The sequence below is a fragment of the Chthonomonas sp. genome (assembly GCA_016788115.1).
Lineage (GTDB): Bacteria > Armatimonadota > Fimbriimonadia > Fimbriimonadales > Fimbriimonadaceae > UBA2391.
Genome location: JAEURR010000009.1, coordinates 1 through 56,853, shown reverse-complemented (window position 1 = coordinate 56,853; position 56,853 = coordinate 1). Strand labels below are relative to the sequence as shown.

Genomic DNA, 56,853 nt, shown 5'->3' with positions numbered 1-56,853 from the left:
TCGACTGGGTCGATGTCGAGGCTGGCCTCAAGTGTGTCGAAGCTGGCAAGCCGATCGTCCCCGACGAGACGATCGCCAAGATCAAGGAGCTCGGCGTGGGTCTCAAGGGCCCGATGACGACTCCGATCGGCAAAGGCTCCGTCTCGCCGAACGTCACCTTGCGTAAGAAGCTTGACTTGTACGCGTGTGTGCGACCGGTACGGTCGCTTCCCGGTGTCCCTACGCCCTTCGACAATCTCGATATCGTCATCTTCCGCGAGAACACCGAGGATCTCTACGCGCAGATCGAGTACATGGCGACCGATCAGGTGGCGCACACCGTCAAGCTGATCTCCAAGTTCAGCTCGGAGCGGATCTCGCGCGCAGCATTTGAGTACGCCCGCAAGAATGGTCGTAAGAAGGTCGTTGGTGTGCACAAGGCCAACATCATGAAGATCGGCGACGGTCTCTTCCTTCGCACCTTCCAGGAGGTCGCCAAGGACTATCCCGAGATTGAGAGCTGGGACAACATTGTCGACAACCAGTGCATGCAGTTGGTCACCCGCTGGAAGCTGTACGACGTCCTCGTCCTGCCGAACCTATACGGCGACATCGTCAGCGACCTCGCGGCGGGCATGATGGGCGGCCTCGGAGTGGCTCCGGGGGCGAACTATGGAAATGGTTGTGCCGTGTTCGAAGCTGTGCATGGCTCTGCACCGAAGTACGCGGGCCTGGACAAGGTGAACCCGACCGCGCTCCTCTTGTCGGCGACGCTTATGCTGGAGCACCTCGGCGAGGATGCCGCGCGCAAGAACATCGAAGGCGCGCTTGAGGCGACGTTGTCCAAGGGGATCAAGACCTACGACATCGGTGGCTCGGCAAAGCTGAGCGAATTCACCGACGCCATCTGCAGCGAACTCCGCGGCTGACACGGGACGAATAAAGAGATCGGGCCACCTTCCAATTGGAGGGTGGCCCGAATCTTTGATAAGGAGGGTGAGTTGCTTACTCGCAGTCGCCCTTGGTCGGGTTCCAGTAGCTGTCCTTACCCTTGTTGCGGAAGTTGTAGACCGCATCTCGAGCCGGAACGGACTTGGCACTGGAGTCTGCACGGATGATGTTCAACGAGCCGCTGTAGCGAGCTTCAATGTTCTTCATGACTGTACCGTTCGAAGCGTCATCCGGGTTGTTGTTGCCCGGAGTGTTGAAGTTCAGCGATCCGTTGCCGAGGTTCTTCCAGTACTGCGTGTAAGTGGAGCTAAGCGTCACTCCGTTGAGCTTGCAGTACGTTCCGCCGGGCATCGCTGGCAGGATGTTGTAGTACGTTGCGTCGGCGAGGACGAGCGTGTTCGAAACTTCGGCAATGCTGCTAAGGATTGTCGGAGACGCCGGCGAGGCTTCCGAACTCGGCTTCAGCACCCAGTTGTTTGCGCCATAGCTATTCTGTCCGCCGTAGCTGTGGAAACCAGGGTCCCACGTGCCCTTATCCTGGAAGTTGACCCAAGCGTTCGGGTTGCCCGGTGCGCGCCAAATTCCCTCGTTCTTGATGTAGACATCAAGCATCTGGTTGAAGAAGATGCCTCGGACGGCGCTGAGGCCCTGCGCCAACATGGTTGCAGCGCGCGGGTCACCAGCTGCCTGAAGCTTCAGGTACGTGGGGTTGATCGGTGTGGCGGTGCTCGTGTAGCGGTACGGAGGAAGGGCGTCATCCGTATCGTTGGCGTACATTTGCAGTGCCAGGCCGACCTGCTTTGACTGAGAAAGACCCGCCGTCTTCTTGGCGGCAGTCTTAGCCTGAGCAAACACGGGGAACAGAATTGCAGCGAGGATCGCGATAATCGCGATAACCACGAGCAACTCAATGAGGGTAAAAGCGTTGTTCTTGCGGTTCATGATATTAATACAGCTCTCTGACCTGAGTCGGTCTCGGTGAAAAGTAACTTCTATTAAACCTTGCTTGAGCAAGATTCGCAAGGAAAAGTTATCCCATCCCGAGGAAACCCGTATGATTCCTATTGGAGGACGAGTCAGTGAGCGAGAAAGTTCCCCCATCGCATGGGCTCGCTGCACCCCCTACCCCCTGCGCTAGAATGGCCCAAAGTCGGTTAAAGTAGGGTTAATTCGGACTAAAACCGAACAAGGAGATTCTCAGTGAAGAGATATGCAGCGGATCATATTCGTAACGTTGCCATTGTAGGCCACGGCGGCTCGGGCAAAACCATGCTGGTGGAGCACCTTCTCTACACAGCAGGGGCGACTGATCGACTGGGTACCGTCGATGGCGGCAATACCCAGAGTGACTTCGACCCGCTCGAGATTCGCCGCAAGATCAGCGTAAGCGCGACGATGCTACCCATCGAGTGGCACGATCATAAGATCAACCTTATCGACGTCCCGGGCTACCCCGACTTCATTGCCGACCTTCACGGCGTCGCCAAGATCGTCGAGTCGATGATCTTCGTATGCGAAGCGAAGCGAGACCTGGACGTCGGATTCGACCTCGCGTGGGAGATCGCCGAAAAATACGGCCTCGCGAAGTGCATTTTCATCAACAAACTCGAGCGCGACAACGCCGACTACGAAGGGCTGATCGAGACCCTGCACGCCCGCTATGGTCGCCGCATCGTCAACGTCCAGATCCCCATCGGACACCAAGCCGCGTTCGCTGGCGTGTTGGATCTCCTGGCGATGAAGGTCTACAAGGGCCACGACCGAGGTGTCGAGATCGAGGACATTCCGGCTGGTTACACCGAACAAGCCAGCGAGCGGCGCGAAAAGATGATGGACGCCGCCGCGGAGGGCGACGACGAACTGGCTCTGAAGTACCTGGAGGGTGAAGAACTCACCGAAGCGGAAATCGAGCACGGTTTGCTCGTGGGTACGGAATCCGGCCGCGTGGTCCCGGTGCTCCTGGGCTCGGCTGCGACCGGCATTGGCGTTGCCACGCTGCTCGACCGGATCATTGGCGAACTGCCGTCTCCCGTCGATATGCCGCGCCCGTGTGGCGATTCGATGCTGCCCTGCGACCCAAGCGGTCCGCTGGCCGCCTTCTGTTTCAAATCCACCGCCGACCCCTACGTGGGCAAGATCAACTACTTGCGTGTCTTCTCCGGCACGCTCAAGGTGGATATGAACGCATTGAACACCACCAGCGAGAAAGAAGAGCGACTGCATAACCTTTTCTATCCGCATGGTAAGGCGCAGGAAAATGCGACGGAGGTCGCCGCGGGCGACATTTGCGCCGTCGCCAAGCTCCAAGCGACGGGCACGAACGACACTCTTTCGACCGCCAAGGACAAGATCAAGCTGCCAGGCATTGAGTTTCCCGAGCCGATCTACCGCACGGCGATCCGCCCGGTCAGTAAGACCGACGAAGACAAGCTCGGTCCAGCTCTCACAAGGTTGCTGGAGGAAGATCCGACACTGCGCTACGACCGCGATGCGTCGCTCCACCAAGAGATTCTTCAAGGCATGGGTGACATCCACCTCGAGAGTGCCATCGAAAAGCTGAAGACTCGGTTTGGCGTCGCTGTCGCGACAGAGGAAGCCAAGGTTCCCTACCGCGAGACCATTCGCAAACCGGCCAAGGCCCAGGGTCGCCACAAGCGCCAAACGGGCGGCAAGGGTCAGTTCGGCGATTGCTGGATCACGGTCGAACCCTTGGAGCGTGGAACCGGCTTCGCATTCGAGTCGAAGGTCGTTGGGGGTGCCATCCCCAAGAACTTCATTCCAGCCATCGAGAAGGGAATTCGCGAGACCATGGATCGAGGGTTGGTTGCTGGCTATCCGGTGATCGACCTCAAGGCGACGGTCACCGACGGCAGCTATCACGACGTGGACTCGAACGAAATGGCGTTCAAAGTCGCGGGCTCACTGGCACTACGCAACGCCGCTGCGGACGCCTCACCGGTGATTCTTGAGCCAGTGCTCGAAGTGCACGTGGACGTCCCGGATACGACCGTCGGCGATGTCGTCGGAGACCTGAACACGCGCCGAGGACGCATGCACGGCATGGAGCCGAGCTCGCCAGGGCGCACAGAAGTGCATGCCCACGTCCCGATGGCCACGATGATGCGGTATGCGCTTGATCTTCGGTCCATCACCAAGGGGCGCGGACGCTTCAAGCAGGTGTTTTCGCACTACGATCCGCTGCCGGAGCAAGAGTCTCAGGCACTCATCGCCCAGTTCGAGAAGACTCGCAAGGATCACGAGGAGGACTGACCTCCTCAGGTCCACAAAACAAGCGGGGTGAGTTCCACTCGGAACTCACCCCGCTCTCTATTGGGGTTTGTGGCTTTACGCCTTGGCCGGCACGACTTGCGACACCAGTGCACGGAACGCGTCCATGTCGCTGATGGCAAGTTCGCTCAGCATCTTGCGGTTGACTTCGATTCCTTGCTTGGTGAGACCGGAGATCAGGTGGTTGTACTTCACGCCGCACATCTCGCAGGCGGCGGTAATGCGGACAATCCACTGTCGGCGAAAATCTCGCTTCTTAGCGCGGCGGTCGCGGAAGGCGTACTGGCCGCTCTTCATCACCTGCTCATTGGCACGGCGGAAAAGACTCTTCTTACGGCCCCAATATCCTTCGGCGGCCTTGATGATCTTCTTATGGCGCTTGTGGCGCATGATTCCACGTTTTACGCGGGCCATTTTTCTGTTACCTCTCTTGTGTGTATGGTTGTTGGCTGGACCGGGTCCCAGCCCTTTCGGGCGGTAGCGGTGGAGATCCAGCAGCTAGTTGCGAGTCGCGGTCCTAGATGACGAGCATGCGTCGGACGCGCTTGCGCTCTCCCTTGAAGAGCACCGGCTCGCCTTCAAGACGTCGGCGTCGGGAGTGACTCTTATTGAAGAACATGTGGCTATTCCCGCTCTTCCGTCGAGTTATCTTCCCCGAGCCCGTGATCTTGAACCTCTTCGCGGCCGTCTTGTTTGTTCTGATCTTTGGCATTTGATTTTCCTGGTACGTTCGGTTTGGGGTTCAAGATCATGATCATCTGGCGACCTTCTAGCAAAGGTGGCCGTTCGATCACCGAGAGTTCAGACAACGCTTCGGCAAAGCGGATCATCTTCTGATGACCAATCTCAGGGTGCGTGATTTCTCGCGCCTTGAACTGGCAGACTACTCGGATCTTGTGCCCCTCCTCGAGAAACTTCCGTGTCTTACTCAAAAGAGTCTGCACGTCGTTCTCCGCGATTCGCGGACTCATCTTTATACCCTTTAATTCTTGCTTTTGCTTCTTGTTCTCCTTCTCCCGCTTTTCGGTCATGTATTTATACTTGCCGTAGTCGGTGATGCGGGCGACGGGAGGCTGGGCGGTGGCTGTCACCAGCACGAGATCAAGGCCGGCTTCCTTGGCGAGATTCAGCGCCTGGCGGCTCTGCATAATGCCTGCCTGACTCCCATCGGCGGAGATCACTCGCAGGTCGCGGAAACGAAGGACGCGCTCGTTGATGTCTGGGCCCGGGTCACGTTGCGGGCGCGATCGAAACCTTCTTATTGTCTTACACCTCGAATGAGATTTCTATTCATCACGGCTATTATATCGGCAAACGTACCGGGGAGTTCTAGATCGTGCCTCGCGGGGTCAGGATCTGGAGAAGGCCGCGGCACGCTGGCTCCAGCATCGCGGCCATTTCGCTGAACCCTTCCGGGCCCCCGTAATAGGGGTCCGGGACCTCCTCTCGAGTCGATTTCGGGTCCCAACTTAGCATCAAACTGAACTCGGCGGTACCCGTCCCAAGGCGCTTAAGGTCGCGAATGTTCTGATGGTCCATGAGCACCATGTGATCGAACTCCTCGAAATCTGTGGGCCGGACCTGCCGCGCTCGGTGTGAAGTCGGACAGCCAAGCGCGCGCGCGACGGCCAGCGTCCGTGGGTCCGCTAACTCCCCGGCATGCCAACCGCCGGTGCCCGCCGAATCGATTTCAAAGAGGTCGCTGGCCCCCGCCTCTTCGGCGTACTTGCGAAACATCGCTTCGGCCAGCGGGCTGCGGCAGATGTTTCCGGTGCAGACAAACAAGACTCGGATTGGCATTGCCCTCAGTTTGGACCATGCGAGGACTAGGACCTATGACACGACCTTCCCGACAGACCGTTCATGCTTACATAGGAGACCCAGATGACTATCCATCGTTCACTCTCACTCATTGCGGCAATCGCCCTCTTCGCCACTGCCATCGCCGATGACGGACTGCTCGGCAAGCCACGCGGCGGTAAAGGAGGCGGTAATAGCGGTGGCCAGAGTTCAGGTGGCGGCGGCAATTCAGATAGCAAATCTGGCGAGCGTAACCCTCCCCCGCGTACCCGGGATTCGGACAATCGTGACAACGGTAGCCGCCGGACCGGCAACTCAGGGGGCGACGATAGTCTGATCGGGCGGCGGTCAGGACGCTCCGGGGTCATCCAGTACGGCACGAATAGCAACTCGGCCGCCCGAGGAAGAAACAACGACCGGGATGGGGATTCGCGGCAGCCCAGTACCTACCGCTTCCCTACGGACGACGAAATCGCTCAGCGCGCGAACCGCGAAGCCCGGACTCGTCCCAACACGCGCCGAGGCTACTACCACTACGACTCTAACTGGCGCGATGACAACTTCTCGTACCCCTACTATCGATTCGACTACGACGATCGGTGCGTCTTCTCGCCATGGTACGCGTACCCGCATTTGCCAGGCTACGTCAGCGGAATCCGGATCAGCATCAACCTGCCGCACTGGTCGTTCACCTACGACGATCGCGAGTGCGACTGGCGGTACCAGGATCGATACGACCGGTATGACAGCAACTACGAGCTTGACGTCGCAGTCCGGGATTTGGTCCGAACGTTTGAGCGGCGCGATATGCGTGCTTTGGACTCGATGCTGCCGCGTCGGTCGCGCATCGCAATCCGGAATGAGAACGGGCGGGCTTACAGCATTAACTCTGACGACTTCTATGACCTGATGAACGACGCGGTGAACGGAACTCGGACTCGCCGATACGCGATCGAGTCAGTCCGCGAAGGCCGCGGCGGAGCCCAGATCGTCGCTCGCCACGAGTTCGACGACCCATGGGGTCGCCGCGACGCCGTCTACCACCAGTACATCTTAGAAGAGGACTACCGTGGCGGTTACTCCATCGTTGAGTTCGGTACCTACCGAACCAATCCGTGCCGCTAGTTCAAGACCACCATCAAATGCTCGCCCTGCCCATCTGCGGCAGGGCTTTTTTGCGTCTCACCCAATTGGGCCTCAAGTTTTTCCACAGTCACTCCTAGAATTCACATGTCGCTGAAGGAATTTTCGAATTTTCCTTGGGCGCTGCATCGAAGGAGTCAACCTTGAGCCTGCGGATCAATACAAACATTCAAGCCATGGGCGCGCTGCGCAACCTCACCCAGACAGTTGATATGCTGGGCGGAAGCATCACGCGCTTGAGCACCGGTCTTCGCATCAACAGCGCGGGAGACGACCCAGCGGGTCTGATCATCAGCGAAGGGATGCGGTCCCAGCTCAAGGGTCTGGATCAAGCGATCCGTAACTCGCAAGACGCCGTCAACATGGCGAAGACGGCTGAGGGTGCCCTCGACGAAGTACAGCGCCTGCTGCGTGATATGCGCGGCATCTCGGTCCACTCCGCCAACACGGCAGTCGTCGATTCGGCCCAGCTACAGGCCAACCAACAGCAGATCCGCTCGTTGGTGGACTCCATCGACCGCATTGCCCGCACGACTCAGTGGGGCAATAAAAAGCTGCTTGATGGCACTGCGGGTGTTTCGGCGGCCATCACGAATTCCACCATCGCCCAGAGCCTGTACGTCGGAAGCTCTTTCGGCGGCTACACCGTTCAGAACGGCAACGTCACGCTGGCCCAAACCACCCCAGCCTCCGCAGCCGCGCTGACCGGCGGTGCTACGTATGCCACCGTCAACACCACGATCGCAACCCCAGGCACGTTCGTCCTGAACGGCTACAGCTTCACCAGTAACGGAACGGACACCGTCCAGTCGATGATCAACAAGATCAACGATCTGTCCGGTCAGACCGGTGTTGTCGCGAGTGCAGTGGCGGCAGGTCCAAACGTGTCGATTCGGCTCACGAACACCACTCCCGGTTCCCAGTTTCCGATCAACCTGAGCGACCCGAGCGGCATCATCCACACGACCGCAACGACTGCGCTCACTGGGGTGAACGGCGTATACAACGTGACTGCGACCACGACCAATGGTGCAACCACCGTCGCATTCCAGGGTGGACGCGGCCCCGGCGACTCCGGTTTGAAACTCACGGACACGTACGGCAACGTTCTCACTCTGACCGCAGGAGGTAACCAGAACTGGCCAGGCGGTACCGTCAGCATCGGCACCATCTCGAGCGGCGCTGTTCAGTTCCAGATCGGCGCAAATTCGAACCAGAGTGTCCAGTACGCCATGCCAACGGCCTTCGCAGCCAACCTCGGGACCGCTGCGATTGCGGGACAGAGCATCGGTTCGCTCGACGTTACGAATCAAGCAGGTGCCAACCAGGCCATGCAGATCATTGACGCGGCGATCAGCCAACTTGCCACGATGCGCGGTGACCTCGGCTCGTTCCAATCAAACTTCTTGGAGAGCACCGTTCGATCCCTTGGCGTCGCCAAAGAGAACCTCACCGCGGCGGAAAGCCAGATTCGCGATGCCGACATGGCATCGGAAATGACACGGTACACGCAGTTGCAGATCCTGCAGCAAAGCGGTATGTCGATGCTCGCCCAGGCGAATCAGCAGCCCCAGTCGATCCTCAGCTTGCTGCGAAACGGCGGATAATTTCCCCGCATTCAAAGCGAACGGCGCATCCTTGGAGTCATACTCTGAGGATGCGTTTTCTTCGTTTGGCAAACGAACCTTCTTCTCAAGGACTTGTTCGATGAGAAGGGGTCTCGGCAAGGGTCTCAGCCACCTGATGACGGACCGCGCGGCGGTCTCCGCGCCCAAGGAGAAGCCCAAGGCACCCGTCGCCAAGGCACCTAAGACTCCGGTGGCGGGCGCTAAGGAAACAACCGTCTTGCCCACTTCGCTGATCGTAGCGAACCAGCGCCAGCCGCGCACCCAGTTTGAAGAAGACAGCCTCAAGGAACTTGCGGACTCCATCCGCGCCGTCGGTGTGATCCAGCCGCTCGTCGTGCGCCCCGTTGGCACCGATAAGTACGAGCTCATCGCTGGTGAGCGCCGTCTCCGCGCCTCAAAGTTGGTGGGGCTGAAGGAGGTGCCTGTTCACATCCGAGCGGCGAGCGCACAAGCCTCGCTCGAGATGGCGCTCATCGAGAACATCCAGCGTGAGGACATCTCGGCCATTGAGTGCGCACGCGCCTACGAGCAACTCCAACGCGAGTTCGATCTCACCCACGAAATGATCGCCAAACGGGTCGGAAAGAGCAGGCCCGCCGTCGCGAACACTATGCGTTTGCTTCGGCTTCCGAATGATATTCAAGATGCGCTGCTGGACGGTAGTGTGAGCGAGGGCGTCGTGCGCCCCCTCTTGGCACTGCCCACGGCTGAAGAGCAACTTGACGCATACGAGCGGATTATCCGATTCTCTCTCAACGCACGACAGGTCGAGGCTCTCGTCAAGGGAATGATGACGGCCAAGCAGGACAAGGTTAAGGAAAAGCGAAAGCTGGATCCAAATCTGCGAGCCCTAGAGTCGAGCCTTAGCCAGTACTTTGGTTCGAAGACTTCCCTGCAGACTTCGAAGAAGGGCGGAAAGATCGTCGTGGCATATGCTTCGGATGACGAACTACAGCGGATTCTTGATACGATGGGCGTGCGCCTGTAAGGCCCTGCTTGCAGTTACAGCCCCCGCCCGGCCATAATAGGTTTCTGCTTGGCGGCGTAGCTCAGTTGGTTAGAGCAAACGGTTCATACCCGTTAGGTCGGCGGTTCGAGTCCGCCCGCCGCTACCATCTCACTCATTGACTTGCACTGCCTGTCGTTTGCATGATCATCGTGATGATTTGCGGTCCTCTATGCAGTAGTCACTTTGAGTTCAGTTTGAACTGAGCTTTTCCGCCGAATGCGCGCCATGCGCATTATTCGCGCATAAACTCCGAAACGGCGAAGGTAACATTCGCGCCCTCACCAGAAAAAGGTGTCGTACACTCTTAAGGTTGGGTTAGTCCACCGTCCTCCGGAATACAAGAAGCTATGAAGAAACTTGTCTATGTCGCCGTCGCTTGCAGCGTCGCAAGCATCAACTTGGCCTTCACTTTCACCATTGGCGCCAGTGGGGCAAATCCGTTCCAGTTCCAGTGGTTTGAGCCCGGCCTCTCCATGTGGATGCAGGGAGGCTTTGGCAACTCCACTTTCAGCCCCGGCAAGCTGGATTTCGGCGGCAAGGACTATGCCTACCAGATTTCGGCTTGGTACCGAGCAAAGCGCACGTCCGATTCGGGCCAGCCGCGTGAGTACCAGGTGTGCCACTTCGATGTCTCCACCCAGGCTTCGCCCAGCACAGGCATTGCCCATGCGTTTGAAGAAGTCAACGGAGTCGGCAACGTGCTGGACTTCGACTACGTCTTCACACTCCGCTCGATGGGTCCCAAGCAGGCCGTTCTGCACATCGACTGGAAGGTAACCAACAAGAAGACCGGTGCCGCGGACATCTACGATGTCAACTACTTCCCTTATCTGGACATGCAATGCCACTCGGCTGAGAACTTCAACGATACGTTGGTTTACAACACGGGTCAGCAGATGTTCACCTACACCAACACGAATAATGCAAATCCGCAACTCTTCGTGCGGGCCATGTCGCCCGCGGTTTCCGCCTATCAGGCGGGCTTCTACCAGAACGTGCGCACGGTCCTGTCAAACATGGTCAAGGATTCGATCCTGAACAATCAGGTACCGCCGAGCTTCTATGCGGACGACCAGGCAACCGACTTCCAGCACATCTTCCGACTGCAGCCCGGCGCATCCCAATCGGGCGTATCGGCAGTTGGGGTCGGAATTGTGCCGACCGAGCTCGCCCCTGCAAGCGGAAACGCCATGCTCGGCGGCTTCCTGGGAGATCCAAGCAAGCAGACGATGCGGGTTCAGCTGTACCAGCCGGGCACAAGCACGCTCGTCGAAACGATCGACGTAGCAGGTAGCGCCAGCGGGAATTTCAACACAACGCTCATGAGCCGCGGGAGCTACGATATCACGGTCAAGGGCACCCACTGGCTCAGCCGCAAGATCTCGAACGTCAACGTGACGAATGCCGGGCTGAGCGGATTGAACTTCGGAACCCTCATCAATGGCGACATCAACGACGATAACACCGTCGATCAGTTCGACTATTTGCGACTGAGCGCCGCGTTCGATACGGTCAAGCTTGACCTAGCCTACGATGCGATGGCGGATCTGAACGGTGACGACACGGTCGATCAGTTCGATTACTTGATCATGTCGGAGTCGTGGGAGATGGTCGGCGAGTAAAGCTCGCACAAACCAAGGCGGGTGCGCTTCCCATTTTGGGGATTGCACCCGCATTTTTTTGTTTACTTCTTGTCTTCACGGGATTCGCGCAGGGCGCGGAGGAGTTCACCTTGGCTAAGCGTCATCGTGAGGTCGCTGCGGGTCCGCTCGATGACCGCACGCAGCGCGTCGCACGTGCGCCGCAAACCACCCGTTAGCCCGTCCGGATAGTCAAATGTAATGAGGTCGTCGTAGATCGACTCCATGACCTGAAGAATCCGTTCTGCGCTGTCGTAGCGCCCGCCGCGGAGTTCGTCCAGCAGGTAGCGCCGGACTTCACTCGCCGCCTCGCCCATCCCATTCAGGTAGCTCGTGACCTGCACGCCCAACTCCTGGGGAGACGGAATGGGCTTCCCAAGGGTGATCGCCAGCACGGCCGCCGCTTCGACCATCTCTTTCTCGGCGTCCTGCAGGTAGCCAGCGTAAAGAATCTCAGGGGTTGCGGCCACCGCTTGCCGCGCTTTGCGGCTCATGCTTCGCGCCTCGGCCACCAGGGTCTCCGCCGCATCGAATTGCTTACGATGGACGTGCCGGATCGCCTTGCTCGAAATCTGGATGAGCGCCCGCGACTCTTTCAGTGCGGCCTCGCGTGCTTGATGCATCCGATCAAGCGTGGGTCTTAGGTCTTCAATAATCTCTTCCCAATTCATAGGACACCGCGCGCCGCCAGACTCACCCAGTCGGCGTGCCCAATTATGACGTGGTCGAGCAACTTTACATCCAGCGCCTTGCCAAGCTCGCTGAGCCTGAGCGTGATGTGCAGGTCTTCCGGGCTCGGTTCCGGATTGCCGCTGGGATGGTTATGTACCGCGATGATACTGACCGCCCCTTCGCGGATCGCCTCGCGAAAGACCTCGCGTGGGCCCACCACCGACATGTTTACCGTTCCAATGTGAATCGTTCGTATTCCGATGACGCCGTTCTTGGAGTTCAGTAGAGCGATACAGAAGTGCTCCTTCCGTTCATCTCTGAGGTGGGCGAACAGTTGGACAATGTCCTCGGCGTTGGAGATCGTTCGTACTTCCCCTTTGGCGGAGACACCAGCGCGCCTGCCGATTTCGATGGCCGCTAGCAAACGGCAGGCCTCGTAGCTGGAAACTCCAACTTGATCCACCAGGTCGCCCGCTCCCAGGTCGCCGAGGAGGTTAATCCCGTACCGACGGACCAGGGCACGCGCACTATCCTCGCTCTTGATGGCTCCCGCCTCGTCTGCGCTCATCGCGACGGCAACTAGGTCTACCGGCGATGCGCTGCGAATCCCCAAGTGGCGCATTCGCTGCAGAGGCCCGTCCTGAGCGTCGTCCTTAGGGGCTTTTGTCATCTTCGCTCTTGCTCATCGCCACGAGCTTGATGAGCTTATCCAGCCGCGGCGGGTGGACCGGGATCTTCTTCGCCTCTGCCACGAGCTCGTTCACGCGCTCCGGCTCACGGGTCTCCAGCCGCACCATCAATTCACTGGTCAGATAGTCCACGTTCTGCGGCTCAAGCGTTCGCGCCTCCTCGATGAACTCAAGCGCTTTGCCGTAGTTGCCCTGCCCGTAGTGAGCAAGCCCCATGTCGCCATAGAGCTCTGCCAGCGACACCCGATCGTTGGCCCCCTCGCACACTTTGCGTGCAGCCTCGAAATACTTGATGGCTCCTGCATCATCCTCGACCGCCAAATTCGCCTTGATCGCTCCCAGGTAGTGTCCCGGCTGCTTGGGATCGTAGGCGATCATGCGGTCGAAGAGCTGCCCCGCTCGGATGAGCCCGTTCTTTTGGACCTCGTCAAGCATGACCCCGTCTCGGAACTGCTTCAATGCATCCAAGCTAAGAGTCTTCGCCTCCTGCTGAGCGGCACGGTACTCGGACTCACTGGCGATTGCTGGCGGCCCCTCGGGAGCTGCTGGGGCACACGCGCCAAGCACCAGCAGACCAAAGAATAAAGCGTACGGATTTGATCGCATCAACCCACCACGATATTCACGAGCTTACCGGGGACGACGATGACTTTTCGCACCGTCTTGCCGTCCGTGTGGGCGCGCACCCGCTCGCGAATGAGCGCCGCTGCCTCGATCTCGGCAGGGGTCGCTGACGCAGGGACATCAAAGCTGTCTCGGAGCTTGCCGTTGACCTGAACCGCGACTGTGATCGAGTCCGCTGCTGCAAGCTCGGGGCGAGCCACCGGCCAGTCAGCGCAGTACGTGAAGCCCGACTTGCCCATGGCCGTGGACCAGATCTCATCGGCAGTGTGGGGCGAGCACGGGCTGAGCACCAGAATGAGCGACTCCATCGCCTCGCTTAGGGCAAGACGGACGCCTTCGTTGGGCTCGGGAGCGGACTTGCGCAGATCGTTGTAAGCGTTCATAGCGCTCATCATCGACGAGACGTACGTGTTGAACGCGAACCGGTCAATGTCGCGCGTCGCCTTGTCGATAAGCTGGTGCGTCTCGCGGCGAAAAGCTCTCGCGGTGTCGTCCAGCTCTATGGTGTCGATCCGGTCCTTCCAAGTCGGATCGTAGAGCGCGGCATCTTCTGATGTCCACTTGAAGACTCGCGAGAGGAACCGGACCGCCCCTTGCATCGCTTCGTTCGACCACTGCACGTCAGCGTCGAACGGTGCGACGAAGAGCTCGTACATGCGCAGAGCGTCTGCACCGAACTGCTCGACTGCCTCATCGGGTGTGACGACGTTCCCCTTGCTCTTGCTCATGCGCGCCCAGCGCCACATCAGCTCGTCCTCGGGCATGGCCTTTGCTTCTTCGAAGCTCACGAGCACACCATCTTCGCCGATCTGCAGGGTTTCTCCCGGCCGCGGCTTGCGGTAGGGCGTCATCGCCAGCACCTGCCCCTGGTTCTGCAGCCGCCGGAACGGCTCCTTCACCTGGACGAGGCCCAGGTCGTAAAGCACCTTCGTCCAAAACCGGGCGTATAGAAGGTGCATAACCGCATGCTCGGCCCCGCCGACGTAGGCGTCCACCGGCATCCAATACGCGGCCTTGGCGGGATCCCAAGCCTCCTCATCGTTATGCGGATCGATGAATCGCAGGAAGTACCAGCTGCTGCAGGCAAAGCCGCCCATGGTGTCGGTTTCACGCCGTCCCAGCGTGCCATCGGCGGTGGTGACGTTGACAAACTCGTCGATGCGCGACAATGGGCTACTTCCGTCATCACTGGGCTCGTAATTGGCGACTTCGGGCAGCGTGACCGGAAGCGAGTCGTCCGAGACGATCTCCATCGTGCCGTCGCCGTCATAGACAACCGGGATCGGGCAACCCCAGTAGCGCTGCCGGCTGATCAACCAATCGCGCAGTCGGTACTGGATCTTCCGCTGTCCGAGTTCACTGGCCTCGATCCACTCGCCCAGTTTTGTGGCGGCTTCGGCGGACGGCATGCCCGAGTACTCGCCAGCGTTGATGAGGGGCGCGTCCTTGGAAATGAACGCGTTTCGGGCGCACTTCGGGTCGGCGTGATAAGCCTCGCGTGTAATCCCTTGCTCGGCAAGCCACTCGTCGCTCGGATCCTGGATCGCGACCACAGGGATGCCGAATTGCTTGGCAAACTCAAAGTCGCGCTGATCGCCCGCAGGCACGGCCATGATCGCCCCGGTCCCGTAACCCATCAGGACGTAATCGGCGATGTAAACCGGCACCTTCTGGCCGGTAGCCGGGTTGGTTGCGTAGTAGCCGGTGAAGACGCCGGTCTTCTCACGACCCTCTGCCTGTCGGCTCGTCTCCGACATCGCCACCGCTTCGCGCTGGTACGTGCGCATCGCCGTCGCGTGTTCTGCACCGGCCATCTCGATGAGTCGATCCACAAGGGGGAGTTCCGGTGCTAAGACGCAGAACGACATGCCGAAAATGGTGTCGATGCGCGTGGTGAAAACGCGGAAGCTCAGCGGCTTGCTCGCCGGTCGGTCTGAATCGAGATCGACGGCACGGTCGTTACCGATCCCTGGTCCCGACAGCTTCATCTCGAACTCGACGCCTTCGCTTCGACCGATCCAGTTCCGCTGCTGATTCTTGATGCCATCGGGCCAATCCAGCTCGTCCAGGTCGTCGATCAGTCGCTGGGCGTACTCCGTGATCTTGAAGAACCACTGCGGGATGGCGCGCTTCTCGACTGGCGTTCCGCACCGCTCGCACAGCCCGCCAACAACCTCCTCATTCGCGAGCGCGGTGAGATCCTTGGGGCACCAGTTGACAGCGGCGAGAGACCGAAAGGCAAGCCCCTTCTCGTACAGCTTTATGAAAATCCATTGTGTCCAGCGGTAGTAGCGAGGATCGGAACTGTAGAAGCTGCGCGACCAGTCGTAGCTGTTTCCGATGAGCTCCATCTGGCGGCGGTAGGTTGCTCCGTACTCTTCCACCATCGCGCCGGGGTGCCGTTGCCGCTTAATCGCCTCGTTCTCAGCGGGCAGGCCGAACGCGTCGAATCCCATGGGGTGCAAGACGTTATAGCCCTGCATGTACTTCATTCGGCACAAAACATCGGTCGGGATGTAATTGCGGCAATGCCCGACGCTCAGGCCCGCGCCACTGGGATACGGAAAGAAATCGAGCCCGTAGAACTTTGGCCGCCCCTCTTCTTCACGGGTTCGAAAGAGATCGGCCTCCTTCCATCGCGCCCGCCATGCGGCCTCAAATTGGGAGGGTTCGTACCGGTCTGCCATGCTGACAAAGGTTGTACCCAAGTTCAAGGTGACCTCGCGGATGGACTCCCGTGTAACATACGGGGGTGATCACGCGGGCGATATGGAAGGAGTGAGAGAATGGTGAGAGTTGCATCGGTACAGAGCAGCGTGGTCTTTGGGAACCCAAAGGCGAACACTGACTTTGCCATCGAGCACCTCCGGTCGCTCGCTGCCGAGAAGGTGCAACTTGCCGTTTTTCCCGAGTGCTACCTGACCGGCTACTGCGCAAACTCCGAGGACGAAGCGCGCGGCATCGCGATTGAGTGCAGTCCTGATTCTTCCTACTTTGCCCGCTTGCAAGCGGCGGTCGACGAGCTTGAGATCATGGCCGTCATTGGCTTCGCAGAGGAATCGGAGGGCAGGCTCTACAACTCAGCAGCACTGCTCCAACCCGGCCTCCCGCTGCAGGTCTATCGCAAGCTACATCTTCCCTTCATTGGATTCGACCGGTTTGCGACTCCCGGCGACGAGCTACCACTCTACAATACGGCCGTGGGCCGTATCGCGATCCTGATCTGCTATGATCAGCGCCCTCCCGAAGCGGCGCGTGCACTCGCGCTGGAAGGGGCCGACATTCTCTGTCTTCCAACAAACTGGCCGATTGGTGCGGAAGTCTCCGCCGACCACGTTTGTATCGCCCGTGCTGCGGAGAATCGAATGCACGTGATCACGGCCAATCGCATCGGGTCGGAGCGCGGAACTGACTTCATCGGCCGGAGCAAGATTATTGATGCCAGTGGTGCAGTGCTTGCCTCGGCGAGCGACGGCTCGATCACATTGATCGCCGACCTCGACCTGGAGCGAGCGCGCGACAAGCATGTGGTGATCAAGCCCGGCGAGTATGAGTACGACGTGCTGGGTACGCGTCGACCGGACCTGTACACGAAGGTGCAGGTGAGCGGGCATAATGACCGCACCGCATGCGCTACGACGAAACCCATCTAACTCCCCTGCTCACCGAAGACCAGATCGTCGCCCGGATTGCCGAGCTGGTTGCGCAGATCGAGGCCGATTACGGCGACGAACCGATCATGCTTGTCGGAGTTCTCAAAGGCTCGCTGTACTTCCTCGCCGACCTCTCACGCCGCCTGGGCGACCGAATCACGGTGGACTTCGTCCAAGTCAGCAGCTACGGTAACGCCAAGAGCAGTAGCGGCGTCGTACAGATACGCAAGGACTTGGACAAGTCGATCGAAGGCGAGCACGTGCTCATCGTCGAGGACATTGTCGATACCGGCCTCACGCTGAAGCACCTCAAGGAGTTGCTTGGCACCCGACGTCCGAGGTCCCTCCGCGTTGTCACGCTGCTCTCCAAACCCGAAGCCCGTGAGCACGATGCGCTCATTGATTACGTTGGTTTCGAAATTCCGAACGCCTTTGTGGTAGGATACGGATTAGATTACGCAGAGCGGTATCGAAATCTTCCTTACATCGCGATACTGAACGAATCTGCCTAGTCCCTTCCCTTGCTTTCTCCGCTGGTCGGCGTAGTCCGTCTCGTCGGAATCCTGGGAGGATCACCTGCCCCCACTTTCTCACACACCGAGTCTCCTATGACAAAATCTGGCACACCAATGACCCACACTTTTCGACCCCGCGGAGGCGGTGGAGGCGGCGGCTCGCAGGGCAACCGCAAGCGAGGCGGAGGCGGAGGCGGCAAAGGACGCCAGGGCCTTCCAAACATGGACCAGGCCGGCGACCTGGAGCAGATGCCTGAAATCGATTTCAACCACTTCGACCGGATGACCGCGACGGACCTGGCCAAGGAATGCAAGAAGGCAAAGATTGATCTGAGTTCAGACCGCAGCGCCGTGATCGAGATGCTGCTGGAAAAGACCAACGCCGAGCAAGAAGCAATCTACGGCAAAGGGATCCTTGAGATCCTGCACGATGGCTGGGGTTTCCTCCGCCGTGACAACTACGCCCCTGGTAACGCCGACATCTACGTTTCGCAGAGCCAAATCAAACGCTTTGCTTTGCGCCAAGGTGACATCGTCTTCGGCCTGATCCGAACTCCCAAAGAGGGCGAGAAGTACCGCGGGATGCTGCGCGTCGAGAGCGTGAACGGCCTCGGCACCCAATCGCCTGAGATGGCAGTGCGACGCGATTTCGAGAACCTGACACCGTTGTTCCCCGATGAGCGCATCCGAATGGAGATCGGTCCGGAGAGCATCGTCGCTCGCATTATCGACTTGATCGCGCCAATCGGAAAGGGATCGCGAGGACTGATCGTCGCGCCACCCAAGGCTGGTAAGACGACGATCATCAAGACGATCGCCAACTCGGTCGCCATCAACCACCCCGAGGTCTACCTCATGGTGCTGTTGGTGGACGAGCGACCGGAAGAAGTCACCGACATGAAGCGATTCGTCAAGGGGCAGGTCATCAGCTCGACATTCGACGAACCGGCCGAGAACCACATGCGGGTTACCGAGCTCTGCCTCGACCAAGCCAAGCGGCTCGTCGAATCGGGCCGCGATGTCGTCGTGCTGCTCGATTCCATCACCCGTCTTTCGCGCGCTTCGAACTTGACCATCAACCCAAGCGGTCGCACCCTCTCGGGAGGTTTGGATCCTGCTGCTCTTTACCGCCCACGCCGATTCTTCGGTGCGGCGCGAAACATCGAAGAAGGCGGCTCGCTTACGATCATTGCCACCGCCCTCGTCGAGACCGGCTCGAAGATGGACGAGGCGATCTTCGAAGAGTTTAAGGGCACAGGCAACATGGAAATCGTTTTGGATCGCGAACTCGCCGAGCGCCGTATTTGGCCAGCCATCGACGTCAAGCGATCAAGCACTCGCCACGAAGAAGCACTGTTCGACAAGAACCAGTTCGACGGCGTGGTGCAGCTGCACCGATTGCTCGCGAACCAGGACAAGAGCTACGAGGCAACCGACTCGCTCATCAAGCTCCTGAAGAAAACGCCCACGAACGCGGTCTTCCTGGAGAGCGTCCTGCAAAAGGTCCGCGCGACCGTCTAACCACTCGACATCATGAGCGGTACCGGCCCGATGGACCCAGTCCATCGGGCCGTTTGCTTGGCCATGGGTAGCATGGGCAAACACCATGGGACCGAAGAACATTATCTGCCTGTGGTTCGAAGCGGACGCCGAAGCAGCGGCCGAATTCTACGCTGCGACGTTCCCTGACAGCCGAGTCACCGGGGTGAATCGCGCGCCAGCCGACTTTCCGAATGGCAAGAAGGGAGATGTCCTGACCGTGGATTTCACCGTCATGGGGATCCCGTGCATGGGCCTCAACGGGGGTCCTTTCTTCAGCCAGTCGGAGGCGTTCTCGTTCCAAGTCATGACCGAGGACCAAGAAGAGACTGACCGCTACTGGAACGCGATTGTCGATAATGGCGGCCAGGAGAGCGCGTGTGGCTGGTGCAAGGACCGCTGGGGAGTCTCGTGGCAGATCGAGCCGCGAACGCTCATTGAGGGTCTGGCAGCGGGCGGCGAACAGGCCGAACGAGCCTTCAACGCGATGATGACGATGGGCAAAATTGACGTCGCCGCGATTGATGCGGCACGAAGAGGTTAAAGGCTGTGCCGGCCTTCCTGGGCTCCTGAGCTAAGAGATCGTCCGCAGCGCATTCTGACCCATCTGCCGGGGGAGACCCAGCCTGATCGCGCCACTCAGCCTCGTCGAGGTCGGTACCGGTCTGTGCTACGGCAAAGCGGTCGTGGATGCCCAGGGCTCGGAAGTCACCGTCTCTTCTGGACGGAGCCTGCACACTTAAACGAGCGCAGACTTCTTTTTCCAGGTCGTCCCTTCCGGGGTATCCCGAAGCTCAATGCCCATCGAGTCCAACTCCTGCCGAAGCCGATCCGCCTCAGCGAAGTTTTTGGCCGCTTTAGCCGCAGTCCGTGCTGCCACGAGCGCGCCGATCTTGGCCTCATCCACTGCGCCAGCGCTCGATTCCGCAACGGCCTCGTCATGCTCGACGATCCCCAGCAACGCGTTGATTTGTCCAAGAAATCGCACGGCAGCGCGACCGGACGCAGCCGACAAGCCGTCGCCCTCACGCAAGATGACTTTGGTACCTTCAAGCGCCTTGGCGAGCGCAACTGACGTGTTCAAGTTGTCGCACATGGCGTCGAGCGTCTCTTCATAGAGCTCCGAAAGAGTCTCGCCAATCGTGTCTTCACCGGTCCGATCTGCAGCGATTGCGGCATCCGCCGCTATCCGGCAGAGCCGGTACCGCTCAACTTTTGAACTCGCATCGCGAAGCAAGTCCAGCGTGAAGTTGTGAGGCGTGCCGTAGTTCTGGCTGATGAGAGCGTATCGTAATCCGAGTGGATCCGCGCCCTTGCCTTCCACTAGGTCCCGAACCGTGTAGAAGTTGCCCAGACTCTTCGACATCTTCTCGCCGTCAACCTGGAGGAAGCGCGTATGCATCCAATGCCGTGCAAACGGCTTGCCGGTGAGCGCCTCGGACTGTGCGATTTCGCACTCGTGGTGCGGGAAGATCAGGTCTTCGCCACCCGCATGCAGGTCGATCGTCTCGCCCAGATAGGCCATCGCCATGACGCTACACTCCAAGTGCCACCCGGGGAATCCCCAGCCCCACGGGGAATACCACTGCATCAAGTGCTTATCGTCCTTTTTCCACAAGGCAAAGTCGGCGGGGTGTCGCTTGTTCGTATCCTGCACCACATCGCGCACGCCGGTCATCAGGTCGTCGCGATTGACGTTCCCACTCAGCTTGCCGTAGTCGGCGAAGCTCTCCACTGCGTAGTACACGCCGGTCGGAGTTTCGTAGGCGTTGCCGGTTGCGATGAGCTGCTCCACTGCAGCGATCTGCTCGCGCATGTGCTGCGTGGCCTTGGGCCACACCATCGGCCGGGAGAGGTTCAGCTTCAACCAGTCGGACTTGAAGCAGTCGGCGTAGTAGTCGGCGAGGTCCCAGACATTGGCAAACGCCTGCCCTTCTTTCGACTTGAGACCCTTTTCCATCCGGTCTTCGCCGCCATCTTGATCCTCGCTCGTCAGATGTCCAACGTCGGTGATGTTGCTCACGTAGCTGACGGTCCAGCCCAGTGCACGCGCGGTGCGGCAAACCAAGTCGCCGGTCAAGAAGGTTCGAAAGTTTCCGATGTGCGCGAAGCTATACACCGTCGGGCCGCAGGAGTAGAACTTCAGGTGGCCCGGTTCGGACAGCTGCACCTCCTCAAGATTGCGCGTAAGGGTGTTATAGAGTTGGAGAGTGCGGCTTGCCATGCAGTGTGAAAATTTACCTGTTTGGTGAGCTCGGCAACCGGGACTGTCGGTCGTCTTCGCCCAGCTACGGTACTGTAAACGTATGAGCCTCCGAGCGCGAACCTTTGGATGGACGATCACGGCGATCGTGGTGACGCTGGTCGTCGGAAGGATAGCTGTCGATCCTGCGAGCGGAAACAAACTTCCGTGGGCGCTGAGCTATGAAGACGCCCTCAGGCGGAGCGCTCAGTCCGGGAAGCCAGCGATGGTTGTGTTCAGTTCTCGCGGCTGCACCTGGTGCCGCAAGCTCCAAACCGAGACCTTTGCGGATGCACGCGTCGAGACCGCGGCGAAGCAAGTCATTCCGGTGCTCGTATCAACCGACGAACGTCCTGACTTGGCCGCAGAGTACAACGTCACCACCGTTCCCCTGACCGTCTTTGTGGACGGCAAAGCCAATCGGCTGGACAGTGTAGGCGGCTACGTCGATGCGGACATCTTCGCAAAGATCCTTGTCGAGGTCTCAGCAGCAGCAAAACGGGGCGAGCCCGTTCCAGGCTCACCCCGTCGATCGATTTGGTAACGCTAGGCGTCAGCTCTTCGGCTTGACGAGCTCCATAAGCGTCGTGTAGGTGCCCTTCATCGGAATCGTCATCCCGCCCATGTCAGTCAGGATGTTCATCGGGACCGACTTGGCTTCGGTCTTGACGATCTGACCGGTCGCCTTGTTGAGGTACGTGATCGAGTCCACGGTCACTTCGGTCGTCGACTTCATCGGGCCCATGCCCATGCCTTCTGCGGACTCGTTGCGAACGGTGACCTTGCCCTTGCTCTCGATCTTGAGGACGTCCACACCGTCGAGCTTTTCAGCCGCAACCAGCTTGTGCGTGATGTCTTCATCGGTGTCGCCACCAAGGCTCTTCTTCGACTTCACGCTCTTCCACGTTTCGCCGACCTTGATCTCAGCCTCGGGAAACTCGAAGATGCTGGACAGCGAGTCCAGTGCGCCCGCGCTCATCATCTTCACCGTTTCGTTCATCCCGTCCGCCTTCATATCGGAGACGCTGTTCAGTTCGTTGAGAGCGCCCGAGAGCGAGAACTCTGTCGGGATCTCGGGGCCGCCGGGCATCGCGGGCTCCATGTCAAGCTTGTGCTCGGTGACCTTGATGTCAAACGGAGTGGTCTTCTTGGTCGCATCCGCCTTGCCGTAGGTGATCGTGGCGATCATCGACTGCGTCATCGTCATGCTCATGTTCGGTGCACCGAAGCTGCTCAGGTCGATGTTGGCGTCAAAGACGTTTTTGTAGGAGTACTTCTCAACGGCACCTTCCGTTAGGGTCCGTCGAATCTTATACGAGTCTTCCGCGTGCGCCATGAAGGCCGTCGCGACAGTGAAGAGAACAAAAGCAGTTCGGATCGATTTCATAAGATTCCCTGGGATATACGTGCGACATTGCACGGACGTTCTCATGATTATGGCCGTTAGCCTGTCGCGATTGGGACGTTTGGCACGGTTGGACGTGGACAAACAGTGCAGGAACCCTGTGAAGCGCAAAGCGTGTAACATTTCCTCATGCGTGCAGAATCGCTGACATTTTTCAAGGAGATCGTCAATACTCCCTCCCCCTCCGGCTACGAGGAGCGGGCTGCCGAGGTCTATCGGAACTACTGCAAGGGCTTCGCCGACGAACTCCGCACCGACGTGCATGGCAATGTGATGGCCATCCTCAACCCGCAGGCTGAGATGAAAATCATGCTTGCAGGGCACATGGATGAGATCGGGTTCATCGTCCACTACATCAGCGACGAGGGCATGCTTTACTTCAGCACGATCGGCGGCCACGACGCCACGATTATCGTCGGTCAGCGTGTCTGGGTCCACGGCAAAGAGCGCATCACCGGAGTTCTTGGGCGAAAAGCGATCCACCTCCTAGACGACGAAGAGCGCAAGAAGAAGCCGGAGATCAAGGATTTATGGATCGACATCGGCGCGAGTAACCGCGAAGAGGCGGAGGCGATCGTATCGCTTGGAGATGTGGCCACCTACCAGTGGGAGTTCCAGCATGTGCTGGGAGATCGCGCCGTCGCCCGGGGTTTTGACAACAAAATGGGTTCGTTCATCGTCGCCGAGGCGCTGCGCCTGCTCAAAGAAGACGGCGGCCTCGATCCGGGTGTCGGCGTGTACGCCGTCGCGACCGTCCAAGAAGAAATCGGTCTCCGCGGGGCGCGGACTTCCAGTTACGCCATCGCTCCCCAAAGCGGCCTTGCGGTCGACGTCAACCACGCGACAGACTCGCCAACGCTCACCAAAACGCGTTATGGTCAACTGGACGTCGGTAAAGGTCCGAGCGTCATGCGCGGCGCGAATGCCAACCCGATCGTCTTCGACATGATCCGCGAGGGTGCCGCGGCCGAGAAGATTCCCTACCAGGTGGATGTGGCCCCCGGCGGGACAGGAACGGACGGCAACGCCATGCAGCTTAACCGCGACGGGATGGCCGTCGGCATTCTTGGCGTCGCGCTGCGGTACATGCACACGCCGTGCGAACTGCTTTCCATCACCGATGTGGAGGACTGTGCCCGACTCATGGCGGCGTACTGTCGACGCGTTCGCCCCGATACCGATTTCACTCCACGCCTCCGTTAACCCATGTTGCGCCGAACGGGCTGCCTCGGGTATTCTCCCGAATTGCTTCGGGGAGTCTCCGAGGCAACACGCTTCTTAGCGTTCGGCTTTCTTGCATCCCTTACCTCCTGGTGGGCGCTGCACTTTCGAAGTCGGTCGCGAGCACGAAGCGTATCTAAAACACGATAGGAGGCAGTCATGCTCCCGGGAATACTCGGAACAAAAATTGGCATGACGAACATCTTCGATGAAGAGGGCCGAGCGATCCCGGTAACGGTGATCCAGTGCGGTCCAGTGTTCGTCACGCAACTCAAAACAGTGGACAAGGACGGCTATGCAGCAGTCCAAGTCGGCTACGGCGATCAGAGCGATAAGCATCTGACGTTCCCCAAATTTGGTCACCTGAAGAAGTCAGGCGTTGGTAAGAACCTTCGCCATCTGCGCGAGTTTCGCGTCGAGAAGACCGATGCGTTCGAGCTGGGTCAGTCGATTGGTGTGGAGGTCCTCGACGAGGGCCAGAACATCACCGTGACCGGCATCAGCAAGGGCCGCGGTTTCCAAGGCGGCGTCAAGCGCTATGGATTTAAGGGCCAGCACATGACCCACGGTTACATGACCCACCGCCGACCGCTCTCGAGCGGTGCAACCGGTCCGCAGCGTGTCTTCAAGGGCACCCGCAAGCCCGGTCGCATGGGCGGCGACACGGTCACCCAGAAGGGTCTGAAGATCGTCAAGATCGACGCAGAGCGCGGACTCGTGCTTGTTGACGGCAGCGTGCCAGGACCGAACGGTGGTCTCGTGACCCTGAACAAGGTGGTGAAATAATGGCAACGCTCGAAGTCAAGGATTTGAAGGGCAAGGCCGTCGGTAAGGTCAGCCTGCCAAAGATTATCGTCGAAGCCGAACCTGCCATGTCGGTGCTTCACCGAGCGGTTGTCTCGGAAGAGGCCAACAGCCGCCAAGGTACGCAAAAGACCAAGACCCGCAGCGAAGTTCGCGGCGGCGGTCGCAAGCCGTACAAGCAGAAGAAGACCGGTAACGCACGTCAGGGCACGATTCGCGCCCCGCACTATGCCCACGGTGGTATGGCGCTCGCAATCACCCCACGCGATTACAGCAAGAAGATGAACAAAAAGGAGCGCCGCGCGGCGATCCTGGGAGCCTTCAACGCGCAGGTCGCGGCTGGTAACGTGCTGGTGGCTGAGAAGATCCTCTTCACCGAAGCAAAGACCAAGTCGGCGACCGAACTGCTCAAGTCGGTCGGTGCTGAGTCCACGCGACGTGTCCTGGTGATCCTCCCCGCTTACGACGACTTAACGTATCGAAGCTTCCGAAACCTTCCGGGCGTCGAAGTTCGCACTGCTCCGGTGAAAACCGTGGTGGCCGAGCCCGAGGCAGACAGCGAAGAGGCGCCTAAGGCAAAGGCCAAGAAGAAGGTCGAAGCCGCCCCGGCAAAGTCGGTTGCTTTCTCGACGCGTGACCTGCTGGTCGCGCACAAGATCGTCATCGCGCAAGACGCGCTGAAGGCGATGGAGGAGGTCTGGGCATGACACGAAGTCCACACGTGATCATTATTCGCCCGCACATCTCGGAACGCACGGTCTCTCTGAGCTACGGAGATCCAAACAAGCCCGCCGAGGAAGTGCAGCGAAAATATACGTTTGAGGTTTTGAAGGACGCTAACAAGGTGGAAATCAAGCGTGCCATCGAAGCCATCTACAACGCTGGCAAAAGCAAGAAGGACGCCGCGATCGTGGTCGAGAAGGTACATACCATCACCGTCCGCGGTAAGCGCAAGCGCGTGAACTCGCGCACACCGGGCAAGACCCCGGATTGGAAGAAGGCGATCATTACACTTGCAAAGGGCCAGATGCTCGAGGATTACGGAGTCTAACCCATGCCAGTCAAGCGTCATAAACCCACATCCCCGGGACGTCGTCACGCAATTAGCTCGACGTACTCGGAAATCACAAAGGGCAAACCGGAGAAGAGCCTTACTTCTGCGCTCAAGAAGAGCGGCGGACGCAACCACTATGGTCGCATCACGTCGTTTAACAAGGGCGGTGGTAACAAGCGCCGATATCGAATTATCGACTTCAAGCGCCAGAAGGACGGAATGGATGCGAACGTGATCGCCATTGAGTACGATCCAAACCGCACCTGCCGAATCGCCCTCGTCGAATACGCCGACACCGAAAAACGGTACATTCTTGCGCCGAAGGGCGTCGAAGTTGGCACCAAGATTCGCAGCGGCGAAGGCGCGGACATTCTGCCCGGCCACACGCTGGCCCTGAAGGACATCCCGCTGGGAACGCTCGTGCACAACATCGAGCTGCAGCCCGGTCGCGGTGGCCAGATGGTCCGCAGCGCCGGTGCCGCCGCACAGGTCATGGCCAAGGAAGGTAGCTACGTGACCCTCCGACTGCCCAGCAACGAAATGCGCATGGTGCACAACACCTGCCGCGCCACCGTCGGTGAAGTCGGCAACTCGGAGCACGAGAACGAGCAGAAGGGTAAAGCGGGTAAAAACCGCGGCCTGGGTCGCAAGCCGCACGTCCGCGGTGTCGTTAAGTCGCCACGGGATCACCCCCACGGTGGTGGTGAAGCCAAGTCGCCGATCGGCCGCAAGAAGGGCCCGGTCGACCGATGGGGCAACAAGGCGATTGGTCGCCGAACTCGAAAGAACAAGCGAACCGACCGGTTCATCGTTCGACGACGCGCCAAGTAAACGCTGCCAAATCAACAATCAGTTATCCCCGCGTGCAACGCGCATGCGGGGATTTCTCGTTTTAGGATATGACTGCAGTGAGCATGTTGACAATCTACTTGGTCTGCGCAATCGTGGCGGGAGGTGTGGTTTTGGCTAGCGCCCTCGGGGGGCTCGCCGACCATAGCGCGCTCGAGCACAGCGGCTTGGACCACCATGCAGGCGATCACGGGGATTCATCGGGCCACGACAGCCACCTTTCGCACGGCACCGCCAATGACTTCTGGCTTCCCTTCTTCAGCATGCGCTTCTGGACCTTTGGTTTGGCGAGCTTCGGCATGCTGGGTCTCCTTCTGACCCTTTTCCGTGCCTCTGCCGAGCCGCTCACCGCCATCGTTGCTGGCAGTATCGGCGTCGTCATTGGAACGATTGCCGCACTATCGGTGCGGATCATCGGAAAAAGCCAGATCGACAGCACCGCCAACGAAGTCGACATGGTCGGATCGCTGGCCAAGGTGCTTGTTGCCCCCCGTGGCGACGAACCCGGCAAGGTTCGACTCACCGTCAAGGGCGACATCATCGATATGCTCGCTAAGTCACCGGTCCACGGCGAATTTGCAGTCGGCGAAGAGGTTGTCGTCGTAGGAGTTGAAGGATCGACCGCCCAGATTTCACGCACGGAAGACCTTTTGGATGAACTGAAATGAACCAAATACTCGACTTTCTGAAGGGCCTTGGGCCGACTTCAATGATGATTGTCATTGGGGCGGTGATCTGCCTCGCGGTGCTCATCGGCATTGCGTGGTTCGTCGCGACGTTCCTCAAGATCTGCCCGCCGAACGAGGTCCTGATCGTCTCAGGACAGTCCGGATCGCGAACGGCCGACGGCCGGACCCGCGGGTTCCGAACGGTCATGGGCGGCCGAGCCCTTACCATTCCGTTCTTCCAGAGCGTCTCCAAGATGACGCTCACGACGATGGAGGTACCGATACAGATTCGAAACGCCTACTCCAGCGGAGGCATCGCCATGAACGTCGAGGCGATGGCAAACGTGAAGATCAGCTCGGACGAGACGGTCATCGCCAATGCCATCGAGCGGTTCCTGAACCGAGATCTTGAAGAGGTTCGCCGCGTCGCCAAAGAGACCCTCGAGGGGCACCTCCGCGGCGTTGTCGCCCGCCTCACGCCCGAGCAGGTTAACGAGGACCGCCTCACCTTCGCGGATGCCCTCGCAACCGAGACTGAGGAGGATCTCCGCAAGCTTGGCATGCACCTCGATACGCTAAAGATCCTTCACGTCAGCGACGAGGTCGGGTACCTGGATGCGATTGGTCGCGCTGCCATCGCAAACGTCGTCCGGTCGGCCGAGATGGCCGAATCGGACATGCGTCGCAAGGCCGAGCAATCGATTGCCGAGAACGTCGGCCGCGCGGATCAGACCAAGGCGGACATGGAAGCAATGGTCTTCAGCTTGAAAAACGAGCTGCGGACGACGCTCGCCGAACTAGACGCTAGCGTTAAGGTCGAGGAAGAAAAGACTCTGGCCGCTGCACGCGAGGCGCGGGCCAAGGCCGAACAAGAACTTCAAGGGCTCCGCGCTGAGCTTGAGGCGATCCGCTTGCAAGTGGACACCGTGCTGCCCGCCGAGGCCCAGCGCCAAGCCGAAGAGTATCGCGCTCGCGGCGAGGCGGCCATCCTTCGCGAGCGGGGTCAGGCAGTGAGCCAAGCGCTCCAGATCATGAACGAGGCGTGGAAGGAGGCAGGAGAAAACGCCCGTCAAATTCAGCTGATCGAGAATCTGGAGCCCATCCTCGCTGCCGCCGCAAAGGGCGTGCAGAAGATTCAGATCGAAGGCGTCAACCTCATCGACAGCGGTGATGGCCAGACCCTGCGCAATTATGTTGCGGCTTACCCCGCTATCCTCGCATCAATGTTCGATGCTGTCCAGGTCGCCACTGGAGTGGACGTGCTGAAGTCTGTCCACGGCGAACCCAAAGGAGCGAATCGATGATCTTCCCCATCGTGATTGGCTTTGTCGGGATGATGCTCGTCATCCTGCTTCTCAGCCTCAAGAGTCTGATCTACCTCTGCCAACCCAACCAAGTACTGATCTTCTCTGGGTCACGAACCCGAGTGGGAACTCGCACCGTCGGCTACCGCTTGATCAAGGGCGGTCGCGGACTACGCCGCCCGTTCATCGAGCGCGTGGACATGCTGGATCTGACCAACATGATCATCGAGCTCCAGGCCCAAAACGCGTATGCACGCGGCGGCATTCCGCTCAATGTCCACGGCGTCGCCAACGTCAAGATCGCGGGCCACGAACCCGTGTTGAACAACGCCATCGAGCGATTTCTGGGCAAGAGTCGCATCGAGGTCATGCAGATCGCCCGGGCGACGCTCGAAGGTTCGCTGCGTGGCGTCCTCGCGACGCTGACCCCCGAGCAATTGAACGAGGACCGCAATCTCTTCGCTGAGAAACTGGTGCAGGAAGTTGAGCAAGACATGACCTCCCTCGGGCTCGTCGTCGATACGCTCAAAATTCAGACCATTACAGACGACATGAAGTACTTGGACAGCATCGGCCGCGTCCGCAACGCCGAGCTGGACTCCAGCTCCAGGACCGCAGAAGCGATCGCGGGTGCTGACGCCAAGGTACGCGTCGCCGAGAACATGCAACAAGAGGTGCAGACTCAGATCCTGGCGCAAACGAGCGTGGCCAAGGCCGAGGCGACCAAGATGGTCACCGACGCCCTTACCCGCCGCGCTGCCGTCGTCGCTGAAGAGCAAGCGGTGGTGAAGGCCCAAGTCGCCAAGGCGCGCGCCGAACTCGAAGTGCAGAAGGCGCGCTTGGAGCCGGTCCGATTGCAATTGGACGCCGACGTCGTACAGCCCGCCAAGGCTCGATGCGAAGCGATGGAGCAGGAGGCCCGCGCCAAGGTCGCTCCCATCATCGAAGACGGCAAGGCACGGGCGGGAGCACTCCGCAGCCTGGCCAAGAGTTGGTCCGATGCTGGCGACAACGCACGCGACATCTTCATCCTGCAAAAGCTGGAGTCGGTGATTGCCCAGGTCACCAGCTCGATAAGCCCGGCGAAGATTAACCAGGTGACGCTCATCGACTCGAAGGGAGCCTCGGCCGGAGGGAGCATGGACCCGGCACGGCTGATGGTGCTCAACGAACAGCTCAAGCAAATGTTCGGAATTGACGTCGTCTCGAAGCTGCAGGAGATGACCACTGCGCGCCCGGAGCCCGTGGCGATTGAGGCCAAAACAGAACCTCAACCGGTGGTCGAGGAACCAAAGCCTGCGCCCCAGCCCGTGACGCCTCCGCCAAAGAAACCGAGCTAAGGTCGGTCGGGAACCATCGTTCGGCCCGTGCGCGCACTCTCAATGGCCGCACGGGCCATCGAAACGGCCATTGCCCCATCATAGGCGGTCACCGGAAGCGGCGTTCCACCGCTGACGGCTTCCAAGAATGCCCGAGCTTGGCGGTAGTACGGGTCATCGCCCGATACCACCGGAGCTTCGGTGATGACTCCGCCCTCGGTGCTCGTCCGAAGCGTCCATGACGCCTTCGAATCGTGCTCAATCATCCCTTCCGACCCGCACACTTCGAACGTGGTTCGGAATCCGGCAGGGTCCATCCATGTCGCTTCGATGTAGGCGACGGCCCCGCTCTCGAAACCAATCGTCGTGAGCGCGTAATCGCCGTTCCACTCACCCTCCCAAGGGGCGTCGATAGCGATCGAACGAGAGGTCACATGCATCGGTTCACCGAGCGTCCAGCGCAACCAATCGAGGTCGTGCACTGCCAGATCGAGCAGCACCCCGCCGGACCGCGCCGTATCACGGAACCAGCCGCCCGCGCCCAACGGCATCTTCCCTCCTCGCCGCGTTCTGGCGGCACCGACTCGCCCGACCATGCCGCTCGCCACCATCGCATGCCCCTTCGCATAATCCGGGAAGTAGCGCACGACTTGCGCCGGCATCAGCGGGACGCCCGCCTTCTCCGCCGCGTTCATCAGTTGCAGGCAGCCAGGCAGGTCTAGAGCCATCGGCTTCTCCATAAGCACCGCCTTTCCCGCAGCGATCGCTTTCAGCCCGTATTCCAAGTGCAGGTCGGTCGGCAAGCAGACATCGAGATAGTCGCACTTGGAGACAAGATCTTCGAAACTCACGCACTCCGTCGCACCGGTGCGGTCGCAAAAGGCAGTGCGTTTGGCGGGGGTAGCATCGAACCCAAAGAGCTGGACATCCTGCATGTGAGCGTACTTGCTGCCGTGCACTCCGCCCATGCCACCCAAACCCACGATCCCAACGCGCATCATGTCTGTGGTTTTACCTCGCGGGGCCTCAATGAGCCCTTGGCTCGGGCCACCACGGCGACGCCCACGACCACCAATCCCAGGCCAAGCCAGAAGATGAGTTGAGGCTTCTGGCCCAGGGCAACCCAAGCCATGAGCGCCGCGATCGGAGGTACCAGAAACTGGTACGTCGTGGCGCGCACAACACCAATCATATGGGTGCCCTTGTAGTAGGTTATGAACGCGAGCCCCCCGGAGATAAGCGCCACATGGATGTAGTTCCCCCAACCCACGGCAGACACCTGCGACCACGGCGCTTTCAGAGTCGCCATGAGCCCATATGGAACCAAAGCCAGCAACGCCCCTGGAGTAGAGCACGTAACGGCTTGCAAGGGGGTCATCGCGCCGAGTATCCGCTGCATAAGCAAGATCGAGCAACTCCACACGATGGCCGCGCCGAGGATCATGGCGTTACCCAGAAGGGTGCCCCCCATCGCGCCTCCGTGACTCTGAACGGCGACAAAAACCCCGGCAAATGCGATCGCACCGCCGACCAGCACTCCACTGTGAAACGGCTCATGGCGGACTAGCATCGAAAACGTCGCGGTCAGCACGGGCGCGGTGGCCAAGATGACCGCTCCCATCGCGGGAGTTGTCCGACCCATGCCGTCCATGAAAAGGACCATGTACAGACCGTTCGCCAAGAATCCCTGAAGGATCACCCGTGCCCAAAGCTCCCGAGGAACCTTGAGGCTCAACTTGAGCGACCAGCACACCCCGACTAGAAAGAGGCCAACGACGATGCAGCGCGTGAGCGCCACCGCCGCCGGCTCGATCTCCCGATAAACGAACTTAACCGCTGTAAAATTGTACGCCCACGCCAAAACGGTGACCAGAAGTGGACCGTTGGGCGGGCTAAAGCGGCTGTGTTGCACAAGTTCTAGTATGATGAACGCCAGCGACCATGAGCATGAAGGACTACAACCAGACGAACTTCGGAGCGGCAAAGCGGTTCCGTCTGATCTTGCGCGAGCAAGGGATGACTCGCGAGATGGGAGGCGCGGAGATGTCCATTGCGGTCCAGCTGTTGGATACGACGCTCATGAACGCGCTCGACCTGAACGCGAGCGACATCCACTTCCAGCCTGAGCGAAACCAGCTACGATTCCGATTCCGTCAGGACGGAGTTCTGGGCGAGAACGGAATGCTGCCCGCCGAAGAGGCGGCCAACGTGATCGTGCGACTGAAGCTTGCCGCGGGAATGCGAATCGACGAGACCCGCGAACCCCAAGACGGCCGCATCGACATGGAGTACGACGGACGACGGCTCTCCGCTCGTGCTTCGTGTGTGCCGTGTCTGAACGGCGAGAAGTTTGTACTCCGTCTGCTCGACCCCGCCAGCATGCGCGTGGAACTCCCAAAGCTAGGTATGTCCGAATCCGTCATCAAGGGCTGGACCCGAGCCATCGGACTTCCCTACGGCCTTATCCTGGTCACCGGCCCAACCGGTAGTGGTAAGACCTCGACGCTCTACGCTAGCATCAATCAGCTCGACTGCAAGAAGCGCAACATCGTCACCGTCGAAGATCCGATTGAGTACGAGTTTGATCACCACATTGCGCAAGTGCAGGTCACCGAGCGCATGACTTTCGCGCGGGTAATGCGCAGCTTCCTGCGTCAGGACCCGGACGTGATGATGGTCGGTGAAATGCGCGACCCCGAGTCGCTGGGAATCGGCATTCAAGCGGCCCTGACTGGCCACCTGGTCATGTCCACCCTCCACACGAACAATGCCATCGAGACCGTAGGACGCATGCTCGACATGGGTGCAGAGCCATATCTCGTCTCCGGCGTCACCGTAGCGATCCTTGCCCAGCGACTTGTCCGACTGAATTGCGCCAAGTGCCGTCAGCCGTACACCCCGACGGAGGATGAGAAGGACCTTCTTTCGATCAAGGACGAAGACGTCGCCCGTTCCACGCTTATGAAGGGTGCGGGGTGTGCCGAATGCCGTGGATCCGGATTCAAAGGGCGTCTCGGTGTCTTCGAACTCCTACTCGGGACCAACGATCTGCGTCACGCCATCGCAAAGAACTCGACTGTGCAAGAGCTCACGCAAGTCGCGCGTCAGCAGGGGTACCGAACCATGCTGGAAGATGGTAGGGACAAGGTGTTGACCGGCTGGACGACTCCCGAGGAAGTCATCAAAGCGGTGTTTTCACAAACCGTCAGCGAGAACTGAGCTTACGGGTAAATATCCCAGGCGAACATCATGACGTCGCCTCGATCCCAAGTCGAGGTGACGACGTCCCCGCGCTCCAGGAACGTGGTGGTATCGACGCCGTCCGGGAAGATGCCAGCCCATGTCGTATCCACCGTCGAGTTCAGATCGACTTCAATTCCGTAGGAACTCGCGTCTGCCTCGTAGGTGGTGAGCTCGGGGAAAAACACCTTCAAGTCGTTCGGCGGCGTATCGAAGAGCACCGAAAGATCGATGAGGAGCGGCACCGAACCATCGACAAGGCTCACAGAGGGCATCGAAACCGGTCCGTCGGGATAGCCCTGATACGAGGCGATGTTCGCCAAAGCCTGGACCACGGTCGAGTCGTTGACCTGCCCGGTCGCGAAAATGTGATCGCCGGTACGGCCAGCGAATGCGTTCAATCCGAGCACGGCTGAGTCACCCGCGGCCTTCCACGTCGTCTTGGCCGCCGTCAGGGCCGTCGTACTCACGCCCGCTTTGGTGAGGAACGGGCTCCCGGCGAAGTACCGGGCGACGGGGAGCGGATCACCCGCTGTAAACTCAGTGTTGTAAGTCGTGATCGCAGCGGCGTTGGGGTCAAAGGTGCCAAACCGCCAGTCGTACGCTCGGAGGATCGCCTCTTGGGCCGAGAGGCATTGAAGCCAGCCGAGCAGGGCTCTGCGTTCCGCCTCGCCGAAGCCCGCAGTGGCGTTCAAACTGGTCTCTGCTCCCTCGGGGGTGAGGTCGGCGACAAGTGTGTCCGGCGCGTTGGAGGGGATCGCGCTCAGCGCCGAGATAGCTGCCCCGATTTCAGAACGCGAACTCGCCAACGTGGCTTGGATTTCCCAGGGCGTCGGGCCGTCTACGTCGTACCGCTCCAACTGCCCGAGGAACGGGATCACCTTGAGAAGCTGATTGACGTCGATCAGACCTGCGGTCGGTAGGAACTGGCCTCCGCCAATGCTTGAAAGGCGCATCTTCTGCAGCGTATCCAGCAAGGGCGAGTTCAGCGAGGAAATCTCGACATCGGTCAGCGCGGTCGGATACAGCGCAAAAATCCTCTCCGAGACCAGGGCTGCCTTGACGATGGCACTACCCGTACGGGCATCTTCGGCCACACCACTGGCCGAAACCAAAGCGTCAAACTCCGCGCTCAGCGCTGCGAGCGTCGTTACGTTCGTGGTTCCGCTGCGCAGTGCGTCATTCAATCGTGTGAACGCTGTGCCGCCCGTGGTTCCCCCGGCCGTCGTGCTGCCCGAGGTCGTTGAACCCGATGTTGTCGATCCGGAGGTCGTTGAGCCAGACGTTGTGGAGCCAGACGTCGTGGAACCGGAAGTCGTCGAGCCCGCGGTCGTCGAACCTGCCGTCGTGCTCCCGGCGGTCGAGCCGGTTGAACCACCGCCCCCGCCGCCACCGCCACCGCACCCGATCAAGAGTGCGATCCCAAGCAGAAACGCCAGGATCGGGACCACATTACTAACACGGCTGGAAGGGCGAAGCATAGGCATTCTTACTGTAAGTGTCGGAGCCGAATCGACACAAGTTTAGAAGAATTCAGAGCAGAAAACCGACTGCGGAGTGAGCAAGTTCTGCATGGCCTGGAACTCCGCGGCGTCACGACTCTCGATCATGCCCATCTCCATGAGCGCGGTCACCGAAGGTTGCCCCATCAGCGCCTGGGAAAGCGTCCCCACCTTGAGTTTGATCGTGCCCCCGCTCGCGCGTTGGACGTGGGTGCCCGATGCGTCAAACTCGACCCGCCATGCGCCATGCACCTGGGGGAACCTCGGATCTTCGACCTCGAGACTGAACACGCCTGCGCCGCGCCCGGACAGTCGCTCCAGTGCCTGAGGTAAGTTCACGATCCTCCACATCGCAACGCGATGATTGGTAAACGTGATCCCTTCATCGGCAAAGCGGTGCTGGAAGGGACTCGGGCTCGGCTCGGTCCACTTCGCTGCAGACCGGTTAAAGGCCAAGCCGCGGATGCAGTCCAAGATCGTCTCGTAGCCGCGTCGCGTGCTCCAGACAAATTCACCCATCTGGAACTCGTCGAAGAAGCCGCCCTCCATGCTCGTCCACGCATACGCTTCGACCGGGTCGCCAGCGCCATAGATCATGGGTGCGCGCAGCCCCATCCGGTTCTGCCACTCGGCTGGACCGCGCCGTGCGATGCCCGCGTGGTTCGCCCGGAAGCCATCGTACGCCGGTTGGAGCAGATGCAGCTCATCGGGCGAGATTCGCCGCACATTCAGCTGCGGTGAAATCTTCGGGAAGAGGTGGCTCGGGCACCGGACGAGCACGCTGTCACCAGCAAGCTCGTAACCGAATGGACGATAAAACCGCTCGCGGAACCCGTACAGGACGCTGAGGTCGTAACCATGGGTATGAAGCGATTCGAGCACGCCGCGGACGAGGGCGGTGCCCGCCCCAATGCCGCGACTGTCCGGGCGGACTGCCACCATCGCCACTCCACCCCCGTGGAGCGAAGCGCTGCCGCGAGAAAAGTCAAACGAATGGATCGAGGCCGCGGCCACCAACCGGTTGTCGTACCGGACCCCTACGGGCATCTCGAAGTCACGGCTGAGCCGCCCTTCCTCGAACTGCTGGCCGCGGTTATAGACTTCGGACCAGAGGTCCACGAGTTCCGCGCGGTCCGCTGGTCCGAGCTCGTGGTAAGTCAATCCCATCGATCTGGATTCAACTTACCCGAAGCGAGGGCTCATGATTTGGAGGCGTTGCGGCGCAGGATCACCACCGTGATGAGCGCGATCGGTAGCCACACTGGCGCGTAGATCAGCACGTGGATCAGGAACTCGCCGAGCCCTCGCCCGAACCGGCGCATGTTCTCCATGGCACTCGCAAAGGCGTCGCCCGACCAGTTGCCTTTGTCCAAAGTGACGTCTGACCCGCTCGGTCGCTGGGTCAGCGTCAGGCTGACGGTGGAGTAGGCAGACTGATCCTTTAGGACGGCCAACTGAGCCGTGAGAGACTCGATTTCCGATTGGGTTTGCGTGATCCGGTCACGAATCTCCAAGACTTCGCCCACCCGACGTGCCTGACGAAGAATCTGCCTGAGGCTCTCGACTTCCGCCCTCATGGTCTTGAGCCGCGCTTCAAGATCCACGCGCTGTCCGGTCACGTCCTCACCTGAGACGTTCTCGGATTGCACCTCGCCGATCTCCCGGAGTGCCGACATGGCCACATCGAAGCGATTACTTGGGATACGCAACACCATCGATGCGGTCACGCGGGTCTCAACTTGACGATTCAGATCGGCGCTCTCAATGAAACCGCCCCAACCGGTCGTCAAGCTCTCGATGGCGGTCTGGGAGTCTTGAACAGACTTGACCAGCAGGCCGAGGACAGCACGTCGGATGACATCGCGCTTGGAGGCCATGGCCGCAGCGCTGTTGGGAACGGACTCTCGTCCCCTGGATTCTGACTTTGCATGAGCCGCGGGGCTGTCCTGTGGATAAATGCCTTGGCTTTCATACTCTCCGGCCTCAGAATTAGCTGCAGACTCCGGAATTTGTGCAGCGGGACGAGCAGCCTCTCCCGGCATCGAGGGCGTGATCGTCGGTGCCCCAGCAGTGGCCTCGTCGACTGCAGCAGCGGCTCCAGCCGCACTTGCTACTTTGGGGAAAGTCTCAGGTCTGCTCATCACGACCGAGCCGGCGACGATAACCACCAGTGCGCCGACCGCCGCCATCGGTGCCCACTTGACGCGCCACCAAGGCCGTCGCGATTCTGGCTTCTTGGCCGGTTCGTTCGGGGCCTGGGATGCCGCCTGATCATAGTGTCGAAACGCAAACGAGATTCTGCTCATGTCTTGCACCTCTTGCCGCAGAGCTTCGTCCTGTTCCAGTGCTGTCGCCACCCGCGCGGCCATCTCGGGGGAGAGTTCCCCATCGAGATAGGCCTTCAGATTCTCGCGAATGTCGTTCATGCTTCCACCGATCCAGTACAAAGTTCCTTGCGCAATTGGACAAACGCGTGGTGTAGTCGGGACTTGACCGTGCCGCTAGGCACATCCAACACCTTTCCGATCTCATCGTACGTGAGACCTTCGACTTCCTTCAGGATCACGACGGCTCGGTGGTCTTCGCTCAGCTTCGCCAAGGCTTGCCTGAGCGCCTCGCTCTCGATCATGTCGGCCCCCTTCGGAGCGGGGGTGTCTGCCAGCCAATCGATCTGGACTTCCCTGCCAAGGTTCCTCGCCCGGTTTCGACAGTGGTTGAGGGCGATCCCGAAGAGCCAGGCTCTGGGCGGGACGTCCTCACGGTAGCTCGATCTCTTTTGCTCAGCAGTCACGAACGTGTCTTGGGTCAGATCCGAGGCCAGGTCCATGCCCACACGGCGTCGGCAAAACGCCCACACCGCTTGGTAATGCTCCTTGGCCCACTGATCAATGTCGGGCTGGCTTCTTCGTCGGTCAAAAACCTTCATAAGGCCGCGCTGTTTGTCTTTCGACAGGTGTATGTAAGGACGCGACCAGATCGTTCAATGGGAGGGGGAAAAAGAGAGAAGCCCCTGCGGGCGAGCAAGGGCTTCCAGTCGGAGGTGCACTTGGTAAGCCACCTGACGCGGACGGTTGGATCGTGCGTGCGATCGTGCGCCCGTGCTACTTCGCGACTTTGCGAAGGCCAGAACAGCCTGCCAGGATCGCCGTCCCGAGTGGAAGAAGGAATTCGTTCTGAAATGGATGGAGACCATCCGTCAGCCGACTCCAGCTTCGTCTACGAGGTTAGCTGTCGGGTTCGGGCCAAGAGTTACCCTAGAGCCTTTCGGCTCATTCACCCCGAGTTTTGGGTCCCCCGTTCACACCCAAAGGTGTGATTCGACGTCCGCTCGGTTGAGCGATCTGTTTCATTCTACAACTGTTTCAAGCGTTTGCGTTCCCATTTGCCCGAACTTCACAAAATCTGCGCGCGGTTCCATGCGGGAGTGCCGGTTTGTCTTGGCATTCTGGCCAAATCGCGATACACTATAGGTTCAAATGTCCGTTCTTCGCACCGCGATTTCCAGCCTTGGGATCGCGGCGGTAGTTATGAGCTATGCCGCCGGGCGAAGCGTCACGTTCCAATGGATGGGCCCGGAGATTTCGTACTCGTCGGCGATCGTTGGCGGAAATGCCACCCGCATGTTTGGCTCGTTCTTCATCAGCGGCAACCCATCCAATGAGTTCGAGGGGACCAAACAGCTCACGGCCGTCTGGCACGGTTCAGATGTCCCCACTCCCCTGTTCCAGTTGAACTCCCCGGCGTACCGAGGCCGCATCAACGACGTCAGCGACATGTGGCAGGTCGGCGAAATCCGCGACTTCTACGCAAATGACGGCCTGGAACGACCGGTGCTCTGGAGCAGCCTCCCCGGTTCGACTCAGTATCTTGATCTCGGCGGATACGACCGCGGCATGGCCTACGGTACGGACGGCATGCGTATCGTGGGGGCAGCCAGCTTTGTCGAGTGGCTTGAATTCGGTCCAGATTATCGCATTGCGATCCCACTTCCGACCCGCGCGGTGACGTGGGGTTCTGACGGGATTCTCCGCAGGCTGAACTCTGATGGCGCGGAGTCAGCCCTAGCCCGCGGCGTCCAGGGTCTGACTGTCGTAGGCAGCATTTCCGATGCCGATGGACACTCTGATGCGACCTTCTGGACGCTCTCACCCCAGCCTAGCGACGATCAAGTCGTTACCTCCACGTTGCAAGTCATCACACCGGCGAACGCAGCCTATGCCGAAGCGGTCGGGATCCGCGGAGGCGTGATTGTGGGCCGAGCTGGGTTCCCGGCCGGTGCCTCGGCGCAGCCACACGCCGTGCTATGGCGCGGTCCGGGTTGGACGTTTACGGACCTTCACCCGAACCGATTCGATTGGAGCTCGGCAAACTGGACCGACGGAGAATTCCAAACGGGATGGGTCTCGATGACGACCGAAGAATCGCCGACCAGCTTTCTGGTGCGCGCCGCTCTTTGGCGAGGGACCAAGGCTTCGTACACTGATGTCCACGCGCTCATCCCGGTCCCTGTGGAAGAGTCGATTGCCACGTGTGTCATTCGCGATGGCGAAGACATGATTGTTGCGGGCACTGCCCGTGTCCTCAATGGGTACTGGCGGGCTTTCAAACTCGTGCTACCCGGTACAAAGCGCGCGCCTGCTGCCCCACCACGCCCGCCCCGCCGCTGACTCGACTAGGTTCAACCGGGTATCCTCTCGCATTGGTATGGCAGTCCTGGTAGATAAGAACACCAAGGTCCTCGTTGCGGGCATGACCGGCAAAGAAGGTACTTTTCACGCCCAGCAAATGATCGAGTACGGCACTCAGGTCGTAGGAGGCGTAACCCCGGGCAAGGGTGGCATCGAGCACCTCGGACGCCCAGTCTTCAACTCTTTTGCCGAAGCCAAGGCAGCTACTGGCGCAGACGCGGCACTCATTTTCGTTCCTGCGCCGTTCGCGGCAGACTCGGTCCTGGAAGCGGAAGCCGCGGGAATCCCGTTCGTGACGCTCATCACCGAAGGCGTTCCCATCTTGGACATGCTTCGTGTCGTCAACCGGCTTGACGCCAACGGAACCACCCGTCTGCTCGGCGGCAACTGCGCGGGCATCATCACCCCAGGCGAATGCAAGATGGGGATCATGCCGGGCCACATTTTCTCGCAGGGTCCCATCGGGATGGTCAGCCGAAGTGGCACCCTGACCTACGAAATTGCGTGGGAACTTACTCGGGCCGGCCTCGGTCAAACGACTTGTGTGGGCATCGGGGGCGATCCCTTGCCCGGCACAAGGTTCCTTGAAGTGATGCAGTTGTTCGAAGCTGACCCCAGCACCCAAGCGGTGGTGATGGTTGGTGAGATCGGTGGATCCGATGAAGAGAGCGCGGCGGAGTTCATTAAGACCATGCGCAAGCCGGTTGTGAGCTTCATCTCGGGCCGCACTGCCCCTCCGGGCAAGCGTATGGGACACGCTGGAGCCATCATCAGCGGAAACACGGGCACGCCCCAAAGTAAAGTCGATGCCTTGCTCGCAGCAGGCGCGGCAGTTGCCGACAAAACCAGCGATGTACCGGGTCTTGTGAAAATTGCACTCGAAAAGGTAACCGCTTTACGCTAACCTGGCGTACATTAGTATGTGCATATTGACTGAGGTTCACCGTCGAACCTCCGTTCAAGTCGAAACGACTGACCGTTCAAGCCGAACGAACGTCGTATTTGTTCCGGTCTTATGCGTGTAACGGCACGCTAATTGCTCCGGAAGAGACTTGGCGCAGAAATTCGCAAGAAATTTCTTGACAATTTTCGCTGCGCTTGATAGTGTTAACCATTAGGAACAGATTTACAAAAACATAACGCACGGATGGCGGCCATTCGCCCCTCTACGAAGACCCCCAGCGGGGCTCGGATTTGAGATGATGAAACTGAGGCGTGCGAATTGGCGTTGAATACGGAGGTTGTATTAACAAAATGTCGGTTGAAAACGGATTACAAACAGCAGCACGAAGGGGTAAGCCCATCACAGTGCGTAGCACGAGCCGCGCGGCTTATTCCAGCGCGGCCACCCACGCTTTAGCGGACGACCTCACAGAACCAGCCGAAGACGATTTGTTGGATCTGACCGAGGAGGAAGCTGAGGAGGAGGCCGAGGCCCCGCCGCAGCATGACGACTCGGAAGAACTTGAGATGTGGATGCGCCAGACTCGGCGCGCGCACTTGCTCACGCCCGGTCAAGAAGAGGATCTCGCGAAGCGAGTCCAAGCGCGAGACCTCGCCGAGAGCGGCAAGTTCAAGGAACTCGCACGCCTGTTGGGTCGCGATGAGAACTTTGACGAGGAAGACATCAAGTGGATCGTCAAGTCGGGCATCCAGGCCAAGCAGCACCTGATTGAATCAAACCTGCGACTCGTAGTCTCGATTGCGAAGAAGTACAACGCTCGCGGCATCCCGCTGGCTGACCTCATCCAGGAGGGCAATCTAGGCCTCATCCGCGCCGTTGAGAAGTTCGACTGGCGAAAGGGATTCCGCTTCTCGACGTACGCCACGTGGTGGATTCGCCGAGCGATCGCACGCGCCATCATTAACCAGGGACGCACCATCCGCATCCCGGTGTACGTGGCCGAGCTGATCAACAAGGTGATGAAGACCGCCAACCAGCTGCAGCAAGAGCTGCGACGGGAGCCGACGCCGGAGGAAGTTGCCGAGCGCGTGCAGATGAGCCCAGACCGAGTCCAGGAAATGATGCGCGTGGCCGTTGAGCCACTCTCGCTGGAAACTCCGGTCGGCGAAAAGGACAATAGCTCCATCGGCGACTTCGTCCCGAGTAACAATATGCCCACGCCGGGCGATGTGACTTGGACGCTCATTCGCCGCGAAGAGATCGATGGCATCTTGAGCCGACTGACCGGCCGTGAGCGCGACGTCGTTCGTCTGCGCTTCGGACTTGACGACGGCCGATCGCGAACGCTCGAAGAAGTTGGCAGCGCACTCAACGTCACGCGCGAGCGCGTGCGACAGATCGAGCTGCGGGCCATGAAGAAGCTCCGCCACATCGGCCAGGAGCTATCGGTCCAAGGCTTCTCGATCACACCAAATCCGAACTGACACTCGCTCTCGACCCTCGGTGCCACCACGCATCGAGGGCCGATTCATTTCCTCATGCCTTGCCCCAACGCACTGAGAATGTCCCGCATCCCTGCGGCGCGCTGGGTCACACGCGCAGAGCTTGAACCGCAACTCGAAGTTGCCAGGGAGGCGATCGTCTCTAAACTTTCTCAGGCTTTGACCAACTACCACCTCGCATGCTTGGCAAACCTCTCCGAGGACCATTTTGTCCGCCTGTTTCGCGCCACCTACGGTGTCGCACCCGCGAAATACCGCTCCATCATGCGAATGCGCCGAGCGAAAGAGCTCGTGAACCAAGGACTTCGCGCATCACAGGCGGCGCGGGAGCTCGGCTATCGAAGCCTTCCCACCTTCAGCCGTATGTACCGCCAGGCACACGGCGCAAGCCCTACGAAGGGCAATTCCGCTGAGTAGGATAACGGACCTCGGGCTATCATCAGCCCATGGAAACCTGCAACAACATTTGCCACGTTGAATACTTCGTCACCGACCTCGCGCGCTCGCAGGCATTCTACGAAGGGCTCTTCGGCTGGACGTTTCGCAGCTTCATGGAGGAGATGGTAGTGTTCGCCAACGGTGATTCGCACATTGGCGGGCTCTTGAAGATCGACGCACCGGACCCTGCACCGCGATGCCAAATTTGGTACCGAGTCGAAGATCTCGACTCGATGATGGCCAAGGCCACGCGCTTGGGTGGCACTGCGAATGAGCCTAAGAGTCCGGTGCCGGGCGTCGGATTCTCGACCGAAGTGCTTGACCCCGATGGTAACCGGGTGGGGCTTGTACAGTACGTCGAAGGCTAATCCAGCCGGCCCCGAACAAGAGAGTCCCGAGGCGAAGAATGCCTCGGGACTCTCTTGTTCTTGGATGTTCACGTGTTAGAGCTTTTTGATGTTGACCTTGATGGCCTGCTCCATCTTCATGCCGCCTGGTCCTCCGGCCTGGCTACCCATACCGGACATCTTGATCAGCATCTTCATGTTGGTGGTCCCGTTGCTGCTCTCCAGCATGCCTGTCTTCGTATCCACCCTCAGCGTGGTAAGACCACTGATCTCCATATCCATGGACATTCCCATGCCGCTGGACTTCGTTTTGGCGTCCCCGGGCATGGACATGGTCATTTTGGGCTTGCCATTCATCTTCATTTCGAAGACGCCGATGGTGCGACCGTTGAGGGTTTCCACGCGCACGAATTTCGTCTCTACGGGGACATCGTCCATGCTCATCTTGCCGCCCTGGAGCATTGAGCCCATACCACCCATGAGCTTGGAGAACTCAAGCTTGCTGTTCCAAGTCTCGCCGACCTTCACCGGCTTGTCCGGGAACAGAATTCCCTGGAAGCCAATCGCCTGGCTCATGCCCTGAATGGCCATCGAAGCCTGGTCATCGACGCTGCTACCCTGCTTCAGTATCTTGCCCTTGGGACTGACGTCCATCTTCACGGGCTTGTCCTTCATCTGCTTGACGCCATCGATGGCCATCGCCGCCATATCCATGCCGCCCTTGGGAGTTGTTGACGCAGGTGCTTTCACGTCCACCAGCTTGGATTCAATCGTGTACCCTTTGTCGCTCTTACCAAGGAACTTGTAGTCGGTTACCACCGAGTAAGCGACCTTGATGGGGTCCGGTGCCTTGTCGGGCTCACCCTTTGGAGCTCCCATCTGAGGCATCTTCATCGTCATATCCATGGCCGTCTCGTACTTTGCAAAGTCGCCTTTCTCGGCAATGAGCCGCAGGTCATACGACGCGGCCTGAGCTTCCGCCGGGGCGGGAGTTCCCGCTGTAGCGGCAGTTCCTGGCGCAGTCGGTGCCGTGGGCGCTGCGGCGACACCCGCACTGGGGGCTGCTCCGGGCGCGGTTCCCGCGGGGGCCTCGGTCACGCCGCTCGATGGAGCCGCTCCAGGGGCGGGAGCAGCCGATGTCACGCCGCCGCTTTTGGCTGGAGGCATTGCCGCGTCCTTCCCCTTGCTACACCCACCGATGGCGAGGCCGCACGCGATGGCCGCCAATAAACTAAGCTTGTGAATCTTCATCCTAGTGATTATATCGGCGGCTAAGGCCTATCCGTTTCAACTTTCAGCCCTGCAATGAAGCGCTCCGTCGACATTTGAACCGGATCGATCGTCGCAGGCGCAAGAAAAACGCTCGCTAGGTTCACAAGCGGTGGGCCTAAAGGGATGCTGCACTGGGCGAGGACCGCGACATCCGTCAGACGCAAGGCACACCCGCAAATCTTCCGCCGGGTCTGCCGCTCAATCACGTCGTTGGCACTGACATGCGCAAAGCAGTCGGTGCTCCTCGGGTTCTGCGATACCGCGCGCACATCCTCGCCCAGGCAGGCGTCCACTCCCGCTGCGCGAAAAGCGTCCAAGATGGGCTGGATGATTCGCCGATAAGCCCTCTTGACCGATCGGCTGCCAGCGAGTTCTGCGTCGATCAGACCGATCGAGACCGTGAGGTCGTGGCCATGGAGCACAGCCCGACCACCGGTGGGCCGCATAACGTACGGCACCGTACATCCAGGTAGCAAGTCACGCTCCGGGCTTTGGAACCGACCAAGACTCACCCACGGACCGTCCCAGGTGTACACCCGGAGTCCGCCGGTGACCAGCAGCTCTTCGTCAAGCCGCATGTTGGTCGGGCCATCCGCCTGCGAGATCACTTCACCTTTTTCAGCAGTGCATCGATCGCGGCATCAAGCTGGTTATCGCGACCGGCCAGGTACTCGTCAACCGAGAGCTCGACCTGAATGTCTGGCTGCTGGCCATTGTTTTCCAGCGGCGTACCGTCCAATCGGTACACACCTGCGGTCGGTAGGCGTGCGCTCGTGCCATCGACAAGCGTGAGTTCGTACGTCCAGATCACGTACCCCGGCGTCGGCATCCCGACCAAGGTCGCTAATCGGCGCTGCCGCATTGCGTAGGGGAACATCTCCGCGTTGCTGAAGCTCGATTGGGCGTGCATGACCACCGTCGGAAGGTCCCAAGCGCGGTCGGGCGCAGGGGTTGGCACCCCATCGCGATCCTGGTACGTGCTGTGCGGGACCCGCTCGATAATGTCAATGAGCCGATCCGAAATGTTGCCGCCGCCGTTGTTCCGGACGTCGATGATGACGCCCTTCTTGTCTTGGGCATACTGCCATATCTCCCGATTGAATGTGGCAAAGTTGTTACCGCCCATGCCCGCGATGTGGACGTACGTCAGTTTCCCTCCGGATCGGTTCTCGACATAAGCTCGGCGGGCAGCGATGCGGTTTTGGTAGATGAGGTCCGAGACTTCCCCGCCGCTGAGAGCGCGGAACCGGACCGTGCGTGATACTTCGCCGGTTTGCACTTGAAGCGTCACTTCGCGCCCGGCCTGCTCGTTGAGCACTTTGAACAACGACTGCCCCGCCGTTACGGGCACTGAGTTCACTTGTGTGATGATGTCGCCCGGGTTCAACTTGGTCTTCGGGAACGAACCGGGAGTCCCTTCCGGAACCTGCAGGACCTTGATGCCCGGACCGGAGTAGCTCAGGTCGAACTGAATACCAAGGCTGGCGGTAGATTGGCTGCGAGGGTTCCCCGCCGCCGGGCCGACTTCGGAGTGCGACGATTCCAGCTCTCCGATCATCATGTTCAGCACGTTGGCCATCTCGTTTCGGTGCCCGACAGACTCCAGATATGGCTTGTAGCGCTCGCGAAGAGCGGTCCAATCTCGACCATGGAATCGAGGATCGTAGAAGCTTCGGTTATAAATGCGCCAGACCTGGTCCATTGCCGCAACCCGCTCCTTCGCAAGGTCGCGTGTCCAATCAGCCCGAAACGCCACAATCTGAACGGGCAGGTTGGGTTTGCGAATGTCCAGGACCGCGGGCTGGCCGTCACGCATGAACGTCAGCGCATTGTTGTCGGCGGCCACCTCAAAGCCGCCCACACCCGGCACGATTCGGTTGGCGTTGTCACCATCGTAGTCCGCGCGATACAGATCGCCGCCAGCGACGTAATAGAGCTGGCCCTTCTCCGGGTCCATCCACATTTGCGAGACTCCTGGCTGAGCGATGAACCTCCGGATGCGCCTGGACAGGCCGTTGAGGTCAAACTCGACGCTAGGCGTGGTCTTCGGTTTCTCGTAGGCCAGCAACTGTTCGATGGGGCGCATCTCGTCGGGCTGCAGTGGGAGCAGGTAGATCGCGTCTCCGGCGCGGTCACTCGTGAAGTAGAGCCGCGTCCCATCGCTTGAGAATTGGGGCACGCCCACCTCAGCGCTCAGCTCGGTCAGGTTCGTGTTCGTCGCCTTCTTCGTGTCGTAGAGCCAGATGTTTGCCACGCTCTGGACCACGCGGCGATATGCGACGTAGCGACCGTCGGGCGACCACGCGTACTTCAACGCGGCCCACGCGGGAAACTCGCCCGGCTGGGAGAACACGCGCTTGGGCTCGCCGCCCGCCAAGCTCACCGTATAGAGCCCGCCGCTCTGACCGGTTTGCCAGTAGCTCAGGCTCTTGCCGTCGGGTGTAATCTCCACTTCGGTGATATCGTTCGAACCGCGCGTGATCGCTGCCGTCGTTCGCTTTGCGGGGTCGTAAGCGTAGAGCTGGGCCGAACCACTCCGCTCGCTCTGGAAGAATAGGATCCGCTCGCTGGGGTGCCAGAGCACGGCCTCATCAAGTCCTTCGAAATCTGTCACTTGGGTCGCGTCATTAGCATTCGGACCCTTCCCTTTTTTGATGGGTACCGTCCAGATCTCGCCACGAACCGTGAACGCCGCAAGTTCATTCTTGCTGTCGATCGCGGCATCGGTCGCGCCTGAGGTCAGGATCAACCGCTCCGTGTTCGTGGTGCGCTCGTCTTCGCTCGCGGTGATCTCGATCTGTTTCGGTGCCTGACCAGGTTGAGCTACCCAGGCATGCCCCTGCCACACGTACGCCCACGCGCCGGTCTGCTTGGAGACGGTCAGGAATCGCACGGGCTCGCCGACGACGTTCGTCAAGCGCTCAGCCTTGGTTGGACCATCGATGCGATATACGTTCGGCGTGCGCGCGGCATTGTCGCTCCACGGTGCGAGCGCAGCCCCGAGCTTGGTCGTGCTCGGCGTCTTCTCGGTCACGGTGACGGCGAACACGGTCCCCTTTGGGCCAGTCTGCGGCCACAGGTGCTGGTACCCGTTGTCCCGAAGCATCGTGCGCTTGCCGGTTACGAGATCGACCTTCCACAGTTGGGCCGCCGCGGAGCCCTGGTATCGCGGTCGGTACCAAGGAAAGCCCAATCGAGCGTACACGATAGACTTGCCGTCGGCGCTGTACACCGCGCTCCCCATCGCACCGAAATCGCGGATGATCTCTTTGAGGTCACCCGTCGTCGCATCGACGGTCACCAACGCATTCTCCGGCTTGTCAAACGTCCCCGCTTCGAGAAGCCCTTTGCCGTCTGGTGTCCAGTCGGTCGCGAGATCCGAGCCCGAAAAATAGGTCAGCCGCTGGGTCTGGCCGGCGTCGCTCGGCACCAAGTAGATATCGCGGTTCCCGGTGCGGTTCGAGCAGAAGGCGATCCACCGACCGTCAGGCGACCACACCGGCGATTCGTCCAGCTCGATGTGGCTGGTCAAGGGTATCGCCCGACCACCATTTGCATCACAAACCCACACGTCGGCTTTGTAAACAAATGCCAACCGATTTCCGTCGGGACTAAGGGCAAGCTGCCGAACTCCGTGCAGTTCTTTTGGCTTGGAGTCAAGCGATTGAGCATAGGACACGGACAAGGCCGTAACGAGGAGCAAAGTGCCGCACGCGCGTGCTTTCATCCCGCCACCCTACCCGATTCTATGCTGAAGCACCTGTCATAATCGCTTTGGAATGCCAGAGCAGAAGCTACGAGAGCTCATGTGTGAGGTCGGCCAGCGCATGCTGGGCGCACACCTGGTGTGCGCCACCGAAGGCAACCTCAGCGCGAGAATGCCTGACGGTCGACTGCTTTGCACCCCGCGTGGGGTCAGCAAAGGTCACCTAAAACCCGAAGACCTTGTCGTCGTGGACCTCGCGGGCACCCCCTTTGGGCCGGGGACACCCAGCAGTGAGATCCTCTTGCACCTGGAAGTCTATCGGCAACGCGAGGACTGTATGGCCGTGGTGCACGCCCACCCCCCACACGCCACCGCGTTCGCCGTTGCTGGCGAGACGATCCCCGATCATCTGACACCCGAGGCATCGGCAGTACTTGGAAGTGTCCCTCTCGCCCCTTTTGGATTTCCGGGTACCACCGCGGTCCCGCAGTCGATTTCTCGTCTGATTGTCGACCACAAGGCGATCCTGCTGAGCCATCACGGGGCGGTCACTCTCGGACGCGACCTCCTGGACGCCTACTACCGCATGGAGACGCTTGAGGCAACGGCGCGCTTGGCGTGGCTCACACGAGCTTTGGGCGGCCCGTCTCCGCTGCCCGCCGATGCGACCGAGCGGCTCCGCTCCGAGTTCGGCAACGGCCAGCTCTAGCGCTGTCGTGCCAAAATAGGCGGCATGCCCTACCAATCACCTCGAGGAACGAACGACGTCCTGCCGTATGACGCTTCGCGCAGTGAGCGCACGTTCGACTCGCATGTTTGGCGATGGGTGGAAGACACCTTTGCGCAGCTGAGCAACCAGTTTGGATACTCCGAAATCCGCACTCCGATTTTCGAAGACACCGAGCTCTTCACGCGGACGAGTGGCGACACAAGCGAGATCGTCACGAAGCAGATGTACTCGTTCCTTGACAAGGGCGACCGTAGCATCAGCCTGAAGCCGGAAGGCACTGCGCCGGTTATGCGCGCCTATCTGCAGCACAATCTAGGGGCGTCAGGCGGCCCTACACGGCTTTGGTACTTCACCCACATTTTCCGGTATGAACGGCCGCAGCGCGGCAGATACCGACAGGCACACCAGGTCGGCGCGGAACTTATCGGCACCGATTCGCCCGCGGCAGATGCCGAGATGATCGAGCTCGCCTACCGGTTCTATGAGCGGTTCGGCGTCCGGGGTCTCAAGGTTTCACTGAACTCCATCGGCCGCACTGAGACTCGCGTGGCCTACCGCGACGCACTGCTCAAGCACATGGAGTCGTACCTGGCGGACCAGGGCACTGAAGCGCGCGCGCAAGCCGAGCGCAATCCGCTCCGGATGCTGGATTCCAAGGATCCCGCGATGCGGGCAGCTTTGCAGGGTGCGCCAAGCGTGCTGGACTATCTGGAGTCGGAGAGCGCGGCGAACTTTGCGCAGGTGCAGAGCCTGCTGACGGAGGCGGGAGTACCGTACGCCGTCACTCCTGAAATCGTACGCGGCCTGGACTACTACACCGACACTGTTTTCGAAGTACAGAGCACCAACCTGGGGGCTCAGACTGCCCTGTGCGGCGGCGGACGTTACGACAATCTGATCAAAGAGATCGGCGGCCCAGCGACCCCAAGCGTCGGCTTTGGCGCGGGGGTCGAGCGAGTCATCATCGTCATGGAGTCTCAAGGGCTTCTCCCGGAAGCACCCCGTCCCGACTACTATGTCGTATGCGCTTCCGCTGAGGCGGAGGCCAAGGTCCGGGAACTTGTTCGCTCTCTTCGTGCGACTGGTGCGGCGTGTGGCACCGACATCCAGGGCCGGAGCTTGCGTGCTCAATTCAAGGCGGCGGACCGATCTGGAGCCAAGCGCGCCTTGATCTTGGGTGAGGACGAACTGGCTGGCGGCACGCTCACGGTCAAAGACCTTGGCGCAGGGACCCAAGAGACGGTGAACTACAACGACTTCTTGAGCGATGTGGCCCGTGCGTAACTCGCTGATCCTAGTCTCCTCGGTGGCGATGGCTAGCATGGCAATCGCGCAGACTCCCGACGTGGTCCTGCGGGTCGATCTAAACCCAAACTATACGAGCACCACCGGGTCCAAGAATCGGTTACGATGGTTCGACCCGCTTGGGCGGCCAAGCACGATCGGAGTGGGACTCATCCTTGAGCCGGGCTACTACGTCCTCATCTCGGAGCGGCTGCAGAAAATACCTGGTGACCTCGATACCGAGCAACTCGACGAGGCGTACATCGAGGACCCCAGCGTATGGCGCGTGGGGCGGCAGTACCTTCCCTTTGGCGACAAGAATCTCATCCGGGAGGCGGCCCTGGGGGCGCGCTACGATGCCATCATCCCCGGACTCAACGTCCCCATCCGCATGGCGCTCTTCGACAATGGCGTCCAGAAGCTCCGCGGGGCGATGGCACGCGTCGGTGATCGGGTCGGGATCAGCGTGGCCAGTGGTCAGCATCTGAGCGCCGCAGGCACGAGTCTTGGGATGTTGCGCGACCCGCAGTCGAGCCCCGGTCCAGGTCGTGGCTACAAGCTGGTGGTCGGTGCGGATGCGAGTCGAAACTTCGGGCGGTTCCGGCTGGTTGGCGAGTACGTGGGTCTGCGACGTTCGAACAGTCCCTTGGATCTCTCGCAAGACATCACGGACATCCGAGCGATCTTCGGTTCATTGGACGAGCAGCTCATGCTTGTCGTCGGATACAGTCGCGAATGGCGCGATCGAGTCGACTTCTACCGTGTCGAGAGTGACTTGAAAGTCAGCAAGAATCTGTCCCTGAAGTCTTTCGTCCGATTCGAGCGAGGTGTATGGAAGGACCTCTCTGTCGGGCTTCGAATCCGACTGTGATAACCTATCTGTGAACGGCCCTATGCGACCCTACAATCTTCTGCGTGCATACGTGAACCGCGAATGGGAACGGATCAAGGACTTGGACTTGGTGCGCGCCGAAGAGGAGCTGGATCAGCCCTCGATTCCGACATCTCCGGGACGTCCGGCCGATGCCCCCGCACCCAGCGAACTCCTTCCCGAAGTCGATCAGCTTGTGGTCGCCCGAAAGATCCTCGGCATCCCGGAGGGTTGCGCCTACTCTGAGCTCCGGAAGGCGTACGACCGGCTGAACAAGCGCGCAGATCCCGCACGGTTCCCCGAGGGGAGCCAGGAGCGGGAGCATGCCGCTGAGCTGCAGCGACGGGTCAACTTGGCGTACACCAAGCTCGCGGACCAGTACAGCGAGACCGAGCGCCGCTTCAAATCGCTCGAGATCGAATAGCAAATCGGGCAAACCTGCCGGATGGCAGATTCGCCCGAAAGTGTTGACTTCGCCCCTTGATTAGAGCTTGATCTGGATGTCGACGCCGCTTGGCAGATCCAGTCGCATGAGCGCGTCAATGGTCTTGTTCGTCGGCTCAAGGATATCGATCAGGCGGTTGTGCGTGCGCAGCTCGAAGTGCTCCATCGACTCCTTGTCGATGTGCGGGCCGCGGATAACGCACCAGCGTCGGATGTGAGTGGGAAGGGGGATTGGGCCCGCAATTCGGGCTCCGGTGCGGCGCGCGGTCTCGACGATCTTTTCCGCAGACTGGTCGAGAATGCGGTGATCGTAGGCGCGCAGACGAATTCGTACTTTGATTTGTGCCATTTGATGGTTCTCCGGTTGACCGCAAATACCAAGCACCCGGCGAGGTGCTCCAACCTTGCAGTCGAATGCACATTATACCCACCCGAATGGAAAGGTCCTCGCTCCCCGAAGGGGGCAAGGACCTTGTGGTTTCCGGGCTTCAGGCTTACTGAATGACCTTGGTAACCGTACCGGCACCAACCGTTCGGCCACCCTCTCGGATAGCGAACTTGGAGCCTTCTTCCATAGCGATCGGAGCGATGAGCTCGATCGTCATGGTGATGTTGTCTCCGGGCATGACCATTTCAACGCCCGTCGGCAGGTTCAAGGTACCGGTAACGTCCGTCGTGCGGAAGTAGAACTGAGGTCGGTAACCCGTGACGAACGGGGTGTGGCGACCGCCTTCTTCCTTCGAGAGAACGTAGACCTGTGCTTCGAACTTGGTGTGCGGCTTGATCGAGCCTGGCTTACAGATAACCATGCCTCGCTCAATCTCCTTGCGGTCGACACCGCGGAGGAGCAGCCCGACGTTGTCACCAGCCTGTGCACTGTCCAGCAGCTTACGGAACATTTCAACGCCCGTACAGACGGTCTTCATCGGTGCTTCTCGCAGACCGACGATCTCGACTTCGGTGTTGATGTTAAGCGTGCCTCGCTCGACACGACCCGTCGCAACGGTACCGCGACCGGTGATGGTGAAGACGTCTTCAACCGCCATGAGGAACGGCTTGTCCTGATCGCGCTCTGGCGTCGGGATGAAGCTGTCCACTGCGTCCATCAGGTCGATGATGCCCTTGACCCACTTGTCATCGAAGTTGACCGTTCCGGCTTCGACCTGGTCGAGAGCCTTGCGAGCCGAACCGCGAATGATCGGAGTGTCGTCGCCCGGGAAGCCGTACTTGGACAGCAGTTCTCGGATTTCGAGCTCGACCAGATCGAGCAGCTCATCGTCGTCCACGTCGTCGCACTTGTTGATGTATACGACGATGTACGGGACGCCGACCTGTCGAGCGAGCAGGATGTGCTCTCGCGTCTGCTGCATCGGACCGTCGGTACCGGCAACCACGAGGATCGCGCCGTCCATCTGGGCGGCACCCGTGATCATGTTCTTGATAAAGTCAGCGTGACCAGGACAGTCGACGTGCGCGTAGTGTCGCGTCTCCGTCTCGTACTCCTGGTGCGAGATGTTGATCGTGATACCGCGAGCCTTCTCTTCGGGTGCACTGTCGATCTCGTCGTAGCGGCGGGCTTGCGCCAGACCCTTAGTCTGGAGAACGCCGGTGATTGCGGCGGTTAGGGTCGTCTTGCCGTGGTCGACGTGACCAATGGTGCCGATGTTGACGTGCGGCTTCTTTCGTTCGAATTTTGCTCTTGCCATGGTTTTGTTTCCTTATGCTCTCTTCCGGTTTTTTCCGCTGTCAGCATCGCCGCCTTTGCAGAGCCACCGAGGTCCCGTAGGTCCAAGGCCGGATTCGATGACGCACACGAACACTACATCCGCGCGCGAACGTGAGATTATGGACCAATTCAGGTTATCAGGTCAAGACGCCTGACCGGGTCTGCCGCCAAGCGTAGCCCACCCCAAACTGATCGGTTGCACCCTGCGATTGGGTCACTCGTACCCTGGCGGAGCAACATAGAAAAGTTGGTATGCCAAGTATGGAACTGAATCGTAAGTGTACTCGAAGGCATCCGCATTGCCCGCTTCGCCATGCATCCGGCTCAAGAAATTGACAGGCCCGTTGATGCGGTTTCCGCGCATTCTTAGCTTGTAGCCGGCAGCGGCGTTGGCCGGATTCAGCAAAGTGAACCAACGCGACTGGCGGTCACCCCCGTCGAACCAAAAGGCACTCAGGGCCCGCAGCCCGTTGGCGTCCGAGACCACCCCAGCCGCCTGGAGGTCCGCACCGTAGTAGCTCCCGCCAGAGAATGGGCCGGACGCCACTCCGAATTTCGTTGTCCACGGAGTGGTGTGAAACACGTAAGCTACCGACTCTGGATGCGGGACGCAGAATGAGTTTGCAAGTAACTGGATAAAGTCGTTCGTGGTGGCGGTAGACGTCCCTCCAGAGGCACTCTCGATGTAACTGTTTGCAGCACCTGGAAAGAAACCGCGAACTGTCGCATCGCCATGAACGATGAAGTCAGGAACCGGGTTCGGGAATTCGTTCCGATCGATCAGGTTAAACTGTCCACCGTTGATCTGCATCGGATACTCTTCCGGATCCGCCCCAAAGGTCTGACCCACCGGGACAAGCGGGCCGAATGTGTTCCCCGCGATCTCGGCTCCCGACATCCCGTCATCCAGCATCACGCACGAGTGGTGGCGGTAGAACGATGAGTCTGCGGCTGCACCAAATTCGGCCCCCTTGGCGCAGTTGGTGAAGGTGTTTTGGCTCACCTTCAGCCCCAGGGCAGTGAGCGATTTTCCCTGGTAAATGACCCCGGATTCGGCCACGTCTGGCGAGCAGCGATTGAACGTGTTGGCATGGATGTGAGTACTGACACCCGTTAGCACCATGACTGGCCCCGAGATGTCTTCAAATACACTCTGAGTGATGATCGTGTGGCTCGGACGGTGAAGCATCTGAATGGCGGCCAGGCTCGGATGCATCGTGCCGATGTGCGTGAACGTGCAGCCGTAGATCCAGTTGTTCTGGTCGTGCAGCGTGCGGAAATCTTCGTAGGTCCTTGAGGGAGGCTCCTCACTTATCTTCTGCGTGGAGCGGTATGCGATCCCCTGAATGTGGTCGAATGAGCAACCGAGAGTGCGGGACTGGTAGCAGCGTTCCAACCGCAGCCCCGTCAGTCCGCCATTCAAGAACCTACAGTTCTCCACGACCATGCCGCGAGTCGTAGCCGAGCCGATCGTCGCGCCAACCCGCGTCAGTATGAGCCCGGCTCCGGCGCAGGCTTCGAAGTCGATATCCTGTAGGTGAACGCCATCGCAGTTCCAGAACCACAGCGGAGCGTCATAGGCTTTTCGATCGGGTGGCGCAGCAGCCGGATTCGAGATGTCGGGCAAGCTCAGATTCAGTACTTGGGCCGATGCATCCGGCGTCGGGCTTATGTGGTCGTACGAGTAGGGGAGAAAATAGACCCTGTGCCGTGCGTAGCTGATCACCATATCGCCCGGCTGGCGCACGTATTCGGGAGCGTTCATCAGTGTGAATCGCTGGTTCTGGTTGAAAAACTGGATGTTGCCGGTCGGCGAGAAAGGGTCACCTGAGAGGGCAAAGTCTTGCTTCACCCCCACCAATTGTCCAGGACCTTTCACTACGCCCACGTTCACGCTGGTGTACTCGTGCTGCGGAAAGCAGACGATGCGCAGATCCGTCGAGTCCGGGGGTGATTCATGTCGCCTACTCTCCCATTCAAATTCTGTCCTCGTTCCGGTGTATCTCAGGACTTTGTGAGACACTCCGTCGATCGTGACGGTCCCACCCGAGCCGGTGCTGCGCGCCCACCAGAAATTTCGGTCACCGGTGGGCACCTGGTCGTGCGCGAGGCTGAGGGGGCTGCTGTAGACGCGCTGCGCGCCCACCCCGTAGTCCACCGAGCAGGACCAGGGCTTGGTCAGCCCATCTTCGCGCACGTCGTCGGCCCGAAATGCGTCGATGAACGCCGCGGGGTTTAACGGATTCGTACCGTCGACTCCGTCCCTGGTATCGATGATTCGCCCGTCCGAGATCGACCCCGGTGTCTGGGGCCATCCTCCGATGATGCGTTCTATGTCGAGCTCGTCGAGGTCGACATAGTAGGCCATGGCCCCCTCAGGTAGATTGATGAAGCGGAACGCCCATGGGTCTTCGCTCGCGCCCTCCAGGAGCAAGTCGGTGATCGGGTGCCACCGCCCTTCGTCGCTGCGAATCCCCACCCCGTGTACGATCCTGGCCCGCTGCCCGGGCGCGGGAACAATTGTCGTATTGGGCACGGCATTCAGGTCATACTGTGAATCTGCCGTCGGCTCGATGAAGGTGGCGCTAACCTTGACCCGCCCGCGAATGTAGTACGTCTTGCGAAATCCCGGCGGGCTCAGCTCCGTATTGCTGCTCTGATCAAGCACCCCGTCGACAAGGTCCTGCCCCAGCGCCCTCGCGAACTTATTCGAGGCGTACGGGTTTGTGGGATTGTCCGGTCCATACCCGTACTGTGCCTGGGCAAACCCTACCCCTGTTACCAAGATGAAAACACATGCTAGTGCACGTTTCATAAGCCATCTCCTCGCTATTTACCACCGATTAATATTGACACCCTCTGACCTCATCATAACACTCCAACTCGCTCTTGCGACGCTGCACTTCATGTGATGAGATAACTCGACACGAATACCGTATTTTTGCTGGGTGTGCATTCTGGGGCATGGCGTACTATGGCGGTATGGACTGGAGAGGACCGTCATCTGTCATGTTTGCTGTGCTGGGTATCTGCGTAGCGCAGGCCGGTCAGCAGTTTAAGCTCAGCGAGATCAAGATCGAGAACCCACCGGGGTTTACTGGTCTGCCTACTTACATAGGGGTCAACAAAGTAGCATCCCAAGGAACCCTAGACGTTGTCGTCGCTTACGGACAAGACTACAGATATTACGCAAGTGGTTCAATCACGCCCAGCGGCACTAACAACTTGAAAACCTGGGTCTCCACGCTGGGGTGCAACAACCGAGGGGACTTTGTCTACAACACAGGTCAGTCCTCTGGCGGCGGCGTGAGGTATGCCGACGGCACTGAGATCGCTATCCCCACAGATAGCAATCATCGCTACGCCTGGGCCCGGGATATCAACGACAGCGGAGTCGTCGTAGGACACTACTATCTCGGTTACGAGGAGGGAATCCCCTTCTACATGAAGAACGGGGTCGTCACGATGCCATTCCCCGCAGGTTTCCAAGGCACTTTCACACGAGTCGATGCCAAAGGCAGGGCATTTTTCTACACGAGTAGTGGAGACTTCGAACAACGGGCAGGGTACTGGAGCCCAGAAGAAGGTTTCGTTTTCTCATCCGTAGGGCTAAGCGGTGGTAAATACTCCACCCTGCAGGGCATGAACGATCAAGCGCAAAGCGTCGACCCTGAAGAGGACCCAGTGAGCGGCCGCCCCACCGCGCGAGTCACCACGCTCCATTCCCTCACCTACCTCCCCGCACCCTCGTTCTCCGGCGGCGGCGGCAACCCTAATGCGCCCGGTATCAATAACAAGGGACAGATCGTCCTGGATTTCACCCAGAAGTTCGACGGATCCACGAAGTACCGATACCACTGGGCGCTCTGGGACGCTCCCTATGATGAGTGGATTGATCTCTACGCCGCCGTCAAGACCCAGGTCCCCGCGGGGTGGTCCTTTGGTCAGGTGAAAGGCATCGACGACCTCGGAAGGGTCTACGGGACCATGAAGAGGCCCACAGGAAACACCTACGCACTGGTCAGACTCGACCCCGTACCGGAACCCGGCACGCTCGCTGCCCTCGTGACCGGTACGCTGATCCTCCTCAGGAGAAGGACTAGGCGATGATGCAAGAACCAGCGCTTATTTACTCTGCGACTTCGAGATGATTTCCGACGCAATGTTGTTCGGGACGACTTCGTAGTGCGAAGGCGTCACGTT

53 protein-coding genes and 1 tRNA gene (1 of these 54 only partly in view) are annotated in these 56,853 nt (G+C 59.8%); 31 read left to right on the top strand and 23 right to left on the bottom strand.

Annotated features, from left to right (window positions below; all coding sequences use genetic code 11):
* Window positions 1-908, top strand: partial view of an isocitrate/isopropylmalate dehydrogenase family protein gene (locus JNM85_11000; protein MBL8088581.1) — the 3' portion only. Its footprint begins 94 nt before the window's first position; 908 of the gene's 1,002 nt are visible here — the last part of the coding sequence; its start codon lies beyond the left edge, outside the window; its stop codon occupies window positions 906-908.
* A gap of 76 nt (window positions 909-984) precedes the next feature.
* Here the strand turns inward: JNM85_11000 and JNM85_10995 are convergent, their stop codons facing one another.
* Entirely contained in the window at window positions 985-1,872 is an 888-nt protein-coding gene (locus tag JNM85_10995; protein ID MBL8088580.1) for a prepilin-type N-terminal cleavage/methylation domain-containing protein, read from the bottom strand.
* A 258-nt stretch (window positions 1,873-2,130) separates the two neighbouring features.
* Between JNM85_10995 and JNM85_10990 the strand changes: the two genes are divergently transcribed.
* Window positions 2,131-4,200, top strand: a complete 2,070-nt coding sequence (locus JNM85_10990; protein MBL8088579.1) for an elongation factor G — start codon at window positions 2,131-2,133, stop codon at window positions 4,198-4,200.
* Between the two features lie 75 nt (window positions 4,201-4,275).
* Here JNM85_10990 and rplT read toward each other — a convergent pair whose 3' ends face one another.
* The 4 genes from rplT to JNM85_10970 all read right to left on the bottom strand — a co-directional run bounded on the left by rplT (window position 4,276) and on the right by JNM85_10970 (window position 6,018).
* On the bottom strand, window positions 4,276-4,632 hold the full coding sequence (gene rplT, locus JNM85_10985) for a 50S ribosomal protein L20 (protein MBL8088578.1): 357 nt from the start codon (window positions 4,630-4,632) through the stop codon (window positions 4,276-4,278).
* A gap of 103 nt (window positions 4,633-4,735) precedes the next feature.
* The gene (gene rpmI / locus JNM85_10980; GenBank protein MBL8088577.1) at window positions 4,736-4,930 is read right to left on the bottom strand and encodes a 50S ribosomal protein L35; all 195 of its coding nucleotides are present in this window, start codon (window positions 4,928-4,930) and stop codon (window positions 4,736-4,738) included.
* Window positions 4,842-5,399 (bottom strand): translation initiation factor IF-3, encoded by a 558-nt coding sequence (locus tag JNM85_10975; protein ID MBL8088576.1) that lies wholly within the window; start codon window positions 5,397-5,399, stop codon window positions 4,842-4,844. The genes rpmI and JNM85_10975 overlap by 89 nt, the downstream gene beginning before the upstream one ends.
* Window positions 5,400-5,547: 148 nt before the next feature.
* Window positions 5,548-6,018 carry a low molecular weight phosphotyrosine protein phosphatase gene (locus tag JNM85_10970; GenBank protein ID MBL8088575.1) on the bottom strand — a complete coding sequence of 157 codons (471 nt, stop codon included), beginning with the start codon at window positions 6,016-6,018 and terminating at the stop codon, window positions 5,548-5,550.
* A gap of 84 nt (window positions 6,019-6,102) precedes the next feature.
* On the opposite strand from JNM85_10970, the gene JNM85_10965 reads away from it, so the two are divergent.
* The 5 genes from JNM85_10965 to JNM85_10945 all read left to right on the top strand — a co-directional run bounded on the left by JNM85_10965 (window position 6,103) and on the right by JNM85_10945 (window position 11,420).
* Complete coding sequence (locus JNM85_10965) at window positions 6,103-7,143, top strand: hypothetical protein (GenBank protein MBL8088574.1); 1,041 nt, start codon at window positions 6,103-6,105, stop codon at window positions 7,141-7,143.
* A 161-nt stretch (window positions 7,144-7,304) separates the two neighbouring features.
* Window positions 7,305-8,768, top strand: a complete 1,464-nt coding sequence (locus JNM85_10960; GenBank protein ID MBL8088573.1) for a hypothetical protein — start codon at window positions 7,305-7,307, stop codon at window positions 8,766-8,768.
* Between the two features lie 100 nt (window positions 8,769-8,868).
* A complete protein-coding gene (locus tag JNM85_10955; GenBank protein ID MBL8088572.1) occupies window positions 8,869-9,777 on the top strand; it encodes a ParB/RepB/Spo0J family partition protein in 909 nt (302 codons plus the stop codon).
* A gap of 50 nt (window positions 9,778-9,827) precedes the next feature.
* Window positions 9,828-9,904 (top strand) — tRNA-Met (locus JNM85_10950).
* Between the two features lie 241 nt (window positions 9,905-10,145).
* Complete coding sequence (locus JNM85_10945) at window positions 10,146-11,420, top strand: hypothetical protein (GenBank protein MBL8088571.1); 1,275 nt, start codon at window positions 10,146-10,148, stop codon at window positions 11,418-11,420.
* A gap of 62 nt (window positions 11,421-11,482) precedes the next feature.
* Here the strand turns inward: JNM85_10945 and JNM85_10940 are convergent, their stop codons facing one another.
* Genes JNM85_10940 through JNM85_10925 form a run of 4 tightly spaced genes read right to left on the bottom strand, consistent with a single transcriptional unit; the run spans window position 11,483 to window position 16,110 of the window.
* The gene (locus JNM85_10940; GenBank protein ID MBL8088570.1) at window positions 11,483-12,061 is read right to left on the bottom strand and encodes a hypothetical protein; all 579 of its coding nucleotides are present in this window, start codon (window positions 12,059-12,061) and stop codon (window positions 11,483-11,485) included.
* A 44-nt stretch (window positions 12,062-12,105) separates the two neighbouring features.
* Window positions 12,106-12,780, bottom strand: coding sequence for a DNA repair protein RadC (radC, locus tag JNM85_10935; GenBank protein MBL8088569.1), 675 nt, complete (start codon window positions 12,778-12,780; stop codon window positions 12,106-12,108).
* Window positions 12,764-13,405 (bottom strand): tetratricopeptide repeat protein, encoded by a 642-nt coding sequence (locus JNM85_10930; GenBank protein ID MBL8088568.1) that lies wholly within the window; start codon window positions 13,403-13,405, stop codon window positions 12,764-12,766. The genes radC and JNM85_10930 overlap by 17 nt, the downstream gene beginning before the upstream one ends.
* Window positions 13,405-16,110, bottom strand: a complete 2,706-nt coding sequence (locus tag JNM85_10925; protein ID MBL8088567.1) for a leucine--tRNA ligase — start codon at window positions 16,108-16,110, stop codon at window positions 13,405-13,407. Before JNM85_10925 ends, JNM85_10930 begins: the two co-directional genes overlap by 1 nt.
* Window positions 16,111-16,209: 99 nt before the next feature.
* Here JNM85_10925 and JNM85_10920 point away from each other — a divergent pair, with 99 nt between their 5' ends.
* The 4 genes from JNM85_10920 (at window position 16,210) to JNM85_10905 (ending at window position 19,674) form a co-directional block, all read left to right on the top strand.
* A complete protein-coding gene (locus JNM85_10920) occupies window positions 16,210-17,076 on the top strand; it encodes a carbon-nitrogen hydrolase family protein (GenBank protein MBL8088566.1) in 867 nt (288 codons plus the stop codon).
* The gene (hpt, locus tag JNM85_10915) at window positions 17,052-17,588 is read left to right on the top strand and encodes a hypoxanthine phosphoribosyltransferase (protein MBL8088565.1); all 537 of its coding nucleotides are present in this window, start codon (window positions 17,052-17,054) and stop codon (window positions 17,586-17,588) included. Before JNM85_10920 ends, hpt begins: the two co-directional genes overlap by 25 nt.
* A 285-nt stretch (window positions 17,589-17,873) precedes the next feature.
* Entirely contained in the window at window positions 17,874-19,112 is a 1,239-nt protein-coding gene (rho, locus tag JNM85_10910) for a transcription termination factor Rho (protein MBL8088564.1), read from the top strand.
* 85 nt (window positions 19,113-19,197) lie between these two features.
* Window positions 19,198-19,674: a VOC family protein gene (locus tag JNM85_10905; protein ID MBL8088563.1), complete on the top strand. Its 477-nt coding sequence runs from the start codon at window positions 19,198-19,200 to the stop codon at window positions 19,672-19,674.
* A 195-nt stretch (window positions 19,675-19,869) separates the two neighbouring features.
* Here JNM85_10905 and JNM85_10900 read toward each other — a convergent pair whose 3' ends face one another.
* Window positions 19,870-21,354 (bottom strand): cysteine--tRNA ligase, encoded by a 1,485-nt coding sequence (locus JNM85_10900; GenBank protein MBL8088562.1) that lies wholly within the window; start codon window positions 21,352-21,354, stop codon window positions 19,870-19,872.
* An 82-nt stretch (window positions 21,355-21,436) separates the two neighbouring features.
* Between JNM85_10900 and JNM85_10895 the strand changes: the two genes are divergently transcribed.
* Window positions 21,437-21,916, top strand: a complete 480-nt coding sequence (locus JNM85_10895; GenBank protein ID MBL8088561.1) for a thioredoxin family protein — start codon at window positions 21,437-21,439, stop codon at window positions 21,914-21,916.
* Between the two features lie 9 nt (window positions 21,917-21,925).
* Here JNM85_10895 and JNM85_10890 read toward each other — a convergent pair whose 3' ends face one another.
* On the bottom strand, window positions 21,926-22,759 hold the full coding sequence (locus JNM85_10890) for a hypothetical protein (GenBank protein MBL8088560.1): 834 nt from the start codon (window positions 22,757-22,759) through the stop codon (window positions 21,926-21,928).
* Window positions 22,760-22,906: 147 nt separating this feature from the next.
* Between JNM85_10890 and JNM85_10885 the strand changes: the two genes are divergently transcribed.
* The 8 genes from JNM85_10885 to JNM85_10850 all read left to right on the top strand — a co-directional run bounded on the left by JNM85_10885 (window position 22,907) and on the right by JNM85_10850 (window position 30,017).
* Window positions 22,907-23,980: a M42 family metallopeptidase gene (locus JNM85_10885; protein MBL8088559.1), complete on the top strand. Its 1,074-nt coding sequence runs from the start codon at window positions 22,907-22,909 to the stop codon at window positions 23,978-23,980.
* 177 nt (window positions 23,981-24,157) lie between these two features.
* On the top strand, window positions 24,158-24,784 hold the full coding sequence (gene rplC / locus JNM85_10880; GenBank protein MBL8088558.1) for a 50S ribosomal protein L3: 627 nt from the start codon (window positions 24,158-24,160) through the stop codon (window positions 24,782-24,784).
* The gene (gene rplD, locus JNM85_10875; GenBank protein MBL8088557.1) at window positions 24,784-25,509 is read left to right on the top strand and encodes a 50S ribosomal protein L4; all 726 of its coding nucleotides are present in this window, start codon (window positions 24,784-24,786) and stop codon (window positions 25,507-25,509) included. The genes rplC and rplD overlap by 1 nt, the downstream gene beginning before the upstream one ends.
* Window positions 25,506-25,853, top strand: a complete 348-nt coding sequence (locus tag JNM85_10870) for a 50S ribosomal protein L23 (GenBank protein MBL8088556.1) — start codon at window positions 25,506-25,508, stop codon at window positions 25,851-25,853. The genes rplD and JNM85_10870 overlap by 4 nt, the downstream gene beginning before the upstream one ends.
* Window positions 25,854-25,856: 3 nt before the next feature.
* Window positions 25,857-26,687 carry a 50S ribosomal protein L2 gene (gene rplB, locus JNM85_10865; GenBank protein MBL8088555.1) on the top strand — a complete coding sequence of 277 codons (831 nt, stop codon included), beginning with the start codon at window positions 25,857-25,859 and terminating at the stop codon, window positions 26,685-26,687.
* 83 nt (window positions 26,688-26,770) lie between these two features.
* A complete protein-coding gene (locus tag JNM85_10860; GenBank protein MBL8088554.1) occupies window positions 26,771-27,373 on the top strand; it encodes a hypothetical protein in 603 nt (200 codons plus the stop codon).
* Window positions 27,370-28,677: a hypothetical protein gene (locus JNM85_10855; GenBank protein ID MBL8088553.1), complete on the top strand. Its 1,308-nt coding sequence runs from the start codon at window positions 27,370-27,372 to the stop codon at window positions 28,675-28,677. Before JNM85_10860 ends, JNM85_10855 begins: the two co-directional genes overlap by 4 nt.
* On the top strand, window positions 28,674-30,017 hold the full coding sequence (locus tag JNM85_10850) for a hypothetical protein (protein MBL8088552.1): 1,344 nt from the start codon (window positions 28,674-28,676) through the stop codon (window positions 30,015-30,017). Before JNM85_10855 ends, JNM85_10850 begins: the two co-directional genes overlap by 4 nt.
* On the opposite strand, the gene JNM85_10845 is transcribed toward JNM85_10850, so the two are convergent.
* Complete coding sequence (locus JNM85_10845) at window positions 30,014-30,997, bottom strand: Gfo/Idh/MocA family oxidoreductase (protein ID MBL8088551.1); 984 nt, start codon at window positions 30,995-30,997, stop codon at window positions 30,014-30,016. The genes JNM85_10850 and JNM85_10845 overlap by 4 nt on opposite strands.
* A complete protein-coding gene (locus tag JNM85_10840; protein MBL8088550.1) occupies window positions 30,994-31,908 on the bottom strand; it encodes an EamA family transporter in 915 nt (304 codons plus the stop codon). Before JNM85_10840 ends, JNM85_10845 begins: the two co-directional genes overlap by 4 nt.
* Before the next feature lie 35 nt (window positions 31,909-31,943).
* Between JNM85_10840 and JNM85_10835 the strand changes: the two genes are divergently transcribed.
* Window positions 31,944-33,215 carry a type II/IV secretion system protein gene (locus JNM85_10835; GenBank protein ID MBL8088549.1) on the top strand — a complete coding sequence of 424 codons (1,272 nt, stop codon included), beginning with the start codon at window positions 31,944-31,946 and terminating at the stop codon, window positions 33,213-33,215.
* Window positions 33,216-33,217: 2 nt separating this feature from the next.
* Here the strand turns inward: JNM85_10835 and JNM85_10830 are convergent, their stop codons facing one another.
* From JNM85_10830 to JNM85_10815, 4 genes are read right to left on the bottom strand one after another with little or no spacing between them, the layout of a single operon-like run.
* Complete coding sequence (locus JNM85_10830; protein ID MBL8088548.1) at window positions 33,218-34,717, bottom strand: hypothetical protein; 1,500 nt, start codon at window positions 34,715-34,717, stop codon at window positions 33,218-33,220.
* Between the two features lie 42 nt (window positions 34,718-34,759).
* The gene (locus JNM85_10825) at window positions 34,760-35,905 is read right to left on the bottom strand and encodes a GNAT family N-acetyltransferase (protein MBL8088547.1); all 1,146 of its coding nucleotides are present in this window, start codon (window positions 35,903-35,905) and stop codon (window positions 34,760-34,762) included.
* A gap of 32 nt (window positions 35,906-35,937) precedes the next feature.
* On the bottom strand, window positions 35,938-37,164 hold the full coding sequence (locus JNM85_10820; protein MBL8088546.1) for a DUF4349 domain-containing protein: 1,227 nt from the start codon (window positions 37,162-37,164) through the stop codon (window positions 35,938-35,940).
* A complete protein-coding gene (locus tag JNM85_10815) occupies window positions 37,161-37,664 on the bottom strand; it encodes an RNA polymerase sigma factor (protein ID MBL8088545.1) in 504 nt (167 codons plus the stop codon). Before JNM85_10815 ends, JNM85_10820 begins: the two co-directional genes overlap by 4 nt.
* Before the next feature lie 550 nt (window positions 37,665-38,214).
* Between JNM85_10815 and JNM85_10810 the strand changes: the two genes are divergently transcribed.
* From JNM85_10810 to JNM85_10790, 5 genes are all read left to right on the top strand, one after another.
* Complete coding sequence (locus tag JNM85_10810; protein ID MBL8088544.1) at window positions 38,215-39,405, top strand: hypothetical protein; 1,191 nt, start codon at window positions 38,215-38,217, stop codon at window positions 39,403-39,405.
* Window positions 39,406-39,442: 37 nt separating this feature from the next.
* Window positions 39,443-40,330 (top strand): succinate--CoA ligase subunit alpha, encoded by an 888-nt coding sequence (sucD, locus tag JNM85_10805; GenBank protein MBL8088543.1) that lies wholly within the window; start codon window positions 39,443-39,445, stop codon window positions 40,328-40,330.
* A 566-nt stretch (window positions 40,331-40,896) separates the two neighbouring features.
* Window positions 40,897-41,814, top strand: a complete 918-nt coding sequence (locus tag JNM85_10800) for a sigma-70 family RNA polymerase sigma factor (protein MBL8088542.1) — start codon at window positions 40,897-40,899, stop codon at window positions 41,812-41,814.
* Between the two features lie 78 nt (window positions 41,815-41,892).
* Window positions 41,893-42,249, top strand: coding sequence for a helix-turn-helix transcriptional regulator (locus tag JNM85_10795; GenBank protein ID MBL8088541.1), 357 nt, complete (start codon window positions 41,893-41,895; stop codon window positions 42,247-42,249).
* 29 nt (window positions 42,250-42,278) lie between these two features.
* Complete coding sequence (locus JNM85_10790; GenBank protein ID MBL8088540.1) at window positions 42,279-42,638, top strand: VOC family protein; 360 nt, start codon at window positions 42,279-42,281, stop codon at window positions 42,636-42,638.
* A gap of 75 nt (window positions 42,639-42,713) precedes the next feature.
* On the opposite strand, the gene JNM85_10785 is transcribed toward JNM85_10790, so the two are convergent.
* From JNM85_10785 to JNM85_10775, 3 genes are read right to left on the bottom strand one after another with little or no spacing between them, the layout of a single operon-like run.
* Window positions 42,714-43,868 (bottom strand): hypothetical protein, encoded by a 1,155-nt coding sequence (locus JNM85_10785; protein MBL8088539.1) that lies wholly within the window; start codon window positions 43,866-43,868, stop codon window positions 42,714-42,716.
* Window positions 43,869-43,888: 20 nt separating this feature from the next.
* Complete coding sequence (locus JNM85_10780) at window positions 43,889-44,497, bottom strand: hypothetical protein (protein MBL8088538.1); 609 nt, start codon at window positions 44,495-44,497, stop codon at window positions 43,889-43,891.
* Window positions 44,494-47,616, bottom strand: a complete 3,123-nt coding sequence (locus tag JNM85_10775; GenBank protein MBL8088537.1) for a PD40 domain-containing protein — start codon at window positions 47,614-47,616, stop codon at window positions 44,494-44,496. The genes JNM85_10780 and JNM85_10775 overlap by 4 nt, the downstream gene beginning before the upstream one ends.
* 52 nt (window positions 47,617-47,668) lie before the next feature.
* Between JNM85_10775 and JNM85_10770 the strand changes: the two genes are divergently transcribed.
* The 4 genes from JNM85_10770 to JNM85_10755 are packed head-to-tail and all read left to right on the top strand — an operon-like array spanning window position 47,669 to window position 50,904.
* On the top strand, window positions 47,669-48,304 hold the full coding sequence (locus tag JNM85_10770) for a class II aldolase/adducin family protein (protein MBL8088536.1): 636 nt from the start codon (window positions 47,669-47,671) through the stop codon (window positions 48,302-48,304).
* A gap of 24 nt (window positions 48,305-48,328) precedes the next feature.
* Entirely contained in the window at window positions 48,329-49,609 is a 1,281-nt protein-coding gene (locus tag JNM85_10765) for a histidine--tRNA ligase (GenBank protein MBL8088535.1), read from the top strand.
* A 37-nt stretch (window positions 49,610-49,646) separates the two neighbouring features.
* Window positions 49,647-50,480, top strand: coding sequence for a hypothetical protein (locus JNM85_10760; GenBank protein ID MBL8088534.1), 834 nt, complete (start codon window positions 49,647-49,649; stop codon window positions 50,478-50,480).
* Window positions 50,481-50,490: 10 nt separating this feature from the next.
* Window positions 50,491-50,904, top strand: coding sequence for a J domain-containing protein (locus tag JNM85_10755; protein MBL8088533.1), 414 nt, complete (start codon window positions 50,491-50,493; stop codon window positions 50,902-50,904).
* A 60-nt stretch (window positions 50,905-50,964) separates the two neighbouring features.
* Here JNM85_10755 and rpsJ read toward each other — a convergent pair whose 3' ends face one another.
* From rpsJ to JNM85_10740, 3 genes are all read right to left on the bottom strand, one after another.
* A complete protein-coding gene (rpsJ, locus tag JNM85_10750) occupies window positions 50,965-51,273 on the bottom strand; it encodes a 30S ribosomal protein S10 (GenBank protein ID MBL8088532.1) in 309 nt (102 codons plus the stop codon).
* 145 nt (window positions 51,274-51,418) lie between these two features.
* Window positions 51,419-52,630, bottom strand: a complete 1,212-nt coding sequence (gene tuf / locus JNM85_10745) for an elongation factor Tu (GenBank protein ID MBL8088531.1) — start codon at window positions 52,628-52,630, stop codon at window positions 51,419-51,421.
* Between the two features lie 234 nt (window positions 52,631-52,864).
* A complete protein-coding gene (locus tag JNM85_10740; GenBank protein ID MBL8088530.1) occupies window positions 52,865-55,465 on the bottom strand; it encodes a right-handed parallel beta-helix repeat-containing protein in 2,601 nt (866 codons plus the stop codon).
* A 194-nt stretch (window positions 55,466-55,659) separates the two neighbouring features.
* Between JNM85_10740 and JNM85_10735 the strand changes: the two genes are divergently transcribed.
* Window positions 55,660-56,760, top strand: a complete 1,101-nt coding sequence (locus tag JNM85_10735; protein MBL8088529.1) for a PEP-CTERM sorting domain-containing protein — start codon at window positions 55,660-55,662, stop codon at window positions 56,758-56,760.
* Window positions 56,761-56,853 lie beyond the last annotated feature (93 nt).

What these genes read in the sequence shown, in the direction of transcription:
- JNM85_10965 (MBL8088574.1), top strand. Translation starts at nt 6,103, where the DNA reads ATGACTATCCATCGTTCACTCTCACTCATTGCGGCAATCGCCCTCTTC.
- JNM85_10955 (MBL8088572.1), top strand. Translation starts at nt 8,869, where the DNA reads ATGAGAAGGGGTCTCGGCAAGGGTCTCAGCCACCTGATGACGGACCGC.
- JNM85_10925 (MBL8088567.1), bottom strand. Translation starts at nt 16,110, where the DNA reads ATGGCAGACCGGTACGAACCCTCCCAATTTGAGGCCGCATGGCGGGCG.
- rpmI (MBL8088577.1), bottom strand. Translation starts at nt 4,930, where the DNA reads ATGCCAAAGATCAGAACAAACAAGACGGCCGCGAAGAGGTTCAAGATC.
- tuf (MBL8088531.1), bottom strand. Translation starts at nt 52,630, where the DNA reads ATGGCAAGAGCAAAATTCGAACGAAAGAAGCCGCACGTCAACATCGGC.
- JNM85_10895 (MBL8088561.1), top strand. Translation starts at nt 21,437, where the DNA reads ATGAGCCTCCGAGCGCGAACCTTTGGATGGACGATCACGGCGATCGTG.
- JNM85_10770 (MBL8088536.1), top strand. Translation starts at nt 47,669, where the DNA reads ATGCCAGAGCAGAAGCTACGAGAGCTCATGTGTGAGGTCGGCCAGCGC.
- JNM85_10820 (MBL8088546.1), bottom strand. Translation starts at nt 37,164, where the DNA reads ATGAACGACATTCGCGAGAATCTGAAGGCCTATCTCGATGGGGAACTC.
- hpt (MBL8088565.1), top strand. Translation starts at nt 17,052, where the DNA reads ATGCGCTACGACGAAACCCATCTAACTCCCCTGCTCACCGAAGACCAG.
- JNM85_10825 (MBL8088547.1), bottom strand. Translation starts at nt 35,905, where the DNA reads ATGGGATTGACTTACCACGAGCTCGGACCAGCGGACCGCGCGGAACTC.
- JNM85_10765 (MBL8088535.1), top strand. Translation starts at nt 48,329, where the DNA reads ATGCCCTACCAATCACCTCGAGGAACGAACGACGTCCTGCCGTATGAC.
- JNM85_10760 (MBL8088534.1), top strand. Translation starts at nt 49,647, where the DNA reads ATGGCAATCGCGCAGACTCCCGACGTGGTCCTGCGGGTCGATCTAAAC.
- JNM85_10795 (MBL8088541.1), top strand. Translation starts at nt 41,893, where the DNA reads ATGTCCCGCATCCCTGCGGCGCGCTGGGTCACACGCGCAGAGCTTGAA.
- JNM85_10860 (MBL8088554.1), top strand. Translation starts at nt 26,771, where the DNA reads ATGTTGACAATCTACTTGGTCTGCGCAATCGTGGCGGGAGGTGTGGTT.
- JNM85_10855 (MBL8088553.1), top strand. Translation starts at nt 27,370, where the DNA reads ATGAACCAAATACTCGACTTTCTGAAGGGCCTTGGGCCGACTTCAATG.
- JNM85_10870 (MBL8088556.1), top strand. Translation starts at nt 25,506, where the DNA reads ATGACACGAAGTCCACACGTGATCATTATTCGCCCGCACATCTCGGAA.
- JNM85_10945 (MBL8088571.1), top strand. Translation starts at nt 10,146, where the DNA reads ATGAAGAAACTTGTCTATGTCGCCGTCGCTTGCAGCGTCGCAAGCATC.
- JNM85_10810 (MBL8088544.1), top strand. Translation starts at nt 38,215, where the DNA reads ATGTCCGTTCTTCGCACCGCGATTTCCAGCCTTGGGATCGCGGCGGTA.
- JNM85_10940 (MBL8088570.1), bottom strand. Translation starts at nt 12,061, where the DNA reads ATGCATCAAGCACGCGAGGCCGCACTGAAAGAGTCGCGGGCGCTCATC.
- JNM85_10790 (MBL8088540.1), top strand. Translation starts at nt 42,279, where the DNA reads ATGGAAACCTGCAACAACATTTGCCACGTTGAATACTTCGTCACCGAC.
- JNM85_10930 (MBL8088568.1), bottom strand. Translation starts at nt 13,405, where the DNA reads ATGCGATCAAATCCGTACGCTTTATTCTTTGGTCTGCTGGTGCTTGGC.
- rplD (MBL8088557.1), top strand. Translation starts at nt 24,784, where the DNA reads ATGGCAACGCTCGAAGTCAAGGATTTGAAGGGCAAGGCCGTCGGTAAG.
- radC (MBL8088569.1), bottom strand. Translation starts at nt 12,780, where the DNA reads ATGACAAAAGCCCCTAAGGACGACGCTCAGGACGGGCCTCTGCAGCGA.
- JNM85_10890 (MBL8088560.1), bottom strand. Translation starts at nt 22,759, where the DNA reads ATGAAATCGATCCGAACTGCTTTTGTTCTCTTCACTGTCGCGACGGCC.
- JNM85_10970 (MBL8088575.1), bottom strand. Translation starts at nt 6,018, where the DNA reads ATGCCAATCCGAGTCTTGTTTGTCTGCACCGGAAACATCTGCCGCAGC.
- JNM85_10900 (MBL8088562.1), bottom strand. Translation starts at nt 21,354, where the DNA reads ATGGCAAGCCGCACTCTCCAACTCTATAACACCCTTACGCGCAATCTT.
- JNM85_10830 (MBL8088548.1), bottom strand. Translation starts at nt 34,717, where the DNA reads ATGCTTCGCCCTTCCAGCCGTGTTAGTAATGTGGTCCCGATCCTGGCG.
- rplC (MBL8088558.1), top strand. Translation starts at nt 24,158, where the DNA reads ATGCTCCCGGGAATACTCGGAACAAAAATTGGCATGACGAACATCTTC.
- JNM85_10815 (MBL8088545.1), bottom strand. Translation starts at nt 37,664, where the DNA reads ATGAAGGTTTTTGACCGACGAAGAAGCCAGCCCGACATTGATCAGTGG.
- JNM85_10995 (MBL8088580.1), bottom strand. Translation starts at nt 1,872, where the DNA reads ATGAACCGCAAGAACAACGCTTTTACCCTCATTGAGTTGCTCGTGGTT.
- JNM85_10885 (MBL8088559.1), top strand. Translation starts at nt 22,907, where the DNA reads ATGCGTGCAGAATCGCTGACATTTTTCAAGGAGATCGTCAATACTCCC.
- JNM85_10850 (MBL8088552.1), top strand. Translation starts at nt 28,674, where the DNA reads ATGATCTTCCCCATCGTGATTGGCTTTGTCGGGATGATGCTCGTCATC.
- JNM85_10845 (MBL8088551.1), bottom strand. Translation starts at nt 30,997, where the DNA reads ATGATGCGCGTTGGGATCGTGGGTTTGGGTGGCATGGGCGGAGTGCAC.
- JNM85_10920 (MBL8088566.1), top strand. Translation starts at nt 16,210, where the DNA reads ATGGTGAGAGTTGCATCGGTACAGAGCAGCGTGGTCTTTGGGAACCCA.
- rpsJ (MBL8088532.1), bottom strand. Translation starts at nt 51,273, where the DNA reads ATGGCACAAATCAAAGTACGAATTCGTCTGCGCGCCTACGATCACCGC.
- JNM85_10800 (MBL8088542.1), top strand. Translation starts at nt 40,897, where the DNA reads ATGTGGATGCGCCAGACTCGGCGCGCGCACTTGCTCACGCCCGGTCAA.
- rplB (MBL8088555.1), top strand. Translation starts at nt 25,857, where the DNA reads ATGCCAGTCAAGCGTCATAAACCCACATCCCCGGGACGTCGTCACGCA.
- JNM85_10905 (MBL8088563.1), top strand. Translation starts at nt 19,198, where the DNA reads ATGGGACCGAAGAACATTATCTGCCTGTGGTTCGAAGCGGACGCCGAA.
- JNM85_10835 (MBL8088549.1), top strand. Translation starts at nt 31,944, where the DNA reads ATGAAGGACTACAACCAGACGAACTTCGGAGCGGCAAAGCGGTTCCGT.
- JNM85_10775 (MBL8088537.1), bottom strand. Translation starts at nt 47,616, where the DNA reads ATGAAAGCACGCGCGTGCGGCACTTTGCTCCTCGTTACGGCCTTGTCC.
- JNM85_10785 (MBL8088539.1), bottom strand. Translation starts at nt 43,868, where the DNA reads ATGAAGATTCACAAGCTTAGTTTATTGGCGGCCATCGCGTGCGGCCTC.
- JNM85_10740 (MBL8088530.1), bottom strand. Translation starts at nt 55,465, where the DNA reads ATGAAACGTGCACTAGCATGTGTTTTCATCTTGGTAACAGGGGTAGGG.
- rplT (MBL8088578.1), bottom strand. Translation starts at nt 4,632, where the DNA reads ATGGCCCGCGTAAAACGTGGAATCATGCGCCACAAGCGCCATAAGAAG.
- rho (MBL8088564.1), top strand. Translation starts at nt 17,874, where the DNA reads ATGACCGCGACGGACCTGGCCAAGGAATGCAAGAAGGCAAAGATTGAT.
- JNM85_10735 (MBL8088529.1), top strand. Translation starts at nt 55,660, where the DNA reads ATGTTTGCTGTGCTGGGTATCTGCGTAGCGCAGGCCGGTCAGCAGTTT.
- sucD (MBL8088543.1), top strand. Translation starts at nt 39,443, where the DNA reads ATGGCAGTCCTGGTAGATAAGAACACCAAGGTCCTCGTTGCGGGCATG.